The 44,102-nt window shown below is 62.6% G+C and carries 21 protein-coding genes; 8 read left to right on the forward strand and 13 right to left on the reverse strand.

Going from position 1 to position 44,102, the window contains the following annotated elements; all coding sequences use genetic code 11:
- The 8 genes from ACV4UY_RS01065 to ACV4UY_RS01100 form a co-directional block, all read right to left on the reverse strand.
- A partial coding sequence (locus tag ACV4UY_RS01065; RefSeq protein WP_491605818.1) for a hypothetical protein occupies positions 1 to 2,257 on the reverse strand: 2,257 nt, incomplete at its 3' end.
- Positions 2,258 to 2,345: 88 nt separating this feature from the next.
- On the reverse strand, positions 2,346 to 2,585 hold the full coding sequence (locus ACV4UY_RS01070; protein WP_491605819.1) for an acyl carrier protein: 240 nt from the start codon (positions 2,583 to 2,585) through the stop codon (positions 2,346 to 2,348).
- A 50-nt stretch (positions 2,586 to 2,635) separates the two neighbouring features.
- Positions 2,636 to 3,496 (reverse strand): 3-hydroxyacyl-CoA dehydrogenase family protein, encoded by an 861-nt coding sequence (locus ACV4UY_RS01075; RefSeq protein ID WP_491605820.1) that lies wholly within the window; start codon positions 3,494 to 3,496, stop codon positions 2,636 to 2,638.
- 90 nt (positions 3,497 to 3,586) lie between these two features.
- Positions 3,587 to 4,630 (reverse strand): HAD-IIIC family phosphatase, encoded by a 1,044-nt coding sequence (locus tag ACV4UY_RS01080; RefSeq protein WP_491605821.1) that lies wholly within the window; start codon positions 4,628 to 4,630, stop codon positions 3,587 to 3,589.
- Between the two features lie 3 nt (positions 4,631 to 4,633).
- Positions 4,634 to 5,806, reverse strand: a complete 1,173-nt coding sequence (locus ACV4UY_RS01085) for an acyl-CoA dehydrogenase family protein (RefSeq protein WP_491605822.1) — start codon at positions 5,804 to 5,806, stop codon at positions 4,634 to 4,636.
- A 61-nt stretch (positions 5,807 to 5,867) separates the two neighbouring features.
- Complete coding sequence (locus ACV4UY_RS01090; RefSeq protein WP_491605823.1) at positions 5,868 to 7,199, reverse strand: ABC transporter substrate-binding protein; 1,332 nt, start codon at positions 7,197 to 7,199, stop codon at positions 5,868 to 5,870.
- A gap of 23 nt (positions 7,200 to 7,222) precedes the next feature.
- The gene (locus ACV4UY_RS01095; RefSeq protein ID WP_491605824.1) at positions 7,223 to 7,963 is read right to left on the reverse strand and encodes a prohibitin family protein; all 741 of its coding nucleotides are present in this window, start codon (positions 7,961 to 7,963) and stop codon (positions 7,223 to 7,225) included.
- 319 nt (positions 7,964 to 8,282) lie between these two features.
- A complete protein-coding gene (locus tag ACV4UY_RS01100) occupies positions 8,283 to 8,846 on the reverse strand; it encodes a YcjF family protein (protein ID WP_491605825.1) in 564 nt (187 codons plus the stop codon).
- 650 nt (positions 8,847 to 9,496) lie between these two features.
- On the opposite strand from ACV4UY_RS01100, the gene ACV4UY_RS01105 reads away from it, so the two are divergent.
- The 6 genes from ACV4UY_RS01105 (at position 9,497) to ACV4UY_RS01130 (ending at position 31,936) form a co-directional block, all read left to right on the forward strand.
- Entirely contained in the window at positions 9,497 to 17,533 is an 8,037-nt protein-coding gene (locus ACV4UY_RS01105; RefSeq protein WP_491605826.1) for an amino acid adenylation domain-containing protein, read from the forward strand.
- A gap of 22 nt (positions 17,534 to 17,555) precedes the next feature.
- Positions 17,556 to 19,613 carry a serine hydrolase domain-containing protein gene (locus tag ACV4UY_RS01110; RefSeq protein ID WP_491605827.1) on the forward strand — a complete coding sequence of 686 codons (2,058 nt, stop codon included), beginning with the start codon at positions 17,556 to 17,558 and terminating at the stop codon, positions 19,611 to 19,613.
- Between the two features lie 267 nt (positions 19,614 to 19,880).
- Entirely contained in the window at positions 19,881 to 21,647 is a 1,767-nt protein-coding gene (locus ACV4UY_RS01115) for a carbamoyltransferase family protein (RefSeq protein ID WP_491605828.1), read from the forward strand.
- Positions 21,648 to 21,681: 34 nt separating this feature from the next.
- Positions 21,682 to 23,820 (forward strand): SGNH/GDSL hydrolase family protein, encoded by a 2,139-nt coding sequence (locus tag ACV4UY_RS01120; RefSeq protein WP_491605829.1) that lies wholly within the window; start codon positions 21,682 to 21,684, stop codon positions 23,818 to 23,820.
- 417 nt (positions 23,821 to 24,237) lie between these two features.
- On the forward strand, positions 24,238 to 25,314 hold the full coding sequence (locus ACV4UY_RS01125; protein WP_491605830.1) for a KamA family radical SAM protein: 1,077 nt from the start codon (positions 24,238 to 24,240) through the stop codon (positions 25,312 to 25,314).
- A 67-nt stretch (positions 25,315 to 25,381) separates the two neighbouring features.
- The gene (locus ACV4UY_RS01130; protein WP_491605831.1) at positions 25,382 to 31,936 is read left to right on the forward strand and encodes an SDR family NAD(P)-dependent oxidoreductase; all 6,555 of its coding nucleotides are present in this window, start codon (positions 25,382 to 25,384) and stop codon (positions 31,934 to 31,936) included.
- 324 nt (positions 31,937 to 32,260) lie between these two features.
- Here the strand turns inward: ACV4UY_RS01130 and htpG are convergent, their stop codons facing one another.
- Positions 32,261 to 34,186: a molecular chaperone HtpG gene (gene htpG, locus ACV4UY_RS01135; protein WP_491605832.1), complete on the reverse strand. Its 1,926-nt coding sequence runs from the start codon at positions 34,184 to 34,186 to the stop codon at positions 32,261 to 32,263.
- Positions 34,187 to 34,416: 230 nt separating this feature from the next.
- Between htpG and ACV4UY_RS01140 the strand changes: the two genes are divergently transcribed.
- Entirely contained in the window at positions 34,417 to 34,824 is a 408-nt protein-coding gene (locus ACV4UY_RS01140; RefSeq protein WP_491605833.1) for a hypothetical protein, read from the forward strand.
- Between the two features lie 171 nt (positions 34,825 to 34,995).
- On the opposite strand, the gene ACV4UY_RS01145 is transcribed toward ACV4UY_RS01140, so the two are convergent.
- The 4 genes from ACV4UY_RS01145 to ACV4UY_RS01160 all read right to left on the reverse strand — a co-directional run bounded on the left by ACV4UY_RS01145 (position 34,996) and on the right by ACV4UY_RS01160 (position 40,767).
- Positions 34,996 to 36,510, reverse strand: a complete 1,515-nt coding sequence (locus tag ACV4UY_RS01145) for a 4Fe-4S binding protein (protein WP_491605834.1) — start codon at positions 36,508 to 36,510, stop codon at positions 34,996 to 34,998.
- Between the two features lie 12 nt (positions 36,511 to 36,522).
- Positions 36,523 to 37,536: a DUF362 domain-containing protein gene (locus ACV4UY_RS01150; RefSeq protein WP_491605835.1), complete on the reverse strand. Its 1,014-nt coding sequence runs from the start codon at positions 37,534 to 37,536 to the stop codon at positions 36,523 to 36,525.
- 337 nt (positions 37,537 to 37,873) lie between these two features.
- A complete protein-coding gene (locus ACV4UY_RS01155) occupies positions 37,874 to 38,884 on the reverse strand; it encodes a DUF6599 family protein (RefSeq protein WP_491605836.1) in 1,011 nt (336 codons plus the stop codon).
- A 407-nt stretch (positions 38,885 to 39,291) separates the two neighbouring features.
- The gene (locus tag ACV4UY_RS01160) at positions 39,292 to 40,767 is read right to left on the reverse strand and encodes a DUF4346 domain-containing protein (RefSeq protein WP_491605837.1); all 1,476 of its coding nucleotides are present in this window, start codon (positions 40,765 to 40,767) and stop codon (positions 39,292 to 39,294) included.
- A gap of 322 nt (positions 40,768 to 41,089) precedes the next feature.
- Here ACV4UY_RS01160 and ACV4UY_RS01165 point away from each other — a divergent pair, with 322 nt between their 5' ends.
- Positions 41,090 to 43,897, forward strand: coding sequence for a bacteriohemerythrin (locus ACV4UY_RS01165; protein ID WP_491605838.1), 2,808 nt, complete (start codon positions 41,090 to 41,092; stop codon positions 43,895 to 43,897).
- The last annotated feature ends 205 nt before the right edge of the window (positions 43,898 to 44,102 follow it).

Below are 44,102 nucleotides of genomic sequence, written 5' to 3' on the forward strand. Positions count from 1 at the left end.
CGTTGCCCGCAGCGAAAACCAGGCTGTCATCCTCGTCCACCGCGACGCTCGAAACGGCCAACACCCCTGTCGGCGCGTCGTTGACCGCGTTCACGACGATCTCCAGCGAATTGAAGGCGCTCATCACGCCACCGATGCCATATTCCCCGCCATCGTCCGCGCTGATCTCCAGGATATCATGGCCGTTGTAGTCGCTCTCCCCCTGATACCCCAAACCATTCAATGCGGCATCGACCAAAGAGATCGCTCCCTTGAAACTCAAATAAGCATCACCAACCCCATCCCCCGTGATAAAGAAAAGCCCTTCGGTTTGCGCCAGGGTCAGCGTGCCGTGTCTCACCTGCACGCTGACGGTCAAGGAGTCGGCCTCGGCATCGTCGAGAACGATCCCAACGATGTTGAGCACACGATCTTCGTCCGCGCTCTGGGAGCCCGGCAGAATGATAAAGGGGGCGGTATTGACCGGTTGAGGTGGCTCTGATTGGCTCTCAACCGTCTTCTCGACGGGCTGCTCCGGAACTGCGGGGGGCAAGGCGATCACCACCTGAGGGATCGATGGTTCCGGTGCCGGTTGGTACGCCACGGGAGGAGCCAACGAGGCGACCGTTTGCGCCGCCGGAGGTTTGTCCGCGGCTGGGGCGGAGGCGGCTGGGGCTGGGGCGGAGGCGGCTGGGGTGGGAGTGTTGGCGACGACGGGCGGACTCTCCGACCCAACGGATGCCTGGGCAACATCTCCAGGGGCCGCAACGGCTGCCACGGTCTTCGCCGCCGCCGGCTCACCCCCTCCTCCGAGGGCGGCATTCACAATCGCGCCAAGAGCCTGATCGCCCCCGGCGGCCACCTGTTCCTTGAATGACTCGGAAGTCGCCTGGCTCGGATCGGCCATGGCCATGATCAACTGCTGCTCGGCACTCACCGGAACGGTGCTGGCAGCGGCCAGCGTGGTTGCCGCCGCCTGGGCCGCCTGGGCCGCCTGGACCGCCGAGGCCGCATCCCCGCCCTGGCTCAAGGCCTGGTTCAGCGCATGGGCGAACGCCTCCGCGCCCCCACCGCCGCTGGCCTGGGCGATGGCCGTGGTGGCGCTGGATCCCCCGGCGGCCAGAGCCGCCATCAGTTGATCCGCGGCACTGACCGGCACGCTGGCGCTTTGTGCCAGGGCAGTGGAGGCGTTGCCGGCGCTCTGGGCGTTCTGCATGGCGGCGGTCACCGGCGCTCCCTGGGAAAGCGCCTGGGTGAGCGCGGAGAGAAACGCTTGGTTCCCCTGTCCGCCGGAAGGGTTGAGCGCATTGAGGGTATTCTGCGCCTCGGCGCCATTGGCCAGGGCCATGGCCAAACGATCCGCCGCCGAAATCGGCACGCTCTGCTGGCTCTCCAGGTGGGCAAATGCGCTCTGAACCTGCTGGAGCACGAACGCGGCCTTAAGCGGATCCGAGCCCGACACCAAAGCCTTGGTGAACCCATCCGCCGTGGCCGATTGCCCTTCTCCCTGGGAAACCCCAGCCTCGCGCAGCACCTTCTGGGTATCCTGGCCGCTCGCCAGGGCCTGGGCCAACCGCATGGCCGGCGACACCTCGACATGGGATTCGGCCTGGAGGCGCGCGTGTTGCTCGGCGATCTGACCCGCCTGGGTCAAGGCGGCGCGCGGATCGAGTCCGCGTGCCATAGCGTCCTGATAGGCCTTCAAGAAGAGCGCCGCCTGCTCCTCGCTCATGCCGGCCAGCATGGTCTCCAGCAACCGACTGTCCGAAACCGGCTCCCTGGCCTCCTGCTCGCGCGATTCGGCCTCCTGGGCAAGCGCCGCCTTCTGCAACTCTTTGGCCTGCTTGAGCGCCACGCTCAGCGGCTGCCCGTTCTGCAACGCCTGGATCAGGGCGCTCTGGAACGACTCGGTCTGCCCACCCTTTTCTGCCGCCGCGTTCAACTGTCCGACACCCTGACCGCTCGCCAGGGCGCTCTCCAGGGATTGGGCCGCGTGGGCATCCGCCTGCTGCACCGTTTGAACCAGATTCCGGGCGCCGGACGCCACCTCCTGGGCCGCCTGCTCTGGAGAATCCCCACGTCCCAACCCGGCCAGGAGATTCCCCATCAGGGTCTCGCCAACCGCCTTGACCTGTTCGGGGGAGAGTCCCTGCTGGCCCAGGATGTCGTGCAGGGAGTTCCGGGCCGCGCCGAGCGCCTCCCCATCCCCGGTCGCCATGAGCATCGCCAACGCCGAAAGCTGCTTTGCCAACGTCGCCGAAAGGGTCGTATCCGCCATGCCGCTTCTCCGATCAAGCCTGAAGCAGAAAAATCACCCAACGCCCATCACTGCCCGAGCAACGCCACCAGCGTGGATGATGCGAACATCAGGCCGAGGCTCGTTTCTTTTCGATCAAGGCCACGATGGCGTTGATGGTTCGAAAATTATCAAAATCCAGGTCACGGTTGTCCACCTTCACCCCAAACTCCTTCTCCAGAAAAAGCACCAGGTGCATGGCGAACAGCGAGGTGACCAGTCCCGTGGCGAAGAGATCCTCGTCGTCGGCCACATCCGCATCGCGAATGAATTTTTCCAGAAATTCCCGAATTTTGGCAATCGTATCCATGTTTCACCACCATCTTTCAGACAAGAATCGCGATCAAGGGAGATCCCGGCTCACAACACCGGGTAGTTGTAGAAGCCGCGTCCGTTCTTGCGGCCATGCAATCCGGCATCGACCATCTTTTTCAACAACGGACAGGGCCGGAACTTGGAGTCGTTGAAGCTCTCGTAAAGCACGTCCAACGAATAGAGAATCGTATCCAGGCCGATCAGATCCGCGGTTTCCAGAGGCCCCATCTTGTGGCCGAAACAGCTCTTGAAGATCCGGTCCACCTCCTCGGCCTTGGCCACCCCCTCCTGGACCAGGAACACCGCCTCGTTGACGGTGAGCATCAACACCCGGTTGGAGACGAAACCTGGCGAGTCGTTGACCACCACGCAACTCTTGCCCATTTTTTTCAAGAAGGACTTCGAGAATTCGATGGTCTCCTCCGAGGTGTGGAAGCCGCGAATCACCTCGACCAAGGGTTTCATCGGCACAGGATTCATGAAGTGCATGCCGATCACCCGGTCCGGACGTCGGGTCACCGAGGCGATGCGGGTGATGGAGATGGCCGAGGTGTTGGCCGCGAAGACGCACGAAGGTTTGCAGATGGCGTCGATGCGGCGGTAGACCTCCTCCTTGACCGGCCATTTCTCCACCACGTTCTCGACCAGGTAGTCCACGCCGGCCAATTTTTCCGGCTCGGTGGTGAAGGTGATCCGACCCAGCACCTCCTCGGGTGTCGGACCGTTCTTCTCCTTGGCGAAGAACCCCTGAAAGCGCACGTTGTTGCCGATCTCGATACGGGCGCGCTCCAGGACCGCCTCCGCGATATCGACCAGCACCACATCCATGCCACACTGGGCCAGGTTCTGGGCCACGCCCACGCCCATCACCCCCGCGCCCACCACGCCTGCCGTTTGAATGTCCATCGTCATCTTCGATCCGCGTTCATGAAGATTGATTGTTCCGTCACGCCGCCCGACCCCCGTTACGTCCGGGATTCCGCGCCACGTTCCCCTCTACGCCATCCCGGTCAGCCGCATCCGCACATACTCCGGAAACGGCGGAATCCGGGTCAAATCGTTCTCCAACAGGGTCACCCCGCGTGCGTCCTCGCCGGTCTCTCTGAAACCCGCGAATTTGTAGGTGATGTACATCATGCGGTTGCGATCCGTGGGCACGAACTCGGCCAACAGACGCACCCCGTGTTTGCTGGCCTGCTGACGGATCAGAGAGATCAGGATCGACCCCACGCCACGCGCCATCACCCGGCAGGACATCAACAACAGCTTGATCACCCAGGTGTCGGCGCTGGTCTCCATGAGCACCAGCCCGATCTTGCCGTAGGTGCCGTATTTGTCATCCAACCCGGCGATCCACAGGCGATGGTCCGGCGATTGGCTGAAGGCGCGCAACTCCTCATAACCGTAGGTATAGCCGGTGGCGTTGAGCTGATTGGTGCGTACCGTCAACTCCTCGGCGCGCTTGAGATCCTCCTCCACCGCCGGCGCGACGGTCACCACCATCTCGAGGGTGGCCAGGAACGACTCCTTGGGACCGCTGAACTCCGCCTCCCGTTCGTTGCGCAGCTGGTCGCTGCGATACATCGCCCTGCGCTTGCGCGAATCGTCGGTGATGAACCGGGGCATCATGGCCGGCAGATCCGGGATCCCATCCACGTCCGCGGCATCGATGCACAACACCTCCGGATGGGCGAAACGCACCTCGTCGCGCTCGAAGGGTTGATCGTCCACGAAGGCGAAGGTGTTGATGCCGATGTTCAGGGTCTTGGCGATCCGTTCGATCGAGTCGGCCTTGGAGTCCCAATGGATCTGAGGATAGAGAAAAAAATCTTTCAGCCCGAACGTTTCAAGCCGCGCCAGGGCGGCATCCGCATCGTTGCGGCTGGCGATGGATTGCAGGATGCCGCGCTCGTCCAGGATCCGGATCACCCTCACCACGTTCTCGCGCAGCACCAGTTGGTCGTTTTCGGACAGAATCCCCTCCCAGAGCGTGTTGTCCAGATCCCAGACCACGCACTTGATCTTGTGTTCCTTGGCCATGACTCAACTCCGCGCGCCCTTGCGCGACCGGGCGCGCTGATCCCGGACGTGATCCAGATGGCCGAACTTGGCGATGATGGTCTGTTGGATCTGATTGCTCCCCTCGATGATCTCCATGATCTTGGCATCGCGGAAATGACGTTGCACCGGATACTCCGGACCACAGCCGTTGGCGCCGTGGATCTGCACCGCGTCCGAGGCGATGCGGGCGGCCATGGTCGAGGCGAAATACTTGGCGGTGGAGGTGGCCATGATCGAGCGGGGGTCGCGGGCATCCTTCATGCTCCCGGCCTCGACGCAGAGCAGACGGGCCGCCTCGATGTGGGTGATCATGTCGGTGAGCATGCGTTGGATGAGCGGGTGTTCGCGCAGATGGACGCCGAACTGCTTGCGTTCGCTGGTGTAATCCAGACAGGCCTCCAGACACCCCCGCGCCAGTCCCACGCAGCCGCACCCCACGCAGAACCGCCCGTGATCGAGTGCCGCGCCCGCCACATGGGTGAAACCGAAACCCGGACGACCCACCATGTTCCCTTCCGGCACCACGCATCCATCCAGGATCAACTCGGCCAGCATCGCGGCGCGAAAACCCAACAGTCCCGAGAGCGGCGCACGCGAAAAACCCGGTCGATCCTTCTCCACCAGAAAGGCCACCGGCTTGTTGTCCAGTTGTCCGAACACCAGGAACAGATCCGCGATCTGACCGCAGGAGATCCACTTCTTGCGACCATCCAACCGATAGGTGCCGTCCTCCAGACGGGTCACCACGGTTTCGACGTTCTTGGCGTCACTGCCGATGTTGGGTTCGGTCAGGGCAAAGGCGCCCAGAGTCGCGCCCGAGGCCAGACGCGGGAGCCAGTTTTGTTGCTGCTCGTCGCTCCCCCAGATCGTCAGAGCCTGACACACCATGCCATGCACGGTCAACAGGCTCAACAACGACGCGCTGCCGCGTCCGATCTCTTCACAAAGCAGGCCGAAGGTGGCGCTGTCGTAACCGCCTCCCCCCAATCTGGTCGGAATGGTCGCGCCCAGATACCCCCGTTCCGCCAGGGCACGAACGATCCCCTCGGGAAGACGCTCGTCGCGATCCCACGGATCCGCGAAAGGGACGATCGCCTCGTCCACGAAGTTCCTGAAACCCTCTTGGGCGCTCAACTGCTCCGGAGTCCACGTCATGGTCGCACCTTGTTTGTCATGATCCGTCATCGCCATCCGACCCACATCCCGCAGGCCGCCTTTAATTGGCGGTGTCCGACTCCCTGCACCCCAGACAGGAGATCCCCACATGGAAGATGCATTCGTCGTCCTTGCGATAGGTATCGAAATAGTAGACCTGCTTGCCGTCCCTGCCCTCGCGGTGACGGACGATCTGCATGAAATAATCCTGGCTGATGATCTCGCCGTTCTGGTAGTGATGGCGGGCATTTTTCTTCTTGTCCATGGCCAGCGCCCCGCCGTATCGCAAATAGGAGACCATGCTGTCCGGATCCGTGGACTTGGCATAACGCATCGCCTCCACGAGCAGCATCACCGAGTCATACGCCTGGGCCGCGGTGGTGTAGGAGGCGAGTTTCTTTTGGAATTTCTGCCTGTATTCCTTGATGAACAGCTTGTTGTCCGACTCGTCCTCGTCGAAGATCCCCACCACCACCGAGCCGTAGACCGGGGAAAACCCGTTGACATCCATTTCCAGAAACTTCGGATCGTTCTGCGAAACCCCCAGCACCACCGGCATGTCGAGCTTGAAGGCTCGCAACATCTTGATGAACGGGATCGCCTCGCGGGTGGAGCCGGAAAAAAAGATCGCATCGAGTCGCTTGACCTGATGTTTGGTCAGAAGGCGGGTCACGATGGGAAAATAGTCTTTTTGTTCTGGATAGATGGACTGATAGAAAGCCACCACCGCGTCATCCAGGTGGTTGATGTGTTTGTTGAGGAGCGCGGCCAGTTCTTCGCCGGTGGAGCTGCGCACGTAGACGATGCCGACATTCTTGCACCCCGCCTCCTCGCACACCTTGGCCATCACCTGGGCCTGGGCGTTGTTGTTGGCGATGTTGCGGAAGGTGTACTTGAAATTGTGCTGGGTGAGCTTGGTGGTGGTGGTGGTGGGCCAGAGATTGATGATGCGATACTTCTCGAACACCGCCGACGCGATGATGGCGTTCTCGCCGCCACCGCCCGCAGCCAGGATCGTGGCCACGAAGTTCTGGTCGGCGATATCCTTGGCATAGTCCCACATGTCGTTCGGATTGGAGGTGGTGGGCAGATCCACCTCCACCGCCTCGAGCTTGCGCCCCTTGAACACCCCCTTGGGATGGGCGTTGATTTGATCGACCGCCATGAGAATGCCGTTGGTGAAGGCCTCGCGCTTGTTGGCGGTGTAGTAGCCGTAACCGATGCGGATCGGCCCCAGATCCTCGGTGGGTTTGGCCGGAGTCGCCCCGCCCTTGACCTTCTCGACCAGCGGGCGCAATACCTCCAGGGTCTTGTCCGGGGCGAGGAAATAGAGTTGCGCCGCTCCGAACAGCAGCACCAGGCCGATCAAGATGAACAGATGCGAACGTTTCATGGCTTTAAGGATTCACACCCGTGTCAATTGCCGCCCAGGATCAACGGCAGACCATCCTTGCCGGCACCCACGACCACCACCTTGGCGTTGTTGGACTCGGCCAACTTCTCGGTGGCCTGGATTCCCAACCACTTGAGAATCTCGGGATCCTTGAGCGATTCTCCCACCTTTTTCTGATACTCGTAGATACCCTGAGCCTCGTGACGTTTGCGTTCCACCTCCTTCAACTCCTTGTCGAGGCGGTAGACATAGGCCTGCATCTGTTGCTCGTGGACCAGCTTCTCCTCGATGGCGCGCTGGATCGGCTCCGGCAGAGTGACCGAACGGATGATCACGTCGTCGATGATCACGAATTTCTGGCTGGCCGGCTCCAGGGCTTCGCCGATGATCTCCTGCAACATCCCCTTGCGGGTGGTGTAGATCGCCTCCGGGGAGTACCCACCGATGGCGCGCCGCAAGGCGGCCTCCACCTCCGGGATCACCACCGAATCGATGTAGCCCGGTCCCACCCGCTGATGCAGGTAGCCGAGCATGCTCTGTTCCGGCTTGAAACGGATCGACATCTTCAAGGTGACCGGCAAACCCACCGAGGTGAGCACCGTGAAATCGCGCACCAGGGCCTGCAACCGCAGATCATAGGGGGTGAGTTTGTCCCACGGCCAGATCACGTACAATCCTTCGGTGAAAACGTTGTCCACCACGGTTCCGCCAAAGAACCGCTTGTACATCACCCCGCCCTCGCCCGCCTGGATGGTGATCACCATGCGTGGCCACAAGAAAATAAAGATGATAATGAATATTAAAGAATAAACTGCCAGCGTCATGCCAGCATTGCGCACCCCATCGCGGACACGGGCCCAATAGGCGGACAATTTGGTCATCATCCGAGTCGTCTCACATGAAAAGACCTCTTGCCCCGCCAAAACAGGGCGGAACAAGAGGTCGGTCAAATCAACAAAGGCGCCGCTTCGTGGAAGGTCTAAAGGCTTGCCATAGAACGAGAAATCAGCAAAAATCCGCAACAGTCAACGAACGTTCGATCATTCCCCGGGCCGTACCAACCCGCCCAAAGCGCCTCCAGAATCAGGCCGCGTTCTGCTCGGCGCGCATCTCTTCGGCCACCTTCTTGCCAGCCTCGAACTCCTCGCGGAAATAAGCACGGGTTTTGGCTGGATCAAAATTAAAGAAGTTGCCGCCCGATTCGAAGTGTTGGATGAACACCCGACCCACGGCATAGGTGGAAGCGGCGCCGAAGATGGCCATGCTGGTCATGCCGAGCCAGCTGCCGATACCGGGAAAGGCCTTGAGCATGGTGGCCACGCCCATGCCACCGGCCACCGGCAGGGTACCGCCCAGAAGCGACATGAGCAGTTTTTTGCCGATATCCTCGGTGAACTTGAGATCGTAGAGTTTGGCCAACTTGTAGAGCAGGCGAGTCTGGATGCCGATCAGGATGCCGACATCGACGGTCGGAACCGGGACGAGTCCGGTGCCCAACGAAGCGAACATGTAGTTTTTGGTCATGTTCTGGGCCTCTTTCAGGCGGGCTTCGATCTCCGCGTCGGTTTTGGCAACCGGGGCCGGGGCGGCTTCGGTCTCGACAACGGTTTCGGTTTCGGTTTCGGTGACGGTTTCGGTTTCGCTCATTTGAATAGACTCCTTTGAGTGGCTGGACGGGGCTACGTCCGGTCGTTCCGGATCCTGGCCGGCTTCTGGATTGTTGGGACTGGGTGGAATTGGACCGGCATACCCATCGGCAACCGGAACAGACATGACAGGGATCGACTCCACCGGCTGCGCTGCGGATTCATGCTCCCGCGCCTCGGACAGGGATGGAGATGCCGAGGCGGTTGAATCGGAAAGTTGCGTGTCGGTGCGATGATCTGAATCAGGGGCGATCTCCTCCGAGGTGGAGACTTCCGCCTGGGCTGCCAGAAAATTGGCATACCTGCGACCTCTTTTTAAGACCATTGTATTATAACCTCAGCAGAATATAAAGATCAAAATAACAAACCGCTTTTTAATCATAGCTTAGTATCAGCTGACCAAGCGAAAATGTCAAAGAAAAACTCAAATATCGTCAAAAAAATTTGCCTCTCTCCACATGTCGGCTATACTCGTGCGGAATAGGACTGCCATCAACCGGCACGATGGGGGGAGATCCCCCTCACCCCCGACCGCGGACCTCCCTGACGGGAGTTCCACGGGAAACCGGCCCCCTCACCCCCGACCGCGGACCTCCCTGACGGGAGTTCCACGGGAACCAGAAATCAGACGCAAGACGGTTCTTTCCCATCATGAAAAAAGAAGAGATCCTCAAGATCCTTGCCCTCACCCCCATGCAGGAAGGGATGCTTTTCCACGCCCTGCACGACCAGGACTCCAACCCCTATTTCGAGCAGTGCCGTTTCCGATTGCGGGGCGACCTCGATCCAGCCCGATTCGAGACCGCCTGGAACCAGGTTCTGGCCCGCCACGATATCCTGCGCGCCCGCTTCGTCCACAAAAGCGTCGCCCAACCGCGTCAGGTGATTCTCAAGACGCAAAAACTCGAGTTCCTGCTCAAGGACCTGACCCCGCTCGCCCCCGAAGCGCGGGAGCAAACCATTCGCGACCACATGGAAGCCGACTGGCGGCGCGGCTTCGATCTCACCCGTGACGGCCTGATGCGCATGGCCCTCTTCCGCCTGGACGCGGACAGCTTCGAGGTGCTGCACAGCTTTCATCACATCATCCTCGACGGCTGGAGCGTCGGCATCCTCCACGAGGAGGCCCTGGCCCTCTATGCCGGACTGCTCACCGGCCAGCCGCCACGCCTGCCGGCGCCGGTCTCCTTCGCCCGCTATCTCGACTGGCTGGAACGGGTCGATCAGGCCGCCTCGGCCCGGTTCTGGAAAATGCGGCTCACCGGCTACACGGGTCGCGTCGCCCTGCCCGACTGTCACCCCGCGCCCGATGCCCCCTTCGATCCCGAGGAGCGCCACTACGCCCTGCCCGCCGAACGGTTCACACACCTCAAACAGTTGGCCGCCCGCTGCCGGGTAACCCTGAACACCGTGATCCAGACCGCCTGGGGGACGATGCTGGCCCTGCATAACCATACCAGAGACGTGGTTTTCATCGCAACGGTTTCGGGACGCCCGCCGGAGATCCCCAACGTGGAGCGGATGGTGGGGCTGTTCATCAACGCCGTACCGGTCCGGGTACGCGGAGCCGCCACCTTGCCTTTCAAGAATCTGCTGCGGCAGGTGGGCGACGACGGCCTGGCCAGCCAGGAGCACCACCACCACTCCCTGGCCGAAATCCAGGCCGCCACCCCCCTGCGCGACGCTCCCCTCGACCACATCCTGGTCTTCGAGAACTACGCCGCCGCCGAACTGTCCCACTTCGCCCTCGACGATGGCCGGGGTGGTCAACTCGTGGTGGAGGGATACAAACAGAGCGACCACTCCAACTATCCGCTCACCGTGCAGTTCGTCCCCGGCGAAAGCCTGGGAATCACCATGATCCTCAACCGTGCCGCCATTGCCCCGGCGCGGGTGGACCGCCTGGTGACGGAGCTGTGGGCGATCCTGGAGCAGGTGAGCGCGGATGAAACCATCCCCTTTGGCGCCATCGCCCTGCCGGGAGTGCCCACCCTGGATGCCGCCCCCGCCGCGCCCCCCGAAACCAACGCGCCGCCAGCCGATCCCCACGCCATCACCCTGGCGATCGCCGCCACCTTCACCGCCGAGCCGCTCGCCCCGCACATCCGCTGGTGGGGTCGGGCCTTCGGCCTGCCCATCGAACCCCGCTTCGCCGGTTACAACCAGGTATTCCAGGAGCTGCTCGACCCCCGTTCTCTGCTCTCCACCCATGCCGGACCCGCGCTGCTCCTGGTCCGTTTCGAGGACTGGATCCGCGATCTGACCGGCAGTGGCCTCGACGCCTGTCGCACCCATCTCGACGGCTATTTCGACCGTTTGCTCGGCGCGTTGAATGGACGCGTCAATCCGGCTCCGCTTTGGATCGGGCTGTTGCCACGTGCATCCGCCCTCCCGGAGATGCCCGAAGCGCTCTCCCTGATCGCCGGGCTGCACGACCGTCTGCGCGCCTGGATCGCCACGCATCCCACCCTGAAACCGCTCCCCCTCGACGAAACCCTGGCCACGCGGGAGGCCATCGCCGAAATCTTCGATCCAAGCCAGGAACGGATCGGACACATCCCCTTCACGGACGAACACCTGGCCACCATGGGCGCGGCCATCGCCCGGCGGGTGCATGCCCTCAAGGCGCCCCCCTTCAAGGTGATCGTGCTCGACTGCGACAACACCTTGTGGCAGGGAATCTGCGGCGAGGGCGGCAGCGCCGGGGTGGTGGTCACCCCTGGGCACGCCGCCTTGCAGCGTTTCATGCTCGACCGGTTGGACGAAGGGTTCCTGCTCGCCTTGAACAGCAAAAACAACCCGGAGGATGTCTGGGAGGTGTTCGCCAACCACCCGGAGATGGTGTTGAAGCGCGAACACATCGTGACCGAGCGCATCAATTGGCGTCCCAAGTCCGAAAACCTGCGCGCCATGGCCAGGGAACTGAATCTGGGAAGCGACAGTTTCCTTTTCCTGGATGACTCCGGGGTGGAGTGCGCGGAGATGATGCGCAACGCCCCGGAGGTGTTGACCCTGCGTCTGCCGGAGAATCCCGACGACCTGCCGCTGTTCCTGAGCCTGATCTGGGCCTTCGACCGCCACCAGGTGACCGCCGAGGATCAGAAGCGGGCGGCCATGTACATGGAGGAGGTGAAGCGCCGCCAGCATCAGGAGCAGACCGGCTCGCTGGAGGATTTCCTCAAGACCCTGGAGATCAAGGTCTATCTGGAGCCGATCCGCCCGGAACATCTGGCGCGGGTGTCGCAACTGACCCAGCGCACCAATCAGTTCAACCTGAGCACCATCCGCCGAAGCGAAACCGAGATCGCCGCCCTGCTGGAGCAGCCGGCATGGTCCGGATGGTGCGTGCATGTGACCGACCGGTTCGGGGATTACGGTCTGGTGGGGGTGGTGCTGGCCGAACGGCGGGCGGGGTGCCTGCATCTCGACACGTTTTTGTTGAGCTGCCGGGTGCTCGGTCGCGGGGTGGAACGGGCGATTCTTTCCGCGCTGCGCCATCACGGCCTGGAACGGGGGCTCGACACCCTGGAAGCGGCGTTCCGTCCCAGCGCCAAGAACGCGCCGGTACGCGAATTCCTGTCCACCGACTCCCTGTTGCACCCCCTCCGGGAGAGCCCCGAGGGGGTCGTTTTCGGCGCGCCTCTGGCGAATCTGCCGGAAACCCCGACCCATGCCACCCTGTTTCTCGCCGCCCCGCCGCCCCAGGCGCCCGCCGCCCCGAAACCGGCCTCCGCGCCAACCGGCCAACCGGCCCCCGCATCCGTGGCGCACCCCACCACCCGCACCACCGGACGGCCAGTCCGGACGCTCGACTGGGATCCCGGCACCCCCCCCGAGAACCGGTTGAAACACCAGGCCCACTACCTGCCCTTGATCCATGCGACCGGCGAGAAGAAACAGGCCCTGCCGGTGGACGAACCGATCCGGCGCGAACGGCTCACCGTCCCCTTCGCCCCGCCGCGCGGCGCCGAGGAGCGGGCGATGGCGAAGCTCTGGGAGGAGATCCTGGGAACCGGAAATCCCGGACGCCACGACTCCTTCTTCGCGCTGGGCGGACACAGCCTCAAGGCGGTACGCCTGGTGGCGCGCCTCCAGAAGCAGTTCAACGTCGCGGTAAGCCTCGCCGAAATCTTCGCCCACCCGACCATCGCCGCGCTCACCGCCCTGATCCGCCGCCGCGCGGCAACCAACCTCGACCCGATCCCGATCTTGCCCGAGCAGCCCGATTACCCGGTCTCCCCGGCGCAGTTGCGGCTGTGGATCCTCCAGCAGATGGAAAGCGCGGCCATTGCCTACAACACCACCTCGTGGTTCGATTTCCGGGGTCCCCTGGATGGGGAGATCCTGACCGAGGCGCTGGATGCGGTGGCCAGGCGTCACGAAACCCTGCGCACCACCTTTGTCCAGGGTGCCGAGGGTGAAGAGCCGTTCGTCCTGCCCAGGCAGAAGATCCACCCCGAACCCCTGACCCGACTGATGCGGGTGGAGCTTTCCGACCGCCCGGATCCCGAGGCCGCGGCCCGCGCCCTGGCCCTGGAGGAGGCACGAACCCCGTTCGATCTGGCGACCGGTCCGCTCTACCGGATCAGGTTGTTGCGGCTCGCCCCGGAGCGGCATCTGCTGCTTCTGAACATGCACCACATCATCAGCGACGGCTGGTCGCTGGAGATCCTGCAAAACGAGACCATCACCCTGTATTCGGCGCGGCTGGCCGGACAATCCGCCGCCCTGCCCCCCTTGCCGATCCACTACAAGGAGTTCGCCGCCCACCAGAACGCCCGGCTCGCCGGCTCCGAGGCCGAGGCCGCCCGCCGTTACTGGCTGAAAAAAATCGAAACAACCGAACCGCCGCTCCATCTGCCCACCGATTTTCCCCGTCCACCGGTGCAGACCTTCCAAGGGCGCATCCACATCCACGACTTCGCCCCGGAACAACGCGCACGACTCCTGCAACTCGGCGCCACCCATCAGGCGACCCTGTTCATGGTGCTCACCGCCCTGGTCAAGGGGCTCATCTGGCGCCACGCCGGCGTCCGCGACCCGCGGGCGGTGATCGTCGGCACCCCGGTGGCCGGTCGCGACCGCCCGGAACTGGAAGAGCAGATCGGCCTCTATCTCAACACCCTGGCCCTGCACGACACCATCGATCCGGCGGAAGGATTCTCGACCCTGCTGGGCAAGGTGCGAACCAGCGTCACCGAAGCCTTCACCCACCAGTTCTACCCCTTCGACCGGCTGATCGAGGAGCTGAACCCGGAACGGGACATGAGCCGCTCGCCGCTTTTCGACATCATGGTGGTGATGCAGGATGCGATGCCCGAACGACCGCAACCCGACGGGTTGACCATCTCGGCCTATGAGGTCGATGCCCAGATCAGTCGCTTCGATCTGGTGTTCGATCTCTTCGAGCGCGACGACGCCCTGCGCCTGGCCGTGACCTACAACACCGATCTGTTCCGCCCAGGACGCATCGAACGGCTGGTGGGACAGTTGAACGAAATGATCCGCCAGGTCGCGGCCCACCCGGAGATGCCCATCGGACGTGTGCCGATCCTGCCCGAGGCGGAACGCAAGCTGCTCGATTCGTTCAACCAGCGCACCGCTCCCTGCCCGCGCACCACCCTGGTCGAGCTGTTCGCCGCCCAGGTGGCCACCACCCCCGAAGCGATCGCCATCGTGGAGGAGAACGGCACCTGCATCGCTTATCGAATGCTGGATGCCTGGAGCGACCGGATCGCCGCCCAGCTTCTGGCCGAGGGGCTGGCCGGCGAAGAGATCGTCCCGCTGCTGGTCGATCGCCGCGCCGCCTTTTACGCCGGCCTGCTGGGGATCATGAAGGCCGGAGGGGCGGTGCTGCCGATCGATATGTCCACCCCTGGCACCCGGCTCGACTTCATGCTCCAAGACTGTGGCGCGCGGCGTCTGCTGGTCGAACGGTCGTTCGAGAATCCGCCTCTGCCCCTGCTCGCGGTCGAGTCGTCGCGAAACGGGGAACCGGTTGCCGTGGCCCGTCCACCACTCGCCCCGAACAACCTGGCTTACGTGATCTACACCTCGGGCTCCACCGGCCAACCCAAGGGGGTTCTGGTGGAACATGGCGGCTTCGTCAACATGACCCTGGCGCAGATTCGCGCCTTCGAGGTGGTGGCCGGAGATCGGGTGGCGCAGTTCGCCTCCCCCTCCTTTGACGCCAGCCTCTCCGAGATCTTCATGGCCCTGTTATCCGGCGCCGCCCTGGTGCCGGTGTGCCTGGCCACCATCCACGACCCGGAACGGTTGCTGAACCATTTCCAGACCACCGGCGTGAATGTGGCCACCCTGCCGCCGGTTTATCTGCATTCGCTGTGCGCCGGAGGGGATCCACCCGCGATCCTGGCTCTCAAGACCCTGATCACCGCCGGAGAACCGCCCATCCTGGAAGATGCCCTGCGACTGGCGGGACGGATGAACTATTTCAATGCCTATGGACCCACCGAGACCTCGGTGTGCGCCAGCATGCAGCGCGTGTTCCCGGATCCGGCGCGCTATCCGCACGGGCAGATCCCGATCGGCCCGCCGCTGGAGAACCTGACGATCCATCTGGTGGATGGCTCCGGCGAGTTGGTGCCGGTCGGGGTGCCGGGGGAGATCCGGGTGGCCGGAATCGGAGTGGCGCGGGGGTATCTGAACCGCCCGGAACTGACCGCCGAACGATTCGGCATCCAAGACGGCCAAACGGTCGAAAAAAATTATGCCACCGGCGATCTCGGACGCTGGCTGGAGGATGGCGCCCTGGAACTGCTCGGCAGGGGCGACGATCAGGTGAAGATCCGCGGCAACCGGGTCGAGCCGGGAGAGGTGGTGCATCAGTTGCTGCAACACCCGCTGGTCGAAGAGGCCGCCGTACTGGTGGAGCGGAATGGCGACGGCAACGCCGAACTGGTGGCCTTCGTGACCCCGGCGACGCTCGCCGCCGAAAGTCCACGCGCCTGGCTGGAGCCGCGCCTGCCCGCCTACATGATCCCGAACCGCTGGGTCACCCTGGAAAAACTCCCCCTTTCGATCAACGGCAAGGTGGATCGGCAGGCGTTGCGTCGCCTGGCGCGGGAGGCGTGCCGGGAGTCCGGCGTCATCACCCCGCCCGCGACGCCTCTGGAGCTGCGCATCGCCGGCGTGTGGCAGAGGATTCTCGGACGGGAGCGCATCGGCATCACGGAGGATTTCTTCACCTTGGGTGGCGATTCGATCAAGGCCATTCAGGTGGTGGCGGCCCTGCGCGATCTTGGCGTCGAGACCAAGGATCTGTTCCTCTATCCCAGCATCGCCGCACTGGCCCGCGCCATCGGAAATCGCGCGCCCACGCCGACGACAGACCCGGCCAGCGAAAGACCGGTCACGGGCGTTCTCCCCCTGACCGCGATCCAGGCGTGGTTCTTTCAGGACTATCCGATCGATCACCACCACTTCAACCACGGGGAGTATCTCTTTTTCGACGCCCCCCTGGACGAACGGGCGCTTCTGGCGTCGCTGACCGCCGTGCAGCGCCATCACGACATGCTGCGCGCCTGCTTCCGGGTCGATGACGGAAGGGTCGTCCAGATGATTCAGGATGTCGATCTCCCGGTCGATTTCGAACCGATCGATCTGCGCGGAATGGATGGGGTCGAGGCGCGGGTGGATCAATTGACAAAGGCGCTGCAAAGTGGCATTAATTTGTCGAGCGGGCCGCTGTTCAAAACGCGTCTGTTCCGGCTGGATGGGGAGGAGCGTCTGCTTTTCGTCATTCACCATCTGATTATTGACGCCGTTTCCTGGCGATTCCTGCTCGACGACATCCTGCGCGGCTACGAGCAGGTGGTGACCGGCCAGGCGATCGTGTTGCCGCCCAAGGGTGGATCGTTCCAAAAGTGGGCGTTCGGGATTGACGAATACAGCCGAAGCGCGGCGCTGTTGGCCGAATTGAACCATTGGCGGGCGGTGGACGAACTCCCCACCCCACCCATTCCGGGCTTCATCGAACCGGATCCGACGCGTGGGGTGGAAATCGTGGACGACAACATCACCCTGACGGTCGATCAAACCGAGGCGTTGCTGGCGGTGACCCGGCGTGCCGGGGCGGAGTTCCGGATGATCGACGTACTGCTCGCCTCTTTGGCATACTCTTTGCGTAAATTAACACAAACCACGCGGACCCCCATCATGCTCGAAAGCCATGGCCGGGAACCGCTGGTCGCGGGTCTGGATATCAGCCGTACCGTGGGGTGGTTCACCAGCGTCTTTCCGTTCGTCCCAAGCTGCGAGGCCGGGACATCGCCCTTGGATCTGTGTCGGAACCAACGCGAGGCGTTGGCGAAAATCCCGCATCAGGGCATCGGTTACGGAATTCTGCGCTACCTGACCCCTGGCGTGACCCTTTCCCAAAAACCCCGGATCAGCTTCAACTTCCTGGGGGAGTACCGTCTGGATGGCGGCGCGCTGACCGAAAAGATACGCGGCGATCTGGCGCCCCATCGTGCCAGCGATCGGGCCTCGGCCCTGTATGACCTGATGTTCAATGCCATCGTGGAGGGTGGTCAATTGCAGATTTTCGTGGCCCATGACGTCCGCGCCTTCCCGCCCGCGACCATCCGGGCACTGCTCGACCCGATGCGATCCTTTTTGCTCAACCTTGTCCAATCAACCCATGCCGGGCTTGCCCCTCTTTCATAAATAATCATAAGGTGTCGTGACGATGAAAAAGATATGGCTCAATGAAAAATTCAGCGCCCTGGCCGCGATCGGTTTGGGTCTGACCAGCGCGGCATGCGGCGGCGGCGGGGGCGGCGGCGGCGACGGCAGCAACACCTCCCTGGCGCTCAATCCCGCCTTCACGACCGGCACCTTCACCGACGCCCCGGTCGATGGCCTGATCTACAAGACCTACACGGTCAACAGCCAGGGCGCCTACATCGAAACCAACGCCTCCACCACGAAGAAAACCAGCAATGGTGGACAATTCCAATACAATGCCGCCTCCGACACCCGCATCCGCTTCTTCGTGGACAACCTGAGCCTCGGTGAAAGCGCCATCGGCACCCAGATCACCCCCCTGGATCTCGCGGCAGACTCCACCACCGCGCTGGCGAACGTGCAGGATCCGGACAGCACGGATCGCGTCATCAAGATCCTGCGCCTTCTGCAAACCCTGGATAGCGACAAGGATCCTTCCAACGGCATCACCCTGACCGCCGGGGCGCTGACCAATGTCGGCTCCATCGACACCCTGAACGTCGATACCGCCCTGACCACGCCGGTCAGCGTGGCCAATGCCACCAAGCACTTCATGACCGAACTCAAGAAGCTCGATGCCAGCGGCAAGCCGATCAGACAAACCCAATTCACCCGCCTGGCCCAAAGACTGAACCTCACCGTCGATGGCAAGACCGGCACGCAGATGTGGAACGATCTGTGGCCCCAAAGCCGTATCGACGCCCTGGATGCGGCCATCAAGGCCAAACTCAAAACCATGACCGAAAGCGGCAACGGCACCACCCACGGCACCCTGCCGGGCGTGGTGATCAAGGTCACCTTGCCGAACGACACCACCCAAACGGGCACGGTCTATGCCAGCGGTTACGCCGACCTGGGGGCGAGCACATCGTCGATCTCCACCAACGACACCAAGATGACCGACACCCATCATTTCCGTCTCGGCAGCATCACCAAGACCCTGACCGGCTTGACGGCCATGGATCTGGTGGCCGACTATGGCTACAACACCGCCACCAAAAACATCACCACCGCCACCCTGGGTGACCTGTTGGGCGCGCTCACGGTCGATACCACGGCCAAAACCCTGGGCGCCTACAACGCAGCCACCTTCAAGGCCGCCGTGGACCCCAACAACAAGCTCTCCGACGCCAAACTGGCCCTTTTCAAGGAGATCACCGTCTACCAACTGCTGACCCACCTGAGCGGTCTCAAACAGACCTCTTCCCAACAGATGGAAGACAAGCTGGGCTATTATGACTACAGCAACGTCTGGGCCCTGCAAGGCTATCTCGACAGCGAACTGACCACCAAGGGAACCCCGTTCACCGCTCAGGATCTGATCAACATCAGCTACGACCTGGGCGTCGAGGAACCGGGCAAGGGGTGGCACTACTCCAACGCCAACTACGTCCTGCTGGGCATGGTCATCGAGAAACTCTCACCCGCCGGAACCAAATGGCAGGATGCGGTCAAGGCCAAGTTCGGCCCTGCGGGCACGACGCAAGCCCTGGCGAATCTGGATGACTTCGATGGCACGACCATTCCTCCCAACCTGCCGGGCGGCAACACCGTCGGCGCCACGGGCTACATCGACTGGTACAGCAACTTCGCCGGCGCCTGCAAAACCGTGGACGCCAAGTGCGAACAGAACACCAGATACTCGGTCAAGATCCATCCCAGCTTCTACGGCGCGGCGGGCGGCATGACCGGCACGGTCCACGATCTCTTCACCTGGGCGAAATATCTGGGCAGCAAGTACGAGGATCCGACCCATCCGATCGGCATGGTGACCCAGACCTATTTCAAGGTGATCCCGAACGTGTTGCAGATGGGACCGGCGGTCTTCAAGAACCTGGACCGCAAGCTGGTGGGCCATCCGGGTCAGGTGCAGGGGTATGACTGCTATGTGGGCTATCGCTACAACGTCAAGGAACCGATCGCCGCGTGCGCCAACACCACCATCAACGATGGCGGCAAGATCCAGGCCCTGCTGCTCAACTCGGTGATGGACATGATCGACGGAAAAACCGCGCTGTAGCTTGACATGATGGGGGAAGCCCCCTCACCCCCCGACCTTGGACCTCCCTGACGGGAGTTCCAAGGTAACTTGCCAAAAAAGGGAAGTGCATGTCCATCCCCATCGGACAACTCCCGGCACCCCTGCCCCATGACCACACCCCAACCGTATCGTCCCTCCCCCGGCAAATCCTTGCCGGGGGATTTTTTTGTTGACAGAAGGCGAACGTACAATCATTCTTCCGCGAGGATCCCGCCTTATATATCCTTCCAGCAGCGAGCGCACGCCATGTCATACAACGTCCTGGGCATCTCCGCCCACTATCACAACGCCGCGGTCTGCTTGTTGCGGGATGGAAATCTTGTCGCCGCCGCCGAGGAGGAGCGCTTCTCGCGCATCAAGCACGACCCCTCGATGCCCAAGGGAGCCACCCGTTTCTGCCTGAGCCAGGCCGGCCTCACCATGGCCGACATCGATTGCGTGGCCTACTACGAACTGCCCGAAAAGAAACTCGGACGTCAGCTCTGGATGGGGCTGCCCGGCTGCGATCGCCGCTCCGACGAGTTGGCCCGCATGGATCCGAAACGGCCCGAACGGGAGATCCGCACCATTCTGGGCTTCGACGGTCCCATCGAATGGGTCGAGCACCATCTGGCCCACGCCGCCAGCGCCTTCCACTTCTCCGGCTTCGAGGAGGCGGCGGTCCTCACCGTGGATGGGGTCGGCGAATGGGCCACCACCAGCTATGGCCACGGCGCGGGCCAATCCCTGACCCTGTTCGAACAGGTGGAGTTCCCCAACTCGATCGGCCTTTTGTACAGCACCCTCACCAGCTATCTCGGCTTCAAGGTCAATGGCGGCGAATACAAGGTGATGGGACTGGCCCCCTACGGCAAGCCGGTGCATGTGGATGCCATCCGCGCGATGATTCTGCCGGGCGAGGGCGGCCAGTATCGCCTGGATCTGTCCTATTTCGATTTCCTGAAATCCGACCGCATGTATTCGGACAAACTGATCGAAACCCTCGGCGCCCCACCACGCGCGCCGGAATCGGACATGGACCCGTTCCACATGGATATCGCCCACAGCCTCCAGGTGGTGTTGAACGAGATCATGATCGCCAAGGCGACCTGGCTGCACGAACGGGTTCCGTCGGAAAACCTCTGCATGGCCGGAGGGGTCGCTCTGAACTGCGTGGCCAACGGTCAGGTGTTGACCCGGGGGCCGTTCAAGAACCTCTTCGTGCAACCGGCCTCCAACGACGCCGGCGGCGCCCTGGGCGCGGCGGCCATCGCCCACGTCCGTCGCTGCGAGGATCCTTTGCCCCGTGCCCGACTGCGCGATGTCTTTCTCGGCCCCGCCTATTCCAACGACGAGATCGCCCGCATGCTCGCCACCACCCCGTTGGAATACGAGGATTTCCGTGGCCGCTCCGAGGAACTGTTCGACCGGGTGGCCGAGGCGATGGACAACGGCAAGGTGATCGGCTGGTTCCAGGGGCGCATGGAGTTCGGACCCCGCGCCCTGGGTGGCCGTTCCATCCTGGCCGATCCGCGCAGCCCACTGATGCGCGACCACATCAACGCCCTGGTGAAAAAACGCGAGGCGTTCCGTCCCTTCGCGCCGTCGGTGCTCGAGGAGCGGATGGGAGATCACTTCCAGTTGCAATCCACCTCGCCGTTCATGTTGCAGACCTGCCCGGTCCACTCCACCCTCGACCTTCCGGCCATCACCCATGTGGACAACTCCGCGCGGGTCCAGACCGTCCATGCCGAAGAAAATCCACGCTACCATGCGTTGTTGAGCGCCTTCCACCGGCGCACCGGTTGCCCCCTGGTCTTGAACACCTCGTTCAACATGCGCAGCGAACCGATCGTCTGTTCGCCGAAGAACGCCCTCTCCTGTTTCGTGCGCGCCGGGATCGACCTGTTGGTGCTGGAGGATTTCCTCATCGACAAGAACACCATTCCGTCTTACTGGAAACAGGCGCTCGAGATCGTCGAAGGAAATCAGGCCGCCTCGGCCATCACCCATCGGGTCTATACGTTCTTTTAACCGTTGCCCTCACGCTCGCGGAGAGGTTGGGGGCATGCCCCCAATCTCACGGCCCCCTTCCATTCCACTGCATCTGGCCACCATGACCACACCGCCGCCCGACTCCGCCAAACTCCTGGCCAATCAACTCGCCACCCGACTCATGCAGGTGGCGGATCTGCCCCGTCTGCTCGACACCATGCGTCAGCTCGGATTTTTCAACGGACGCCTGGATCTGCCCGCCGAACAGGCCAGCCCCCCACCCGAACCGACGATCGGGGATGGCAGCCAGCCCATCGGCATCTGGGAACCGGTCGTGGTGAATGGCAAACGTCACTACCGACGCGGCGAAGTCGATCCATTCACCGCTTCGCGCTGGGCGGCGACCGAAACCATTCCGGCCAAGAGCGACAAAAAGCGGATCGTCTATCTGGGGGAATCGGTGGCGCGCGGCTTCTTCTTCGAACCGCACTTCACCCCGGCTCTCGCCCTGGAGGCGATGCTGGCCGGCGAGGAGAGCGCAACCGGCCACGAAGTGATCGATCTGGCCTGCAACGGCCTGTTCATGCCGGCCCTTCTCAAGCTCGCCCACGATGCGCTGGCCCTGGAACCGGATCTGTTCATCGTCTTCGCGGGCAACAACCTGCTCGAACCCAATGCCCTGTGGCAGGAGATGGGCCCCAACATGGCCCATGCGCTGCGCCGTGGCGAAGGGATGGCCGGGATCAACCGGGTGATCGAGACTTGGCTGGGGCAACGGGTGCGGGGAACGCTCGACCAGTTGGTGAAGCTGGCCGAATCCCAGGGGGTGCCGGTGCTGTTGGTGATTCCGGAGTTCAATCTGGTGGATTTTGCCTCGGATTCGGTGTCCGGCGCGCCGCTGATGCGCACCCCGGAGGCCCATACCCTGTGGCAACAGGTGTGGGACGAGGCACAAACGCGCCTGCAACAGCAAGATTGGATCGCGGGCGAGACGATCGCCGCGCGACTGCGGGAGCTTGATGACGGCACCACGGCGCATGCCTGGAACCTCACCGCCCGCTGTCAGATGGCGCATGGCGATGTTCACGGCGCGCGCGCCAGTCTGGAGCAGGCCCGCGACGCCATGCTCTGGAGCTGGCCGCTTCTGACCCCGCGCCGTCCGCATGTGGTGCGGGAGGCCATGCTGACCGAACGGGAGCGGATCGCCCCCCAGGTGACGTTGATCGATCTGGCGGAGCGGTTCACCGTCTGGCGGGATGGGGCGCTGCCGGATCGGGAGATCTTTTTCGACTACTGCCACCTGAGCTTCGAGGGGATCTCCATGGTGTCCGCGGAGATGGCGCGGGGGGTGCGGAAGATCCTGGATGGGGTCGATGCCGACTGGACAACCCTGGTGGCGCGCGCGCCGCGTCCGGATGCGACCATCGTCAGTCGTGCCCATCTGTTCGCCGCCCTGCACAACGCCTCGTGGGGTCAGTCACGGGAGATCGTGCGTCATCACGCCGAAAAGGCCGCCCAAAGCCCCGAGACGTTGAAACTGGCCACCCTCATGGGGGATCTGGCCTGTCGCTGTCTGCCGGGCGCGTTGTGCGACATCTTCCCGGACGTGTTGGCCCTCGACGATCCTCTGGCGGTGTTCCGCATGGCCGACATGGGCGAACGGCGCCACGATCTGGTGATCGAGGCGTTGAGCCTGGCCTTCACCAAACACGATCCCCAGCTGGCCGGACAACTCCAGGAGCGGTTGATCGCCAACCACGGCATGGGTGCCGGACCGGTGGATCTGCTCGAACCCTACCGGCACATCAACAACTGGTGCCAACCGGGTGGGGAGTGGCATAAATCATCCAGTTTCTTCACCAGCCATACCGAAGAGAGCGAATTCGTGCTCTATCTGGGCGCGGTCTCCGCTCCGCTCCAGCTCACCCTGACCTGCCGCATGGCCGAGGGGATCGCCATGGGCGCCACCGTGGAGATCACCCTCAACGGCATCCATATGGCCCACACCCCAGTGCTCTCGGCCTGGACCACCCGGCACATCGCGCTGCCGGTCGAACACCTGCGTCCCGGCAAGAACTTCATCACCGTGATCTGGCCGTTCCCGCCCGCCGTGCCCACCAACTGGAACCAGCTCGCCGACCGCCTCGAATCGGGTCTGCGCCCCTCGCTGTTTCAACCCTGGGGAGAGATCCATACGCTGGCGGTGGCATGAATGGACAAACTTTCCCCAACCCAAGTCGCTAAAACAGCCTATTCTCACCAGGGGTGTTCTTTACCTCTCCTGACAAGGGATCAGCATGCGTATTGACCGACTGATCGTTCAGAGTTTCAAGGGGTTCGCCTACGGGGATTTTTCCTTTCACCCCCAGTTCAATCGGATCGTCGGCAAGAATGGCAGCGGACAACTCTGACAACACAGGTGTGCAATCGATACGCAATCCATCCGATACGGCTTGCATGTCATCACCCCTATCATGGACAATTCCCGACCCATGGCAAAAAAAAGATTCAATCCCCTCGCAAAAAGGTCTATCATGGAATATAAATAGGCAAGGGAACACTTGATCATGCAACCCCTTCCCACAAACCGACCACCCGCCCCAGCCCCCAAACGAGCGGTAACCACGCAATGAACGAATGGCGAGAGCAACTCAAGAATCACGTCAACACACTGGCAAAGCTCGAAAGATTCATCAATGTCACCCCCGCGGAACGGGAAGCCATTCTCGCCCACAAACACACCCGCTGGGGGACCACCCCCTATTTCGCCAGCCTGATGGACAAGGATGACCCCGACTGCCCGATCCGCAAGCAGGTGATCCCCTCCATGCTCGAGTTCCAGAACGAGTTGGGCATGGAAGGCTATCTGGTCTGGAAAGAGAACCGAAGCACCGAGGAAAAACGTCCTGATTCGATCGCCCGCCAGTATCGCGACCGGGTGGCCTTCGCGGTGACCCAAACCTGCGGCATCTACTGTCGCCACTGCTTCCGGCGCGAGGTGACCATCGACAAGGTGCTCAAACTGCGCCTGGACGTGGACGAGGGACTCAACTGGATCGCCGACCACCCGGAGGTCCGCGACGTGCTGATCACCGGCGGCGATCCCCTGCTGCTCAACGACGACGAGATCGAATACATCCTCCACCGACTGCGGGAGATCCCGCACATCGAGATGATCCGCTTCGGTTCGCGCCTGCCGGTGGTGCTGCCGCAACGCATCAATGCCTCGCTGATGCAAAAATTGTCCGGATATCACAAGGTTCCCATCTGGGTCAACACCCAGATCAACCACCCGCGCGAAATCACTGAACTCACCGCCCGTGCGGTCTATGACCTGACCACCTGCGGGATCAACGTCGGCAATCAGGCGGTGCTGCTCAAGGGGATCAACGACACGGTGCCGGTTTTCCGCGAGCTGCATCAAAAGCTCTTGAGCATCCGCGTGCGTCCCTATTATCTTTTCTATTGCGAGGCGGCACCAGGCATCGATCACTTCCGCACCCCGCTGGAAAAAGGCTCGGAACTGATCCGCGATGCCCTGCGCGGTCACACCACCGGACTGGCCCAGCCGCTCTACGTGATCGCCACCAACATCGGCAAGATCTCCCTTCTGACCAACGATGCGATCGTGGACAAGAACGAAACCCGCTATCTGCTCAAGAACCACGACGGACGCTTCACCGAGATGCCGGTGATCCCGGAGTGACGGACCCGCGCGCGCCAATGCTGGAACATCGCGCAGGATGAATTTCGATTGCACGAAATGGAAGCTCATGGATAACGCTCATAAAACCACCCAAACCCCCTCCACCCACCGCCCGCCGCGCGAACCCCTGGCCATCATCGGCATCGGCTGCCGCTTTCCCGGCGGAGCCCACAGCCGGGCCGAATACTGGCGCATGCTCATCGAAGGGCGCGACGGGGTGATCGAAACCCCGCCGGAACGCTGGAATCTGGGTCGCTTCGCGGATACGGATCCCAACCGTCCCGGAAAAATGCCGGTACGCCGCGGAGGGTTTCTGCAAACCAACATCGACGGCTTCGATCCGCTCTTCTTCGGCATCTCGCCCCGCGATGCCCAGGCCATGGATCCGCAACAACGGCTGCTGCTGGAGGTGGTGTGGGAGGCGTGCGAGGACGCAGGTCTGGACATGGAGCGGCTCAACGGCTCGGATACCGGGGTCTACATCGGCGGCTTCATGCAGGATTTCACCGCCATCACCTTGAGCCCCCTGAACCGGCTCCAGCTCAACAACAGCTCGGCCATCGGCGTGAACCTGGCCATGCTGGCCAACCGTATCTCCCACGCCTTCAATCTGCTCGGCCCGAGCATCGCCATGGATACCGCATGCTCCTCGTCGCTGGTGAGCTTCCATCAGGCCTGCCAGGCGGTGTGGAACGGCGAGTGTTCCATGGCCGTGACCGGCGGGGTCAACCTGATGATCCGACCGGAGTACAACATCGCCTTGCACAAGGGGCAGTTCCTGGCCGCCGACGGACGCAGCAAGAGCTTCGACGCCCGCGGGGATGGCTACGGACGCGGCGAGGGGGCCGGCATCGTGCTGGTGAAACCGCTCTCCGCGGCCCAGCGCGACGGCAACCACATCTACGCCCTGGTGCATGCCACCGGCGCCAACCAGGATGGTCACACCAACGGCATCACCGTGCCGAGCGGTCCAGCCCAGCAGGCGTTGATCGAAAAGGTGTGCGCGGATGGCCGGATCGATCCGAAACGCATTCGCTACATCGAAGCCCACGGCACCGGCACCGCCCTGGGCGATCCCACGGAATGCAAGGCCCTGGGCGCGGTCTATGGCCAGGGTCGCCCGGTGGATCAACCCTGTTTCGTCGGTTCGGTCAAATCCAGCATCGGTCACCTGGAGGCCGCCGCCGGCGTCGCCGGACTCATCAAGGCCACCCTCACCCTGGCCCATGGTCAGATCCCGCCCCAGGCCAACCTCCAGGAGTTCAATCCGCGCATCCCCTTCAACGAGCTGCGCCTGAAGGTGGCACGCACCGCCCAACCCATTCCCGAGGGCGACGGACCAGCCTTCGCCGGGGTCAACTCCTTTGGCTACGGCGGAACCAATGCCCACGCGATCCTCTCCCAGGCCCCGGAGGTTCCGGCCCGTCCGACGGTCGCCGAAGACGGCAAACCCTGGCTGATCCCCCTTTCGGCAGGCTGCGAGGGGGGCCTGAAGGCCCTGGCCAAACGCTGGCTCGCACTGCTGGAGCAGGAAAACACCCCCGCCCTGCCCCACCTGGGACGGGCCGCCGGCGTCCACCGCACCCATCTGGATCGCCGCCTGGCCATCGTGGCCGACTCCAAGGCGAGCCTGATCGAGCAGCTCAAGGCGTTCTCCGCTCCGGACGCCCTGCCCATGTCCACCACCAAACTCAACGCCGGGCAGGTCAGGCGCCCGGTCTACGTGCTCACCGGCATGGGTCCCCAGTGGTGGGCCATGGGGCGGCAACTGCTGGCCGAGGAGCCGATCTTCCGGCAGACCGCCGAGACCATCGACCGGTTGTTGCAGAAGGTCTGCGGCTGGTCGATTCTGGAAGAGATGAACCGTCCGGAGGCGGAATCACGCATTACCGAAACCCAGTTCGCCCAACCGGGCAACTTCGTGGTGCAGCTGGGTCTGGTGGCCATGCTGCGCGCCTGGGGGGTGGAACCGGCGGCCATCGTCGGTCACAGCCTTGGCGAGGTGTCGGCGGCCTATCTCGCCGGCGCCTTGAGCCTGGAGGACGCGGTGCTGGTGAGCTATCACCGCAGCCACCTGCAACAACGGGCGGTGGGCGCGGGACGAATGCTGGCGGTGGGGCTGAAACCCGACGAGTGCCCGGCGATCCTGGCCCCCCACGGCGGCAAGGTGGTGGTGGCGGCGATCAACAGCCCCAACGCCACCAATCTGGCCGGCGATGCCGAGGCACTCGAAGCGATCGCCAGCGAGCTTACGGAGCGCGGGGTCTTCAACCGCTTCCTGCGGGTGGATATCCCCTATCACAGCCCGGCCATGGACCCCTTGAAGCCGGAACTGCGCACCGCGTTGCAGCCTTTGAATCCCCGCGTGCCCACCCTGCCGCTCTACTCCACGGTGACGGGCAAACGGGTGACGCAAGCCGACTGGAACGCCGATTACTGGTGCGACAACCTGCGCGAACCGGTACTCTTCGCAGCGGCGATTCAATCCCTGATCGCCGATGGGTACGGTCTGTTCATCGAGATCGGCCCGCATCCGGTGCTGGGCACCTCGATCAAGGAGTGTCTGACGCACGCCGGCGCCTCGGGCGAAACGTTGTTCACGTTGAATCGCGGCAAGCCCGAGCGGGCCACGGTGCTCGACTGTCTGGGCAAGATCCACACCTTCGGCTATCCCCTCGACTGGAGCCGGATCTATCCCGACACCCTCGAACAGCATCTGGAACTGCCGCTTTATCCGTGGCAGCGGGAACGCTACTGGCCAGAGAGCCAGGCGGCGCTGTTCGACCGGCTCTACCAGGTGGAACATGCCCTGTTGGCCCAACGGGTCAACACCCCCTCGCCGGCCTGGGAGAGCCAGATCAACATCGACCTGGTGCCCTTCGTGCGCGATCACCAGGTGGAAGGGTCGGTGGTCTTTCCGGGCGCGGGGTATGTGGAGATCGGACTGGCGATCCACCACGCCTTGAACGACGATGCCCCCTGCCTGTTGGAGTCGCTCCGCTTTCATCAGGCCATGGTCCTGGGGACGAGCGGCGACGTGCAACTGCACATCGCCTTCGATCCGGGTCAGCACCGCTACACCGTGCACGGACAGCGCCAGGATCAATCGGATCGCTGGTCGCTGCACGCCTCGGGGATGATCTCCTCGGAGGGGATCGGCGAGGCCGGTCATCTGGATCTGGGCGCCATCCGTCGATTCTGCGCCGAAAAAATGGACATCGACACGGTGTACGCGCAACTGGATGGCATGGGACTCCATTACGGACCCTGGTTCCGGGGATTGAAGCAGTTGATGCGCTGCGAGAACGCGGTGCTGGTCGAGGTGGCGGCCCACGACGCCTGGAGCGCGGCGGATGACGCCTATCGGTTGCATCCGTCATTGCTGGACGCCTGCTTCCAGGCATTGATGGTGACCATGAAGGCCGATGCCGGGCTTTATCTGCCGGTCGGGATCCAGCGGCTGCGTTTTTACGCCACGCCGACCACCCCCTTCTGGTGTCATTTGCTGGTCACGGAGACCAACGACCGTTTCATCGAGTGTGACCTGACCCTGTGCGACCGGGATGGCCGGATCTTCGTGGCCCTGGAGAAGCTGCGCTGCAAGGCGCTGCCCAAAGGACACGAGGAGGACGATGCCGCCCATCTGGATGCATGGCTCCACAGGCTCGCCTGGGAGCCCCAGGCCGAACCGCTCCCCTCGGGGCTGATCGCGCCGGAGTCGCGTGATCTGCCGATTCTGGTGCTGGAGGATGCCGGCCAGACCGGCGATGCGTTGGCCAGGGAGTTGACCGGGCGCGGCGCGGCACGGGTGGTGCGGGTGGTGCGCGATACGACCCTCGCCCAACTCGACGCCCCCCATCCGGATCTGATCCGCATCCCGGATCATCACCTGGAAGCGGTGTTCCATCAAACCGGCCCATGTCGGGCGGTGATCGCCCTGTGGGGCGCTTTCGATGCGGCCCAGGCGACCGATCCGGTCGGCATCCGGTCGATCAACGACACGTTGAGCCTGATCCAAACCCTGGCCAAGGGTGAGAACCCGACCGGACGCGCCCTGCCCCCGCCACGGCTCTATGTGGTGACGCGCGGCGCTCAACCGGTCCGTGACGGTGCGACCCTCTCCGGTCTGCATCAAGCCGCGCTGGTGGGTCTGGCGCGGGTGAGTTTGAGCGAACAGCCCAATCTGCGCGCCACGGTGCTCGATCTGGATCCCGAGGAGGGAACCGGCTCCCTGGCGGCCCTCGCCGTGGAGGTGCTGGCCGACGCGGCGGAGAGCGAAGTGGCCTGGCGCGACGGCGAACGACTGGTCAACCGAATGGTGCGCGAGGCGTCGGCGGTCCTCACCCAAAACACCCAGCCGGTCACGGACGATCCCATCACGCGCCCCCCCTTCGTACTGGAGATCGGACGTCCGGGAGCGCTCTCCTCGCTGCGGCTGCGCGCCTGCGAACGGCGTCCGCCCGGTCCGGGCGAAATCGAAATCGAGGTGCATGCCGCCGGCATCGGCATGCGCGACGTGTTGCGCCTGACCCAACGCGATCCGGAGAGCGGCTCGGCCAAGAGTTTCTTCGGCGATGGCATCGGCATGGAGATCTCCGGCGTGGTGGCCCGCACCGGTCCCGGCGTCACCGCGCCCAGGCGCGGCGAGGCGGTCCTGGCGATCCTGCCGGGTGGATTCCGGTCGCATGTCACCCTGCCGGTCAAATCGATCTGGACCATGCCGCGACCCGCCGGGATCGGCGACGCGGAGTGCGGCGGGCTGCCGATGGCCTTTCTGACCGCCTATTTCGGCCTGTTCCGCTCCTATTCCGGCTCGGGTGAGAAGGTTTTGATCCATGGCGCCCATGGGGACATGGGACTGGCCGCCATCCAGGTGGCCCAGTGGCGCGGCGCGGAGATCTTCGTCACCGCCGACTCGCCGGAAAAGCGCAAGTATCTGCGCTCCCTCGGCCTCAAGCATGTCTTCGACAGCCGTTTCCCGGTCTATGTCGAACAAATCATGGCCGCGACCGATGACCACGGCGTGGATGTGATCTTCAACACCCTGGGCGGCGAGGCTGGCCAGAAGAGCGTGCAGGCCCTGGCGCCATTCGGACGGTTCGTCGAATTGGGCGAGTTCGCGGCCCGCAAGGATGCCACCTGGAACCTGGCCAGCGTGGAGCGCAACGCCAGTTTCATGTCCGTGGACCTGGACCATCTGGCCCGACGCAAGGATATCATGCCGGCCCTGCTCGAGGAGATCTCCGAGCAGTTCGCCAACGGCACCTTCAAGCCGATCCAGACCCACGTTTTCCCGGCGGACCGGGCGGGCGAAGCCTTCGAACACGTCCAATCCGGCCAGCTCGGCAAGGCGGTGCTCGACATGCGCGGCACCGGACCGATGACCATCCTCCCGCCGCGTCAGGAACCGCCCCTGTTCCACGCCGACGGGAGCTATCTGATCACCGGCGGTTTCGGCAGTTTCGGCCTGGAACTGGCCTTCTGGATGGGCAATCAGGGGGTGCGGCAGTTGGTTTTGACCGGTCGCAAGGGAGCGGCCTCGGAGGAGGCCAAACAGGCCGTGGCCCGTCTGGAGGCCCAGGGGGTACGGGTGATGGCCGTGGCCATGGACGTGACCAACCCCAACGAAGTGAACCGGCTGATCCAGCGCATCGGCAACGCCATGCCACCTCTGCGCGGCGTCGTCCATGCCGCCGCCGTCCTCGACGACGGCCTGATCCCGGATCTGGATCCGGTCCGCATGCGCCGGGTGCTCGAACCCAAGGCCCTGGGCGCCTGGCATCTCCATCTGGCCACCCAATCGTTGCCGCTCGATTTCTTCGTACTGTTCTCGTCGGTCTCTTCCCTGATCGGCAATGCCGGCCAGGGGAACTACGTGGCCGCCAACGCCTTCCTCGACGGCTTGGCCCACGCCCGCCGCGCCATGGGCCTGCCCGGCACCAGCATCAACTGGGGAGCATTGGGTGAGGTGGGTATGGCCGCGCGCGACAAGGAGGTGGAGCAGCGTCTGCGGCGTGGCGGCATCCATCCCATCGCCATGGCCCAGGCATTGAACGCCTTTGCCCGGGTGCTGCGCTGGAATCCGGCCCAGTTGGGGGTGTTGCACGTCGAGTGGGAGAGCTTTGCCCAGGTCAATCCCGGCGCCACGCGGGTGCCACGTTTTTCGCCGCTGATCGCCAGCGATGCCCAGGCGGGTCATAAGGGAGGCTCCCAACTCCGGGGGGAGCTGAACGACGCTCCGGAAGGGACGCGTCGGGATCTGCTGGTGGATCACATCCGCGCCCTGGTCGCCAAGGTCTTGGGCATTCCGAATCTGGAGCGGGTGCTGCCGCATGTGCAGCTGTTCGATCTGGGCATCGACTCCCTGACCGCGGTCGAACTCAAGAACAAGCTCGAGGCCGAAGTGGGACTTTCCCTGGGCTCGTCGCTGGTGTTCAACTATCCCACCATCGACGCCCTGGCCAACTTCCTCATGACCAGCCTGTTCCCGGACACCGGCGAGCAGTCTGTCCCGACCGATGCCGTGCCCGCCCCGGATCAGGCGGTGGCGGCGCTCTCCGACGACGAGGCCGAGGCATTGTTGTTGCAAGAGTTGATGAGCACCATGGCGCAGATCTCCTGACCAGGCCACCCCGAGACACGCCGCGACAGCGTGTCTCGGGAGGCGCCTCCGCAAACACACGCAAACCGAGGGATAATTCCATTTTCATTTCAAACGGGCATTCCTGATGAACTGCATTCCGAATGAAATCATGGCATCATCTGCGCAAATTAATGCACTTTTGATTTAGAAATGGAATAACTTCCCTCGTTCCGCCACCCCTGCCCCCTTGAGGACGCACAAAAAAAAAGTTGGGGCCACCGGCTCCCCAACTCTTCGTCCAACCACATCATTGACGAACAACCGGTTGGGGCCACCGACTCCCCAACCGGTTCTCACCCCCCATCACCCCAGCAACAACCCGTTCAACCGGCGCACGAACTCCGCCGGATCCTCCAATTGTCCACCTTCGCTCAACAACGCCTGGGCGAACAATACATGGGAGAGATCGTTGAAACGCTGATCGTTGGTCTCCCCCTTCAAACGCCCCACCAGAGGATGGGAGGGATTAAGTTCCAGGGTGCGTTTGGTGTCCGGGGTCTTCTGACCGGCTTCGCGCAGGATGCGCTCCATCGAGGCGGACAGATCATGTTCGCCGCTCACCAGACAGGAGGGGGAGTCGGTCAACCGGTTGGTGACGCGCACCTCCTTCACCTGCTCGCCCAACCCTTTCTGGACCCGCTCCAAAAGATCCTTGAACTCGCCCTGTTGTTTTTCCAGCTCCTGCTTGTCGGCCTCGTCCTCCAACTCGCCGAGATCCAACCCGCCCTTGGCCACGGACTGCAACGGCTTGCCGTCGAACTCGTGCAGATGGGTCACCAGCCACTCGTCCACCCGGTCGGAGAGCAGCAACACCTCGATCCCCTTCTTGCGGAACACCTCCAGATGCGGATGGTGGCGCGCCGCCTCGAAGGATTCGCCGTTGACGAAGTAGATCGCCTTCTGCTTTTCGCGCATGCGGGAGACGTAGGCTTCCAGGGAGACATCCTGCACCTTGGAATCGGCATGGGTGCTGGAGAAACGCAGCAGCTTGGCCACCCGCTCGCGGTGGGCGAAATCCTCGATCACCCCCTCTTTCAACACCACGCCAAAGGTATCCCAGAAGGTCTGGTACTTCTCGGCGTCGTTCTTGGCCAGATCCTCCAGCAGCGAGAAGATCTTGCCGGTCATCCCTTTCTTGATGGCATCCACCGCCGGGTTCTTCTGGAGGATCTCGCGGGAGACGTTGAGGGGCAGGTCGGTGGAGTCCACCACGCCGCGCACGAAGCGCAGGTAACGCGGCATCAGATCCTCGGCCCCCTCCATGATGAAGACACGACGCACGTAGAGCTTCACCCCGTGCTTGCGATCCCGATCCCATAAATCATACGGCGCGCGCTTGGGAACATACAACAGCACGGTGTATTCGTACTTACCCTCGAGCCGGGCATGGATGTGGGCCAGAGGCTCCTCGAAGTCGTGACCAACGTGCTTGTAAAACTCGTTGTACTCCTCGTCGGTGATCTCCGACTTGGCACGACTCCAGAGCGCGGAGGCCTTGTTGACCGTCTCCCATTGCGGGGTGTCGTCGGACTCCTGTTTCGTCTCCTCCCCGGCGGCATCCTCCTCGGGCTCAAATCCCTTGGATCGAAGCATCAGGATCGGCCAGGGCACATGGTCCGAGAACTTGCGCACCGTGGAACGCAGACGCCAGTCATCGAGGAAATCCTTCTCCTCGGCCTTCAGATGCAGGATCACATCCGTGCCGCGCGTCGGCTTGTCGATGTTCTCCAGGGTGTAGACCCCATCTCCCGCCGACTCCCACCGCACCGCCTCGCCGGACGACAGACCGGCACGCCGGGTCAGCAGCGTCACCCGATCGGCGACGATGAAGGCCGAATAGAACCCCACGCCGAACTGCCCGATCAGATTGGCATCCTTGGCCTGGTCGGCCTGCAACGACTGGAGGAACTCCCTGGTGCCCGATCTGGCGATCGTGCCGATGTTGGCTTCGACCTCCTCGGCGCTCATGCCGATGCCGTTGTCGGAGATGGTCAGGGTGTTGGCCTCCTTGTCGAAGGTGATGCGAATGGCGACCTCGGCATCCCCCTCGTACAGGCCATCGTTGGCGATGGCCTCGAACCGCAACTTGTCCGCCGCGTCCGAAGCGTTCGAGATCAATTCGCGCAGAAAGATCTCCTTGTTGCTGTACAGCGAATGGATCATCAGATCCAACAACTGCCGCACCTCGGTCTGAAACGCACGGGTCTGTTTGCCTTCCAACGTGCTCATGGGCTTGTCTGGCTCCTCATCCTGGGTTCACGAATCATCCCACCGCCTTATGGACCGCGCGCATGGCGATCACATGGCATAAATTTTGTCTTGATATGGGAACAGTCGCGTCTGGTTGCAAGAGGGAAGGCAATTTTTTCCCGCGTGCGCCACGCAATCGGTTTTGTTTTGGCGCAAAATGGCTTATCAATAGTCAGTTTCGCTCCGATTTCGCCACAAGAGGTTCCGCCATGCTGCTCGCCAAATCCATCCCGCTGTTCGCCGTGATGCTCGCCTTGCTCAACGGCATCCTGTTCGGCCAGAAAACCTATCCGGAACTCAACCCGCAGTCGCCGGTCATCGCCTTCATGCTCTCCTCCGGGGCCCAACTCACCTTCACGGTGGCCGACATCCTGATCATGCTCGGCGTGGTGTCGCTCTACATCGAGATTTTCAAGGCCACCCGCTCCGGCACGGAGTCCATCGTCGATCATCTGCTTTCCATGATCGTGTTTGTCTGTTTTCTGATCGAATTCTTGATCTACAAACCAGCGGGAACCACGCTGTTTCTGACCATCACCCTGATGTCGCTCTTGGACGTGGTGGCCGGCTTCACCGTGACCATCTCCACCGCCCGACGGGATATCGGCAAATCGTGACAAGGCAGAAAAGAGCGCGCCGAAGAGGCCTCAGGTGTCATTCTTGTCATGATCAGACCGGCAATCATGTCGGCATGTGGCTTGCGTTACAGATCCCCCCCTCACCCCCCGTACCATGGACCTCCCTTCGGGAGTTCCATGGCAAATTCTTCAGACCAGTCAACGCATCCCTCACGACTGTTGATTCAACAGCATGCGATTCTCCTTGGAGCGGGTTTCGCCCACCGAAGAGATACGAATGGCGGCCAGATCGGTCACCGGACATTTGTTTTCGCACACCCCGCAGCCGATGCAGAGTTCCGGCTGCACGAACGGCCGTTTCAGGGCGACCTTGCGACCGTCGCGTCCGCTGACGGTGACCGATTCGTACCAGATCGCCTTCGGCGAGGTCGGACAGGTCTCCTCGCAGACGATGCACGGCACATCCATGGCCCAGGGGAGGCAGCGTCCCCGGTCGAAGAAGGCGGTGCCGAGCCGGACCGGTTGGGTGAAGGGTGGCGCGCCGACCTTTTCGGCGACCGAAAGCGGACGGATCGCCGCCGTGGGGCAGACCTGGCCGCACAGCACGCAGTGGTGTTCGCAATAGCCCACCGAGTTCATCAGGATCGGGGTCCAGAGCCCCTCGAAACCGGCCTCGAGCAGAGCCGGTTGCAGCACGTTGGTGGGGCAGACGCGCATGCAGAGGCCACATTTGATGCAGCGGGCAAGAAATTGCGCCTCGGTGAGCGAACCAGGCGGACGGATCACCTCGGGCAGTGGGGCGGAGCGGGCCGAAAGCGACCCTTTGGTCATCGGCACGGCCACCACCGAGGCCAGGGCGATCTCGACCACCCGGCGGCGGTTGAGATCGAGTGGTTTGCCGACGGAGCTTTTCTCCCCGGCCAAGCCGTAGTGCAACGCCTGGGTTCCGCACGCCTCGATGCAGTTCATGCAGAGGTGGCATTCGGTGACGCGCACCTGTCCATCCGGATCGGCGGCCCCCTGACAGGCGCGCAGGCACTGTTTGCAATGGTTGCAGCGTTCCACGTCGCGGCGGATTCTCAAGATCGACCATTGGGAGAGCACCCCGAGCAGCGCACCGAGAGGACAGAGGGCGCGACACCAGAAACGGGTGATGAAACGGTTGGCGAGCAGGATGGCCAGCAGGATCAGAGCGATCAACACACCGCCGTGAAACACGGTGGATTGGGCGAAGAACCCACCCCCGGTCACCCGGTCCAGCGCCGGCAGCACCGAGAGCGAAAAGGATCGGTAGATCAGGGCGATGGGATCGAACAGCCCGATCTGCAACGCGCCGAGGATGGCGAAGATCAGCAGGGCGACGAGCAGGTGGTATTTCAGCCGGTAGAGCGGGCGGTAGCGGTTCTCTTCCCAGTTCTCCACCGCGCGGCGACGGTTGAAAAGGTGGCTCAACCCCTGATTGACGATCCCCAGAGGGCAGACCCACGAACAGAAAAAACGCCCCAGAAACAGCGTGGGAATCAGGATCAGCAATGCGAAGGCCAATCCTTTGTACAAAGTCTGACTGGTGAGAAAACCGGAAAGGGCGGTCAAGGGATCGATCTGCAGGAACAGGCCGACCGCGTACCCCTTGAGCCGCTCGAACTCGGCGCTCCACAGAAAAAAGGCAAAAAGCGCCAGCGAAAACCCCGCGTAGATCCGCCGCACCCCGCGCAACCCGCCCATCGTCGGCCTCCCTCACCCCACCTGAAACTGCGCGACGTTCAGTTCGCGCCAGGACACCTTCCCGAGTCCCCGCGCCTGAGCCATGGCCAGGAAGGGTACGGCCTCGGGGGTCAAATCCAGAAAACCGAGGCAAAAACTGTCGAGCGCCACCTCGTCCAGCGAAGCGATCAGCGTCTCCTCGCGCACCACGTCCGCCGGATTGCCTCCGGTGGGACCGTTGCGTTTGAGCACGCGGGTGGCGTCCATCACCGTGAGGGTCGGTCGCACGGCGGCGGCCAGATCGACGATGGAGTCGTGGATCGCCTGATGGAGCCGGTTGCGTTGTCCGCCGATCACCCCATACCAGTTCTTCATCGCCAGGGTGCAGCCGGAAAGGGAGTGGTGCTTGACGATCGGCAGGTTGATCACCTTGTCCACTTCGTGGAAAAAGCGCGCCACCGGCCACACCTTCAACACCTTGCCCCCCATGTCCGTGGCCAGAAAATCCTCCCGGCCCGGCAGGCGCACGTTGCCGCCGGCGTTGAGCGTGGCCGCCTCGATGCCGGAGCGGGCGAAACAGCGTTTGGGATCGTTGAGGGATACATCGGTCACCCACACCGATTTGGCCCCGGCCTCCCGGCAGATACGCACCATCGCCTCGACCAACTCCGGACCGGTGTTGGCCGCCTGTTCCGGCTGACGATCCCAGCCGACATTGGGTTTCAGGAGCACCCGATCCCCTTTCTGAATAAACCGGTTTACGCCACCCAGTTTATCGATGGCGGCCCGTGCCATGGCCTCGACCCGCTGACCGCGCGCCACCGCCATCACCGGATGGAGCGCATCGGGCGGGACGCGAAAATCCTTGAACCGCAGCGGTTTCACCTCCGGTTCGCGCACCGGGCGATCGCTGAAGGCCAGATAACCGCCGGAGGCGATCCCCACCGCCACCCCGGAGAGTCCGGCCACCCGGCGCAAAAAAGCCCGCCTGTCCATGGGCGGTTCGATCTTCTCGATGATCTCGGATACCCGTTTTCGCTCGGCCATGTTATCTAAACCGCCCCCATTACAGGATGCGTAGTTCCATTATTAAAGGTTCAGGGGGATTATCCCCCTGATAGGATCCAAGGGCAAAGCCCTTGGGACTTTAGCTTTTGACTTGAACGCGCTCTTCTCAAAGAAGCCTTTTTCGCGTCTTTTGCAAACAAGGCGCCGCGCGCAGCCTTCGTGAGCTTCGTTTCCGCTTTTACCATGGAACTCCCGTAAGGGCGGTCCACGGTTGGGGGGTGAGGGGGTTCTCCCACCATCATGCAAGTTTGGAAACAAAGCTCGTATTGTGTACTGTGGCCTTGCGGGAAACGACGCATCTCAAAACAGACGCGGTTTAACGCCTCCTCGCACCCGGTTCCACGGGCGGCGGTTCCCCGCCCGGTTGTGACCCCACGAACCTCTGCAACGGGCTCCAGGCATCTTCGAGCGGCAGACCGAAGGCTCCGATGAGGCGTTCGCCGGCACGCAGAAAAAACCACTCCCCTTCATACGGGTCGCGCACCCGATGGACCGTCAACCCACCCTTTTCGACCGTTTCGACCGGGATTTCCTCGGAGTGCAGAAAGGCCGTCAAACGTACCTCGATCTCCCGGCTCTCGACCTCGGATCCTCCGGCCTGAAACGCCTGCACCCCTGCCCCCTGCCAGACGAAACTCCGTTCGACCACCTGATTAAAGAAATCCAGACCGCGATACTTCTCCTTGATGAAGCGGGTGGCACCCGCTGTCCCGAACTCCGGAAAGCGGAATCCGGTCATCATGCCCCCCGGCGATTTGCCGGCTGCCGCGACCAGGCTTTTGCCAATCTCCTCCAGGGGGGCGGCATCGTCAAAGGCGGTGATCTTCACGTAATAGGGTCCCATGATGAAGCGCAGGCCGCGGGGATCGCGAAATCCCATCTCCCCGATGCCGGCCTCCGGGCCATCGTTGTTCCCCTCGCCGGTGAGCACCCCGAAGGCGAAAAGCGGCTTGCCCATGTCGAACAGGTCCACCACCACGCGGGGTTTGTCCGCGGCCCCCGCATCGCCGTATTCACCGACCAGAAGCTCCTTGAACCCTGCCGAAAGGTAGTACTCGGCATGGCCGTTGACGTATTCGTGCAGGTTCTCTTTCAAGAAGCGTTGGAAGGCGCCCTGACGCGCCAGGCCCGCCGACTGATCCGGAAAGAGTCCCATCAACGGGGAGAGGCGTGCTCCGGCCTTTTTGAAATCGAGCAGGCCCGGGTCGTAGCGTTGACCGTCCAGATAGATAAGGAGTGCGATCAGGGGGAGGATGGCGAGCAGCAGGATGCGTGCCCGGCGCACGCCGGGAGAGGAGGAGTAGGCAGGAATTCGGGAGTTAAACATCGAGCGCGATCCAGTGGTGATTCATGCCCCAAAAGTTCACGGGGGCCAGGGGCCAGCCCCCTGGCGGGATTCGTGGTCAAACCAACGGAGTCCAGGGGCCAATGGCCCCTGGTGGGGTTCGGGATGAGTCCCTTGGATTTTGAGTTGATCTTATTTATTTTATATTTTATTACTATTTTCTTTTTCACACTCTATCACATAAGCCACCTTTGGTGGCCTGATTCCAAGCCATGTTCGCGGCATCGTTTTTTTCGCAGAAAACACGAAAGAACGCTTTTTTGTAGAGCGCGCTAAAAGACACAAGACAAAGATTCAAAAGCCAAACCTCGGAGGCGCTGCCTCCGAACCTCCGCCGGGGACTTTGCACTCCCCGATCCCCTGCGACAGTTGGAGCCTGTTGGCCCCCATCACCCGTTGGCACGCCTCCCCTTCTTCAGACTCGCCTCGGCCCGCCCAAGTTCCCGCCCCAAATACAACGCATGACCAACCTCCGACAACGCACAATCACGCACCAATTGCCGCTCCAACACCTCAGCGCTCGTGCCGGTATATCGATGCAACCTCTGCCCCTCAAAACGATGCTCAACCACAATCTCACCCTTCTCGGGATCCACCGAAATCACAAAATCCCCATGCGGATCCTGACTGAACCCATCCCCCTTATCCCGCTCCCGATTGCGAAAATCATGCACCGCCCGCGCACGCTCCAAACCACCCCCGCCCGGATCGATGCTGATCGAATGGCTGATCACCGTCAATGCACCCGGCTGCAAACCACTCTCCACACCCAAAAATTCCTGAATCGCCATCAATCCATGCACATTCATCAACCACGCCTGCAAGGCATTGTGGGTGCGAAACTGCGCCGTCAAGGTCAACACCCCCTCGAAACGACGCACGAACAACGAGACCAAACACGGATGACCCGGCGCCTCCGACATCAGATCCCGCCCCGTGTCCCACAACGCGACAAAGGCATGACGCGTGTCCGGATCCCGACGCAACTTCTCCCCAACCCTGACCAAGGTATCGCGCTCCTCGATGCCGAAATAACCCCGTAACCGGTTTCCATATCCATAATGCTGGTCCGGGGGCAGGCGCGGATCCAAAATCGCTGCCCGGTAACGCATGAACGCCTCGGGATCGAAACCATGTTCACGCAACACCGCATTCGATTCAAAAACCGGCTCACGAACAACCACCTTGAGATTCTGCAATTCCAACCGGTCACCCTTGCCAGGCAAAGTCACCCGATGACCAAAACGATAGAGACGGTGAATCACCTCCTTCCAGGCCGCCAGAGGGGTACCCGCCAGAATCTGATGACCACGCGGATCCGAAGGGAAGCGCGTCACCTCGAAGGTCGGCATCGCCACCTCGCGACGCGGCAGACTCACCGACTCCACGGGAGGAAGAGACGCGAAGAAATCCCGAACGGCTCCATCGCTGCCCACCTCGCCCGGCTTGCCCAAATCCACCAGACGCAACCGACCCAGGAAATCCTCGGGGGTCACCCCATCGTCGAGTTTGTGGTTCGTGCCAACGATCCGGTGGACCACCCGGCCCAACAACAAAGTCTCCTCCAGTCCGCGTTGAAAGAATCCTGTGAGACTCTCCCGAGCCCCCCCCAGATCCACCCCCAACATGGCGAGAAAACGGATCTGGGGATTGTGAAGCAGATTGCGCAGCAACTCCGGCAACCCCTCGCCATACAGCGTGCCCATCACCGCGATCCGCGCGGACTCCGTTCCCAGATCCACCGCCAGACGCGCCAGATGATCGCGCACCACCCGCACCGGCGACCACAGGGTGACGATCCCGACATCCCCGCAAGGATTGATGATCGTCAGGCGATCCCGATAATGCAGGGGAATGAAGGCCATCGATCCGGACCTCATCGCAAAAACCCGATGAATGCCGCGCGGATGCCCGTCGAACCCCCACGCCAGCCGGTCAAGATGTCGATTATTTGATGACAACCCATGATTGGAACACCCATTTTTTCATCCGAACTGTTGTAACTTATGCATGACAGGGGGAGAACCCCCTCACCCCCCCGATACCATGGCCCTCCCTTCGGGAGTTCGATGGTAAGATTTGCAAAATCCACTTGCCGGGAATCCAGGATTCGGTTATGCTGATTATTGATTAAAATCAATAATGATATCAAACAAACTTATAACATCGGGATGGTTCTCATCCAACATGAATTCCAGAACGACCCCATCCGGATTCTCGCTCAAATGGCACCGCATGGTCCAGCACCTGGCCTTGCACTCCATCAGTTTTCGCATCCTCGCGGCGGTCAGCATCATCGGCACCCTGGCCCTGGCCTCCCTCGGGGCACTGATGATCCGCGACATGGAAAAAAACCTTTTCAGACAATACGAAAATACCATTTTCACCCTGGCCGAACACGCCGGTCAAGGTCTGCAAACCATCATGCTGGCCGGTTATGCCGACATCGCCCGCAGCTACTCGGACAACCTGCGCAAGGTGCCGGGGTTGCTGGTCTTTCGCATTCTCAACCGGCATGGCCGCGAAGCCTTCCGTCCCGAAGGGGAGGCAGCCTACGAGGCCGACGGCGCGATTCTGTCCGCTTTCAAACAGGCCATCCACGATAAAAAACCGGCCTCCTTCACCGAATCCGGCCCGGATGGCGAACAACGCACCCTGATGATGCCGCTCCTCAACGCCGAACCCTGTCACGCCTGTCACGGGAGTGATCACGAGGTGCGCGGCGTGTTTCAACTCACCGTCTCCCTGGCGGAGATGGATCGGGAGATCTCGGCGGCGCGCAATCAGGCCATCCTCGGCACCATCGGCGCGGTGGGACTGTTTCTGGCGTTTCTCGGCTGGTATCTGGCCCGCTCGCTGCGCACCCCGTTGCAGAACGTCAGCACCGCCATCGAGGAGGTGGCCGGCGGCAATCTGATCAGCCGCATCGATGCCTCGGGCCGCGACGAAATCGCCGCCATCGCCCATCACGTCAACCAGCTCAAGGGAAAGCTGGTCGATACCATCCGCATGATCAACCTCCAGACCGGTGGCATCACCGCCTTCATCCGTGAGGTCTTGAAACTCCGTTCCGCCATCGGCGCCGACACCTCCGGGATCCGACACCTCTCCGGAGAGGTCTCCGAGGAGAACGATCGTCTGGCCTCCGAAATCCACCACATGACGCAACTGCTGCATCAGTCGCTGGAAAACATCACCGCCATGGCCGAGGCCGCCGGAAAAGTGGCCGACGACATTCGCGTCACCGCCCGGAACGCGGATGATGCCAGCCGAAATGTCACCACCATGGCCGAAGCCGCCGAAGAGATGACCGCCAACCTCGACGAGGTGAACAACAGCCTGGATCAGGTGAGCCATTCGGTGGCACGGGTGGCCCGCTCCATCGCGGAGATGACCCACTCGTTGGCCACGGTCGGACAACGCTGCGAGATCGCCAACGAATCCTCACGCACCGCCCACGAGCATGCCCAGCAAACCTTTTCCGCCGTGGATGAACTCTCCAACTCCGCCAACGAGATCGGCACCGTGGTCGGGATCATCCAGGCGATCGCCGAACAAACCAACATGCTCGCCTTGAACGCCGCCATCGAGGCCGCCGGCGCCGGCGAGGCCGGCAAGGGGTTTGCCGTGGTGGCCAACGAGGTGAAGGCCCTGGCCCTGCAGACCGGTCGGGCCACCCAGCAGATCTCGCTCAAGATCGAGGAAATCCAGTCCGGCACGGCCAACGTGGTGGAGCGGGTCAAGGAGATCACGGTGATCGTCGAGCAGATCAGCTCGTTGAACAGCGAGATCCTCGAGGACGTGGATGGTCAGCACCTGATGGTTCGAGGGATCTCCGAGGCCATGTCCGAGGTCAACGCCGCCACCGCCACGGTGACCCTCAACGCCGACACGCTTCATCATGCCGCCGAGCGGGTATCGCTATCCGCCGCCGAAGCCGCGCGCGGCACCAGCGAAATCGCCGCCACCAGCTCCACGGTGGCCGGCTCGGCGGGACGCATGGCCGAGCAGTCCGACGCCGCCCTCCAGTTCGTACACAAGGTGCTCGCCTCGTTCGTCACCACGGAGCGGGCCTCGGAAACCGTGCGCAACCGGATTCAGGACTCCCTCAAGGCCGTTGCGCGGCTGCACGGCACGGTGAACCACTTCCATGCCCTGGGCGACGTGGCCAGCAACATCTCCGATGCCCTCTACGCCGCCCAGTCCAGCCTGGATATCGGACCCGAACCGTTTGACGTGCGCAAGGTGAAGGAGGCCATCCTGAATGTCCTGGGACGACTCGAGCTGGCCGCTCACGGCAACGCCGCCCTGACCCTGGACGAACTCAACCGGATGTGCATCATCTGTTCCTGGGAACAGGAGAAAACCCCGGTCTACGAGGGGAATCCGATCTTCACCCGTCTGCGCGAGGTCCATCAACAGATGCATCTCACCGGCGCCGAAATCGTCGATCGTCTCGGCGAACATCAAGAATCCGCCGCCACGGATGCCCTGCTCTATTTCCGGGCCCTGCAACGCTCCCTGTTCGAGCATCTGGACAAGCTCTATCTCGGCCACGACACGCTTGCCACGGATCAACCGTTGATCCTCTGGACCGGCAAGATGGAGGTCAACGTGCCAACGTTGGACGCGGACCATCGCAATCTGATCCGCCTCATCAACGAATTGTACGCTGCCGTGCAGTCGGGTCAGGGGCAGAAACTGTTGACCAAGATCGTCGATGAGCTTCTGACCTACACGCGCACCCACTTCGCCCGCGAAGAGCGGCACATGCAGGAAATCGGCTTCCCGGATCTGGCCGTACACCAGGAGGAGCATCGCCTGTTCGCCGAAAAGGCGACCGCCTATCAGAAGAAACTGGAGGAGGATCCGTTTGCCCTCTCCAGCGATGTGTTGCAGTATCTGCGCTCCTGGTTGACCCAACACATCCAAGGCTCGGACATGGCCTATCGGCGCCATTCCGAGACGCGGGTCAAGAAGGGCAAGACGACCTGATTCCTTCATCGAACGACCGGCACTCCCCGCGTCAGGGCTGGCGGGCGTTTCCGGCGTCAGGGCTGGCGGGCACTCCCCGCGTCAGGGCTGGCGGGCGTTTCCGGCGTCAGGGCTGGCGGGCGTTTCCGGCGTCAGGGCTGGCGGGCACTCCCGGCGTCAGGGCTGGCGGGCACTCCCGGCGTCAGGGCTGGCGGGCACTCCCGGC

Source organism: Candidatus Magnetaquiglobus sp. (genome assembly GCF_058402785.1).

Excerpts from the sequence above, each read along its gene's own strand:
- ACV4UY_RS01070 (WP_491605819.1), bottom strand. The coding sequence starts at position 2,585 with ATGGATACGATTGCCAAAATTCGGGAATTTCTGGAAAAATTCATTCGC.
- ACV4UY_RS01075 (WP_491605820.1), bottom strand. The coding sequence starts at position 3,496 with ATGGACATTCAAACGGCAGGCGTGGTGGGCGCGGGGGTGATGGGCGTG.
- ACV4UY_RS01080 (WP_491605821.1), bottom strand. The coding sequence starts at position 4,630 with ATGGCCAAGGAACACAAGATCAAGTGCGTGGTCTGGGATCTGGACAAC.
- ACV4UY_RS01085 (WP_491605822.1), bottom strand. The coding sequence starts at position 5,806 with ATGACGTGGACTCCGGAGCAGTTGAGCGCCCAAGAGGGTTTCAGGAAC.
- ACV4UY_RS01090 (WP_491605823.1), bottom strand. The coding sequence starts at position 7,199 with ATGAAACGTTCGCATCTGTTCATCTTGATCGGCCTGGTGCTGCTGTTC.
- ACV4UY_RS01095 (WP_491605824.1), bottom strand. The coding sequence starts at position 7,963 with ATGGTGATCACCATCCAGGCGGGCGAGGGCGGGGTGATGTACAAGCGG.
- ACV4UY_RS01100 (WP_491605825.1), bottom strand. The coding sequence starts at position 8,846 with ATGAGCGAAACCGAAACCGTCACCGAAACCGAAACCGAAACCGTTGTC.
- ACV4UY_RS01105 (WP_491605826.1), top strand. The coding sequence starts at position 9,497 with ATGAAAAAAGAAGAGATCCTCAAGATCCTTGCCCTCACCCCCATGCAG.
- ACV4UY_RS01110 (WP_491605827.1), top strand. The coding sequence starts at position 17,556 with ATGAAAAAGATATGGCTCAATGAAAAATTCAGCGCCCTGGCCGCGATC.
- ACV4UY_RS01115 (WP_491605828.1), top strand. The coding sequence starts at position 19,881 with ATGTCATACAACGTCCTGGGCATCTCCGCCCACTATCACAACGCCGCG.
- ACV4UY_RS01120 (WP_491605829.1), top strand. The coding sequence starts at position 21,682 with ATGCCCCCAATCTCACGGCCCCCTTCCATTCCACTGCATCTGGCCACC.
- ACV4UY_RS01125 (WP_491605830.1), top strand. The coding sequence starts at position 24,238 with ATGAACGAATGGCGAGAGCAACTCAAGAATCACGTCAACACACTGGCA.
- ACV4UY_RS01130 (WP_491605831.1), top strand. The coding sequence starts at position 25,382 with ATGGATAACGCTCATAAAACCACCCAAACCCCCTCCACCCACCGCCCG.
- htpG (WP_491605832.1), bottom strand. The coding sequence starts at position 34,186 with ATGAGCACGTTGGAAGGCAAACAGACCCGTGCGTTTCAGACCGAGGTG.
- ACV4UY_RS01140 (WP_491605833.1), top strand. The coding sequence starts at position 34,417 with ATGCTGCTCGCCAAATCCATCCCGCTGTTCGCCGTGATGCTCGCCTTG.
- ACV4UY_RS01145 (WP_491605834.1), bottom strand. The coding sequence starts at position 36,510 with ATGGGCGGGTTGCGCGGGGTGCGGCGGATCTACGCGGGGTTTTCGCTG.
- ACV4UY_RS01150 (WP_491605835.1), bottom strand. The coding sequence starts at position 37,536 with ATGGCCGAGCGAAAACGGGTATCCGAGATCATCGAGAAGATCGAACCG.
- ACV4UY_RS01155 (WP_491605836.1), bottom strand. The coding sequence starts at position 38,884 with ATGTTTAACTCCCGAATTCCTGCCTACTCCTCCTCTCCCGGCGTGCGC.
- ACV4UY_RS01160 (WP_491605837.1), bottom strand. The coding sequence starts at position 40,767 with ATGGCCTTCATTCCCCTGCATTATCGGGATCGCCTGACGATCATCAAT.
- ACV4UY_RS01165 (WP_491605838.1), top strand. The coding sequence starts at position 41,090 with ATGAATTCCAGAACGACCCCATCCGGATTCTCGCTCAAATGGCACCGC.